The sequence below is a fragment of the Burkholderia sp. BCC0398 genome, from assembly GCF_902833245.1.
Taxonomy (GTDB): Bacteria; Pseudomonadota; Gammaproteobacteria; order Burkholderiales; family Burkholderiaceae; genus Burkholderia; species Burkholderia sola.
Genome location: NZ_CADFEM010000006.1, coordinates 112,898 through 170,186 on the forward strand (window position 1 = coordinate 112,898; position 57,289 = coordinate 170,186).

Here is a 57,289-nt window from a genome sequence, read left to right on the forward strand (position 1 = left end):
CGATCAAGCGCCGCACCGCGCTCGCGCACGTCGCCGGCGAGACCGATACCGTGCATGCCGGCGTCGAGCTGTTCCACAGCGACGACCCGGGCCAGCCGTGCGGGATGATCGTCAACGCGGCGGCCGCGCCGGCGGGCGGCGTCGACGCGCTCGTCGAGATCAAGCTCGCCGCGCTCGACAGCGGCACGGTGCACCTCGGTTCGGCCGACGGCCCGGCGCTCGCGTTCGACGCGCTGCCGTACGCGTGGCCGACCGAAGCGTGATGCACTGACAACCCGTTCGCGCGCCGGCTCGCGAGTCGCAGCCGGCGCGCGACGTTTCCTGCGAGAGATTCGCCCGATGTGTCTGATTGCCTTCGACTGGCAGCCCGATGCCGCCGCCGGTCCCGTCTTTACCCTCGTCGCCAATCGCGACGAGTTCTTTCGCCGGACCAGCGCGCCGCTCTCGTGGTGGGAGGACGTGCCGGGCGTGCTGGCTGGCCGCGATCTCGAAGCGGGCGGCACGTGGCTCGGCGTCTCGCGCGACGGCCGCTTCGCCGCGCTGACCAACTACCGCGCGCCGTTCGACATCCGCGCGGGCGCGCCGACCCGCGGCAAGCTGGTCTCCGACTTTCTCGGCGGCGCGTCCGTCGCGCCGCTCGACTATCTCGCGCAGCTTGCCGAGCATGCGGCCGTGTACAACGGCTTCAACCTGCTCGTCGGCGACTGGCGCCGACGCGAGCTCGCGTGGTTCTGCAACCGCGCGCCCGAAGGCGAAAGCCGTGTCGCCGCGCCCGTCGCGATCGCGCCGGGCGTGCATGCGCTGTCGAATGCGCGGCTCGATACGCCCTGGCCGAAAGTGGTGCGCAAGCGCGCGGAACTCGGCACGCTGCTCACCGACAACCCGACCCCGTCGCTCGACGAACTGATCGCGCTGATGCGCGACCCGCACGTCGCGGACGACGACGCGCTGCCGCACACCGGCATTCCGATCGAGCGCGAGCGCGCGCTGTCGGCCGCGTTCATCGAGACGCCCGAATACGGCACGCGCGGCACGACCGCGCTGCGCGTCACGATGAAGGAAGGCGTACGGCTGACGGTCGAGGTCAAGGAACGCAGCGACGACGACGGCTCGCACCGCACCGTCCGCCCCGGCGCGTTCGAACGCGCGGTTACGTTCGATATCGACGCGGCGCGGCCGCGCTGAGCGCACACGTGGCGCGCTACGGCGCGCGCGCCATCTCGACGTGCGGCACGCCGGCTTCGACGAACGGCTCGCCGACCGCCGCGAAGCCGTGCCGCAGATAGAACGACACCGCCGAATCCTGCGCGTACAGCCGCACGACGGCTTCGCCGCGGCGGCGCGCGGCGTCCAGCAGCGCATTCAGGACGGCCGACCCGACACCCTGCCCGCGCATGTCGGCCAGTACCGCGACACGGCCGATCGTGCCGGACGGCAGCAGCCGCCCCGTCGCGACCGCACGGCGCAGCCCGGTCGCCGCGTCGGTCCGGTACGCGACCGCATGCAGCGACAGCGGATCGTCGTCGTCGAGTTCCCATTCCGGCGGAATCTGCTGCTCGCGCACGAACACCGCGTCGCGGATCCGCGCGGCGTCGCCGCCCAGCACCGTCCAGTCGCCCGTTTCCACCCCGCCCACGCCGTTCGTCATCGCCATCCTCCCGCGGCGCGCGCGCCTTCCGCACTCGCCGTCAAACCTCGTCGAATGCCGCCTTCAGCGCCGCGACCGCATCGGCATGCGCGGCCCGCACCTCCGGCACGTAGCCGCCCATCTTGAAGAATTCGTGGATCATCCCCGGATAGCAGACCAGCGTGACCGCGTTGCCGGCCGCGCGCAACTTGTCCGCGTACGCGGCGCCCTCGTCGCTCAGCGGATCGTATTCGGCCGTCGCGATCCACGCCGGCGCGACGCCCGCGAACGACGGCGCATCGCGCGTGCCGTCGAGCGGCGCGAAACGCCAGTCGTCGCGATCCGCCCGATCGCGCACGTATTGCGTGAAGAACCACTGGATCGTGTCCTGCGTCAGCAGGTGGCCGCTGGCGAGCCGCGCGTGCGATTCGGTGTCCTGGTCACGCGTCACACCCGGATAGATCAGCAGCTGCAGCGCAAGACGAATGCCCGCGTCGCGCGCGAGCACCGCGCAGACCGTCGCGAGCGTCCCGCCCGCGCTGTCGCCGCCGACCGCCAGCCGCGCGGCGTCGACGCCGAACGCGGCGGCCTCGCGATGCAGCCATTGCAATGCATCGTCGGCATCGTTCACCGCGGTCGGAAATCTGTGTTCGGGCGCGAGCCGGTAGCCGACCGACAGCACCGCGCATTGCGCGTCGTGCGCGAACATCCGGCACAGCGCATCGTGCGTGTCGACGCTGCCGACCGTGAAGCCGCCGCCGTGGTAGTACACGAGCGCGGGCAGCGGCTCCGCCAGGCTCGGCGCGACCGGCAGATACAGCCGCGCACCGATCGTGCGGCCGTCGCGCGTCGGCACCACGCATTCCTCCACCGAATGCATCGGCGCCGGCACGACGTCGAGGATCGGCGCGCTCTTCTCGTACGCGGCGCGCGCCTGCTGCGGCGTCTGATGGTGATACGACGGACGTTTCGCGCGCTCGATCATGTCGAGCACCTGGGCGATCTTCGGATTCAGCGGCATCGGAGTGGACGGCGCGGGCGTGGCGCCGTGAACGGACAAGCGTGACATGATGCCACGCGGAGGCTGGACAGGCGCGGCGAACCGCGCCGTGTGCCGGCATTCCATGCTGCCAGACGAAACGGCCCTGCCGCATCGAAGAGACCGGGCCGCGCGTGGCGAATGCTTACGCGTCGCTCGGCCCGGGATGGGCGTCCGGCGCCGTGCGCGAGCGTTGCCGCTTGATGTCGCGGCCGACCGCCAGCCGCCGCATGTACTTGAACGTACCGAGCGCCTTCGCGACGAAATTGCCGTCGCTGTCGCGCACTTCGCCTTCGCAGTAGGCCATCGTCGTCGAGCGGTGCATCACGCGCCCGTAAGCGCGCAGCTCGCCGCGGCCCGGCTGCATGAAGTTCACCTTCATCTCGACCGTGACGACGCCGACGCCGTCGTCGGTCAGGCTGCGCGCCGCCATCGCGAGCGCGATATCGGCGAGCGTCATCGTCACGCCGCCGTGCGCGATGCTCCACGTGTTCATGTGGCGCTCTTCGAGCGGCAGCACGATCTCGCTCGCACCGTCCTTCGCGGACACGAGCTGCACGCCGAGCAGATCGACGAACGGGCTTTCGATCGACGGGCCTTCCGTCGGGGTTGCCGCGTCGCTCATCGTGCGACGTCGACGATGTAGTCGACGCACTCGCGCGATTCGGCCACCGCGACGACGAATTTCTTCACTTCCTGGTGAACCGGATGCACCTGGTACGCGTCGAGCGCCGCCTTGTCGGTGAAATCGGAGACGAGCACGATGTCGGCGGTCGCGTCGAGGCCAGGTGTGGCGAGGCCGACGTCGATCTGCAGGGTGCCGGGCACGAGGTCGCGGCAGCCTTCGAGCTTTTCCTTCAGCTTCAGCGCGTTCTGTGCGCGCGTCGCGCCTTCGGCGGATTCTTTCAACTTCCACATGACGATATGTCTGATCACTTCGTTCGCTCCTGTTCGTGTTGGTTCGGCGCTTGGCCGGGGACCCTTGGCAGTCGTGCACATTACGCCCGTTCGCCGGTCGCTTTCGTTCGCTCGGGATCTCGTCCGGTTGGAAAAAGCGGGCATCTTTGAAATCTTCACGGAAGATACCCGCTTTCTCGCCGTATCATTTACCGGCGTCAAGACGCCGACAAGCGAAGGCAGGCGACAAGCCTACCAAACTTACTGACGGCAATGGACTGTGTCTTGACGTGGGTCCGTCAGCTTTGGTCACTGCCGACATGAGTCTGACGAACGGCGCAATGCAACCATCTCCATCACTCCGCCGGCTGCAGCGCGGCAACCTTGTTCCGCCCGGTCGCCTTCGCGTAATACAGTGCCTCATCCGCCGCCTTGATCACGGCATCCGGCTGCCCTTCCTGATCCGGCATCCAGCACGCCAGGCCGATGCTCGCCGTCACACGCCCGTATTCGCTGCCGGCGTGCTCGAGGGCCAACGCATCGATTGCCGCGCGGATCCGCTCGGCAATCTGCGCCGCGCCGGTTTGTGGCGTGTCGGGAAGCAGCACGACGAACTCCTCTCCGCCATAACGCGCCGCCGTATCGGCCGGCCGACGAATATTGTCGCCGATGCACCGCGCGACCGCCGCCAACGCATCGTCCCCGGCCTGATGACCGTACGTGTCGTTGTAAGCCTTGAACCGATCCACATCCACGAACAGCAGCGAGAAAACGGAATGCGCACGTCGCGCGCGACGCCACTCCTGGTCCAGTACCTCGCCAAAGCTGCGGCGATTGCTCAGGCCGGTGAGACCGTCCGTCCGGGCGAGCAGCACGAGTTCCGATTCCGCCCGCATACGGCGCCGTAGCTGCGAACCGAGCAGAAGGGACAGTGCGATGAACGCCACCCCGAACGTCGCGACCAATCCGCCGATCTTGATCGCACGTTGCCGCCATGCGGCGTAAATGTCCTCCTCGGCCTCCGCCACCATGATGATCAGCGGCAGTTTCGGCAAATGCTTGAAGTAGTACAGGCGGCGCACGCCGTCGATCGATGACGTTTCGGAGAAGGCGCCCTCTCGCGCGGTCTGAAACCGCCGGAACGTCGCGGCTTTGCTGATGTCGCGGCCGATGGTATGCACATCGTACGGCTGACGCATCACCATCTTGCCGTCTTCGCCGATGAGCGAAATCGAGCCATGCTTGCCAAGCGAAAGCCCGGCGAAGAGCTGATGGAAATAATCGAGATTGACCGCGATAACGACGATGCCGCCAAACGATCCATCGGGGTTCGAAATCCGCCGCGTGAGCGCGATACTGAGCTTTCCCCCACGCAAACGGGAGACGAACGGGTCACTGATATAGAGTCCGACGTTCGGATTGTCGCGGTGGACCGTGAAGTATCGGCGATCGGAGAAATTACCCTTGCGCGGCTCGTCATAGCCCGAATCCAGAACGATATTGCCGCCTGCATCCATCACGAGCATCGAACCGAGAAATTCCGCGGTCATCGCGTGATCGAACAGCACCGACCGGCGCAGGCCCGGCGAAGCATCCATCACATCGCGGCGCTGCAACCCATGGATGACCGCCTGCAAAGACAGGTCGTACAACTCGATATTGCGTTCGATGTCGCGTTCGGCGATCAGTCCGAGGTTGCGGGACGTTTCCCTTGCCCGCTCCATCGCATCGTCACGGCTCTGCAAGAGTTGCAGCACGCATAGCGCCATGAGCGCGCATGCGATCACTGAAGCAATCGCCACGATGATGTAAGGGGCAGTCTTACGGGGATGCATGGGTCTCCTCACCGCGAATGCGCGCCCCTCGCGTCGAGCGCAGATTGCTCATACTAAATCAGTTGGGCCGATATTCGCGCCCGGCGCGAACGGAAAGGCTCAGCCGCGGGCGATTATAAATATCCAGCGCGAAAAATTGCCCGCTCGTAGCGGGCTTCTGCCTCCGATACACACGTTCGGCGCGCGTCATCGGCCGCGAACGAGCCGCTCGAGCTTCGCGCCGTCTTCGTCGAACTGCTTCAGCCGGCGAAGCGCCGATGGCGACGTCGCGTCGTCGTGCGGGCATACGCAGGAACGCGGATTGCCAGGCGGCCTTCGCGCGCGTTTGCCGCGCATGTCGGCCTGTCACGACACCGACCGACACAATCCGGCGATTCGTTTCCTGTTCGGCATCAATCGCCGGCGCGACAGCGTATTGCCGACCGGTTTTCAACCGATATCCGGAATGCATTAATCCGATCCCATTGAATCGCACATTTTACCGGCGCGACGGGTAATAATTGCGACCGGTTTTCAATTCAATATTGGAAAACAAAAACATTATTGACTTCGACTTTCCCGCAAATTTAGAATCGCCTACGACGGCCTACGTATCGTTTTCCTCGCCGCTCCGGATTCGCCACTCACCTGCGCGAAGGTCCTTCGCATCGGCCTTCCCGCCGGGCATCGACGTGCGCCCCTGTCGTTTTCAGCTGTCGGCATTTATCGACCACCCGGTTGTTTTTCAACCCATTTTCCTTTCGAAGAAACGCAATACCTCCATTCATTCCAGTCATTCGCCAAGAATGAATGCAAAGCAGCACCAAACGGACCCAAGATCCGCCAATTAGATATCCAGATAAAAAATCGCCAGTCATCAGGAGGGACATCAACATGCATCGCCTTGCGAAGTCGCTGTGTCTCGGGCTCGTCTGCGCCGGCCTGCTGTCGGCCTGCAATGACGACGACGTCCAGTCGACCACCCCGCCGTCGAACACCGCCGCGTTGTCGTTCCGCATGGATACCGGCGGCCAGATCAACGCGTTCTACCGGCAGGACAAGGTCGCCGCGCACCTGCTGGTACGCTCGTCGACGAAGCCGCGCCTGCTCGTGGTCTTCCCCGCCGGCAACAGCGGCACCGGGCTGTGGTTCGACGACACCGCGCAGCCGGTGAACTGGAGCCTCGACACGCCGCCGTCCGCGCTGTCGGCCCCGGACGCACACGGCCGCCCGCTGTACGGCATCGGCGCCGACGTGTCGGTCGACACCGCTACGCTGACGATCCGCCAGGGCGTGCTCAGCAACGTGCGCTTCCTGCGCGACTTCAACGGCGGCGCGACGATTCCGCAGCAGATCCTCACCGCGCCGACGGTCCAGGGCGGCACCGCGCAATGGCAACGCGACCGGCTCGACGGCGCGCCCGGCTATGCGCTGCGCATCACGCTGCGCGACGGCGGCAGCATCGCGCCGGCAGCGGGCGGCAAGCTCGTGCTGAATGCGCCGGCGGGCTCGCGCACGCTGAAGCTGCACATCGATGCGCTGTCGGGCGAGACGCCGCTGTCGCCGATCACGCACGCGGACCTGTTTGCTCCGTCCGTGAATCCCGACCCGGTCAGCCAGAACGTGCTCGAATTCCTGAGCTTCAACGACAAGCTGCTGGCGGGCTCGTGGCAGTACGACACGTACTTCGGCCGCGACACGCTGATCTCGGTCCGCATGCTGATGCCCGTGCTCGAACCCGCGGCGATCGAGGCCGGGCTGTCGTCGGTGCTGAGCCGCCTGTCGGCCGACGGCAAGGTCGCGCACGAGGAAGGCATCGGCGAATTCGCGCTGATCGACAACCAGAAGAACGGGCGGCCGAACGACGCGACACCGACCTACGACTACAAGATGATCGACAGCGACTACCTGCTCGCGCCGATCGCGGCCGCGTGGCTGATCGACGATACGCGCGGCCAGGCGCGTGCGGCCGCGTATCTGGCGCAGCGCGGCAGCGACGGGCAAACCAACGGCAGCCGCCTCGTCGTCAATCTGCTGCACGTCGCGACGACCGCGCAGCCGTTCGCGCAGCAGCCGTCGGTCGCGAACCTGATTCACCTGCGGCCCGGCGAAATCGTCGGCAACTGGCGCGACAGTACCGACGGCCTCGGCGGCGGCGTGTACCCGTACGACGTGAACGCAGTGCTCGTACCGGCCGCGCTGCGCGCGGCGAACGCGTTCCTCGCCCGCGGCCTGCTCGATCCGTACCTCGACGCCGGGCAACGCGCGACGCTCGCCAACACGGCGAACGAAGCGGCCACGTGGGAAACGCAGGCGCCGCCGCTGTTCCAGGTCAGCGTGCCGGCCGCGCAGGCGGCCACCGATGTGTCGGCCTATGCGCCGTCCGCCGGGGTGCCGGCCGGCGCCGCGCCCAATGCGCCGCTGGCCTTCTATGCGCTCTCGCTCGACCAGCAGGGCAACCCGATCCCGGTGATGAATTCGGACGGCGGCTTCGCGCTGCTGTTCGGCGCGCCGCCGGACGATCAGCTCCAGCGGATCGTGACCGACGTCACGCGGCCGTTCCCGACCGGCCTCGTGACCGATGCCGGGATGCTGATCGCGAACCCCGCGTATGCGAACCCGTCGCTGTGGCCGAAGTTCACGAGTTCCGCGTATCACGGCACGGTGATCTGGTCGTGGCAGCAGGCGATGTGGGTGGCCGGGCTCGATCGCCAACTGGCGCGCCAGGACCTGTCGGCCGCGACCCGCACGCTGCTCACGCAGGCGCGGCAGACGATCTGGCAGGTAATCTCGAACGGACGCGACATGCGCACGTCGGAAATGTGGACGTGGTCCTACGTGAACGGCAAGTACCAGACCGACGCATTCGGCACGCGCAGCGCCGATGCGACCGAAGCCAACGCGGCGCAGCTCTGGAGTACGACGTATCTCGCGATCCGCGATCCGCAGCAGCGCGCGGGCAAGTACTGGTGGCAAGCGTCGCAGCCGATGCAGGACGGGCAGCCGAAGCAGGCGACGGCGGTGGCGTCGCGCTAGCGCGCGGCCGGCACCGGCCTGCAAAAGCCCCGGCGGCGCGCCCGCCGCCGGGGTGTCGGTGCCATGCGGATCATCGCGACACCACGCGGTTGCGCCCTTCCCGCTTCGCCTGATAAAGCCGCTCGTCGACCGCCCGCAGCAGCGCATCGACCGTGCCGCCGTCGACGCCGTATTGCGCGACGCCGACGCTGACCGTCACCTGCACGCGCTTGAAGTCCAGCCCGAACGGCGCACTCGCGATCGACGAACGTACGCGCTCGGCCGTCATCCGCGCGCCTTCGAGCGGCATCTCGGGCAAGAGCGCCATGAATTCCTCGCCGCCGACCCGTGCGAGCGCGCCCGCCGGCCGGATCGCCTCGAGGCACTGGCGCACGACGCCGCGCAGCACCTCGTCGCCGATCTGGTGCCCGTAGGCATCGTTGATGTTCTTGAAATTGTCGAGATCGAGCGCGAGCAGGCAGAACGGCGTGCCGTCGCGCTCGGCCCGCACGATTTCGCGCTCGACCTGCGCGATGAACTGCCGGCGGTTCGACGCGCCCGTCATCGGGTCGGTCGCAGCCATGTACTCGAGCTTCTGGTTCGTACGCCGCAGCTCCTGCAGCGCGCTTTCGGTGCGCGCCATCGATTCCGACAGCCGGCTCATCAGGTCTTCCTGGCTGTAGATCGCCGAGAACGAGCGCGTCGTCTGCAGCGCCTGCACGACACCGTAGCTCAGCAGGAAGAACCCGCCCGCGAAGATCGCGTGCGCGAGCCACCACATGTGATTCCACGGCTTGCCGAGGATGAACGCGAGCGACGACAGCGCGAACGCCATGATCGACACGCCGTAGATCACCATCAGCGGCGAGCGGATCCGCCGTGCGAGCAGCAGGCACACGTTCAGCAGCGAGAACACCAGCGCGCCGCCTTCCATCGACAGCCGCGTGCCGAGCGCACCCGCGACCGGCGAATACGCGATGTACGCGACCGCCACGTTGACGAGCAGGAAGAACACGATCCACGGCAGCCACGTCCGCACGCTCGTGCGCTTGTCGAGCCGGTCGGGCGGACGCGAATACGACAGCAGCCCCGTGAGCAGCAGCGCCGACATCACGAACCGCGACGCGGGCCCGTACAGCAGGAACAGCCAGATATTGTGGTGCGCCATCCCGGTGAACGCGCCGTGCAGCGCGTAGATCATCGCGAAGCCGAGAAAGCCGAGCGTCAGCCAGCGCAGCAGCGGCTCGCCGGACGACCGGTAACACACCCACGTCACGTAGGTGACGAACGCGCCTTCGATCGTCGCCGCCGCGATCGCGATTTCATGGAAGGCGTGGTTCTCGAACACGACGCTCCGGTCGCTGAAGAACCACAGATAGGCAATCAGATAGGCCGGCAACAACGCGAATCCGACCAGCAGGCATTTCGCGTAGAGCCTGGCGGCCGCGCTGACGACGCGCGGCGGTTCCCCGGCTGCATAGGTCGTACTCATTCGGTCCCCGGTCGGTCTGCTGCGTTGGCTGGAATCTTCTCGGGACGGATCGCGCCCCCACGCGCGATCTGGCCCATCATGCCGAAAGGCAAATGTCAGAGCAAGTATAGGAGGGGTAATTCGTTTGACAAGTCAGGGGAAACGGCATTGCCGGGTGCATGCCTTTTGTTTCCCCATCATTGCGAATGGCGCATCGGTCGCGCCGATTCGCTGCGGCGGGGTGCGGTGGCGCCGAAGCGCGACCGCGGCCGCCGCCGGTCAAAGATCAGAGGATTTCAAACAGGCCGGCCGCGCCCTGCCCGCCGCCGATGCACATCGTGACGACCACGTACTTCACGCCGCGCCGCTTGCCCTCGATCAGCGCATGGCCGGTCAGGCGCGCGCCCGACACGCCGTACGGATGGCCGACCGCGATCGCGCCGCCGTTCACGTTCAGGCGGTCCTCAGGAATCCCGAGCGTGTCGCGGCAGTACAGCACCTGCACCGCGAACGCCTCGTTCAGTTCCCACAGGCCGATGTCGTCGACTGTCAGCCCGGCCTGCTTCAGCAGCTTGGGCACAGCGAACACCGGGCCGATGCCCATTTCGTCCGGCTCGCAGCCGGCCACCGCGAAGCCGCGGAACGCGCCCAGCGGCTGCAGCCCTTCGCGCTGCGCGGCCTTAGCGCTCATCACGACGCATGCCGACGCGCCATCCGAGAACTGGCTCGCATTGCCCGCGGTGATCACGCCGCCCGGCACAGCCGAACGGATCTTCGACACGCCTTCGAGCGTCGTGTCGGGGCGGATGCCTTCGTCGGCCGAGACCGTCACTTCCTGCGTGAACAGGCGGCCCGTCGCCTTGTCGGCGATGCCCGCGAGCACGGTGATCGGCACGATCTCGTCGCGAAAACGCCCGGCTTCCTGCGCGGCCGCGGCCCGCAGTTGCGACTGCACGCCGTATGCGTCCTGGCGCTCCTTCGAGATCCCGTAGCGCTTCGCGACATTCTCGGCGGTCTGCAGCATGTTCCAGTAGATCTCGGGCTTGTGCTGGACGAGCCAGCCTTCCTGGACCATGTGCCGGTTCATCTCGTTCTGCACGCACGAGATCGACTCGACGCCGCCGGCCACGTAGATCTCGCCTTCGCCCGCGATGATCCGCTGCGCGGCCAGCGCGATCGTCTGCAGCCCGGACGAACAGAAACGGTTCACCGTCATCCCCGGCACGCTCACAGGCAACCCGGCGCGCAGCGCGATCTGCCGCGCGATGTTCGCGCCGGTCGCGCCTTCGGGGTTCGCGCAGCCCATGATCACGTCCTCGACGCGCGCCGGATCGAGCTTCGCGCGCTCGAGCGCGGCCGCGACCACGTGGCCGCCGAGCGTCGCGCCGTGCGTCATGTTGAAGGCGCCGCGCCAGGATTTCGCGAGCGGCGTGCGGGCGGTCGATACGATTACGGCTTCGGTCATGCGAGTCTCCTTCGGTCCTGCTTCATGTTGGGGTCTGCGCTACGCCGCCGGGCGCGCGCTGGCGGACGTCGCATGCACGACGCCCGCTGCCTGCATCTGCTGCCATGCGTGCGCGAGCGACCCGTTCAGGTCGATCGCGCGGCACGCATCGTTGATCACCGCGGCTTCGAAACCGGCCGCGCGCGCATCGAGCGCCGACCACGCGACGCAATAGTCGGTCGCGAGCCCGCAGCACCACACGCGCTTCGCGCCGAGTTCGCGCAGATAGCCCGCGAGCCCCGTGCGCGTCGTGCGGTCGGCTTCGACGAACGCGGAATAGCTGTCGACCTGCGCGTCGCCCCCCTTGCGGATCACGAGCCGCGCATGCGGGATGTCGAGGTCGCGATGCAGCGCCGCGCCGTCGGTGTCCTGCACGCAGTGCACGGGCCACAGCACCTGCTCGCCGTACGGCAGCGCGAGCGTCGAGAACGGCTCGCGGCCCGGATGGTTCGCCGCGAACGACACGTGCTCGCGCGGGTGCCAGTCCTGCGTGAGCACGACCTGGTCGAAGCGTTGCGCGAGCGCGTTGATCACGGGCACGACCGCATCGCCGTCGGGCACCGCGAGCGCGCCGCCCGGCATGAAGTCGTATTGCACGTCGATCACGAGCAGGACGTCGTCGGTGCGTTTCATTGCGTGTCTCCAGACAGGATCGGTCGCGCAGCGATGCGGCGGCGTCAGCCGTTGAACCCGCGGCCGGCCTTCGCCCGTTCCGCGATCGACGGCGCGAGCTGCCATGCGTCACCGTTCGGCGCGGCCGCATAGCGGCGAATCGCGCGCTCGACGTTGTAGAGGCCGACCATGTCCGCGTACAGCATCGGGCCGCCGCGCCACAGCGGGAAGCCATACCCGGTCAGGTAGACCATGTCGATATCGGACGCCTTCGACGCGATCTTCTCTTCGAGGATCTTCGCGCCTTCGTTGACGAGCGCGAACACCAGCCGCTCGACGATCTCGTCGTCGCCGATCTTGCGCCGCTCGACGCCGCGCTCCTTCGAGTACGCGACGATCATCTCGTCGACGAGCGACGACGGCTTCGCCTTGCGGTCGCCCGGCACGTAGTCGTACCAGCCGGCGCCCGTCTTCTGGCCGAAGCGGCCCTGTTCGCACAGGCGGTCGGCGATCTTCGAATAGTGCAGATCGGGCTGCTCGACGTAACGGCGCTTGCGGATCGCCCAGCCGATGTCGTTGCCGGCGAGGTCGCTCATCCGGAACGGCCCCATCGCGAAGCCGAACTTCTCGATCGCGCGATCGACCTGCGCGGGCAGCGCGCCTTCCTCGAGCATGAACAGCGCCTGGCGGATGTACTGCTCGATCATCCGGTTGCCGATGAAGCCGTCGCACACGCCCGACACGACCGCCGTCTTGCGGATCTTCTTCGCCACCGCCATCACGGTCGCGAGCACATCCTTCGCGGTCTGCGCGCCGCGCACGACCTCGAGCAGCTTCATCACGTTCGCCGGGCTGAAGAAGTGCATGCCGACGACGTCCTGCGGGCGCTTCGTGAACGCCGCGATCTTGTCGACATCGAGCGTCGACGTGTTCGACGCGAGGATCGCGCCCGGCTTCGCGACTTCGTCGAGCTTCTTGAACACCTGCTCCTTCACGCCGAGTTCCTCGAACACCGCTTCGACGATCAGGTCGGCGTCCTTCAGGTCGTCGTAGGACAGCGTCGGCGTGATCAGCGCGATGCGTGCGTCGAGCTTCTCCTGCGTGAGCCTGCCCTTCTTCACCTGCGCGTCGTAGTTCTTGCGGATCGTCGCGAGGCCGCGCTCGAGCGCATCCTGCTTCGTCTCGAGCAGCGTGACCGGCAGCCCCGCGTTGATGAAGTTCATCGCGATCCCGCCGCCCATCGTGCCCGCGCCGATCACGCCGACCCGGCGGATCTCGCGCAGCGGCGTATCGGCCGGCACGTCGGGAATCTTGCTCGCCGCCCGTTCGCCGAAGAACGCATGGCGCAGCGCGCGGCTTTCCGGCGTCATCATCAGCGCGACGAAACCCTCGCGCTCGGCGATGCTGCCTTTGTCGAAGCCGTTCAGCACGCCGGCCTCGATCGCGTCGATGCACTTGTGCGGCGCGGGGAAATTCGGCGCGGCGGCCCGCGCGGAATTGCGCGCGAACTGGATGAAGCCCGCCGCGTTCTCGTGGACGATCTTGCGATCGCGGACGCGCGGATGCGGGCCGTTCTGCGCGCCGACCTTGCGCGCGAACGCGACGGCCGCGTCGAGCAGGTCGCCGTCGGCCATTTCGTCGAACAGCCCGCTCGTCGCGAGTTGCTCCGACGGCACCGGCGCGCCCGACACGATCATGTTCAGCGCGGTTTCGAGGCCGACCGCGCGCGGCAGGCGTTGCGTGCCGCCCGCGCCCGGCAGCAACCCGAGCTTCACTTCGGGCAGCGCGACCTGCGCGCCGGGCGCGGCGATGCGGTAGTGCGCGCCGAGCGCAAGCTCCAGCCCGCCGCCCATCACGACGCTGTGCAGCGCCGCGACGACCGGCTTCGCGCTTGCCTCCACCGCGCGGATCACGGTGTGCAGCGTCGGCTCCTGCAGCGCCTTCGGCGTATTGAATTCGGTGATGTCGGCGCCACCCGAGAACGCGCGACCCGCGCCGGTCAGCACGATGGCCGTGACCGACGGCTCCTGCGCGGCGCGATCGAGCGCGTCCATGACGCCCTGGCGGGTCGACAGGCCGAGCCCGTTGACGGGCGGATTGTTGAGCGTGATGACGGCCACGCCGTCGCGAGTCGAGTAATCCACTGCCATCTGCCTGCCTCCATGCATCGCGCGCCGGATTGGCTGCGCTTCATTGTGCGCGGTCGAACGGCCGCATGTCCGAATGAACGCAGGCAGCATACAACGAAAAAGCACGGTCGTTCAATTTTAATTTCGCTCCCGATCCGGGGACGGATCGGGGGATCGCATCGGGACCGAATCGCGGGCCGGCGGCAGCCCGGACGCGAAGGCTTACGGCGCGCACACCGCCGTCGGCAACACGTAATCGCGAAACGTCTCGCGCAGCTTCAGCTTCTGCAGCTTGCCGGTCGCGGTGTGCGGCAGCGATTCGACGAACACGACGTCGTCGGGAATCCACCATTTCGCGACCTTGCCCTCGTAGAACGCGAGCAGCGCGTCGCGGCTCAGGTTCGCGCCTTCGCGCGGCACCACGACGAGCAGCGGCCGCTCGGTCCATTTCGGGTGCGCGCACGCGATGCACGCGGCTTCGGCCACCCCGGGATGCGCGATCGCGACGTTCTCGATGTCGATCGAGCTGATCCACTCGCCGCCCGACTTGATCACGTCCTTGCTGCGGTCGGTAATCTGCAGGAAGCCGTCGGGGTCGATCGTCGCGACGTCGCCGGTCGGGAACCAGCCGTCCGCCAGCGGCGACGCATCACCGCGAAAGTAGTGGTCGATCACCCACGGCCCGCGCACCTGCAGTTCGCCGAACGCGACGCCGTCCCACGGCAGCTCGCGGCCGTCGTCGCCGACGATCCGCATGTCGACGCCGCAGATCACGCGCCCCTGCTTCTCGAGCAGCCGGCGCTGCGCGTCGAGCGGCCGCTGCGACTGCGCCCAGTTGAGCTTCGCGAGCGTGCCGAGCGGCGACAGTTCGGTCATTCCCCATGCATGGATCACGCGCACGCCGTATTCGTCCTCGAACGTGCGCAGCATCGCGGGCGGGCACGCGGAGCCGCCGATCACCGTGCGGTTCAGCGTCGAGAAACGCACGCCGGCCTCGCGCATGTAGTTCAGCAGGCCGAGCCACACGGTCGGCACGCCCGCGGAGAACGTCACGCGCTCGGCCTCCATCAGCTCGTACAGCGATTTCCCGTCGAGATCCTTGCCGGGCAGCACCAGCTTGCCGCCGGTGAGCGGCACCGCGTACGGCAGCCCCCATGCGTTGACGTGGAACATCGGCACGACGGGCAGCACGGCGTCCATCGCGGACAGGTTCATCGCGTCGGGCAGCGCGGCGCCGTATGCATGCAGCACGGTCGAGCGATGCGAATACAGCACGCCCTTCGGGTTGCCGGTCGTGCCCGACGTGTAGCAGAGCCCCGATGCCTGCTGCTCGTCGAGGCGCGGCCAGTCGTAGCGGCCGTCCTCGGCTTCGACGAGCGTTTCGTAGCAGAGGAACGGCGTCGCGCCGGACGGCAGGTGCGCGGCGTCCGTCATCGCGATCCAGCCCTTCACGTGCGGGCATTGCGGCGCGATCGCATCGACGAGCGGCGCGAAATTGATGTCGAAGAAGACGTAGCGGTCTTCCGCGTGATTGACGATGTACGCGATCTGTTCGGGAAACAGGCGCGGGTTGATCGTATGGCACACGGCGCCCATCCCGCCGATCCCGTAATACGCTTCCAGATGCCGGTAGCCGTTCCACGCCAGCGTGCCCACGCGGTCGCCGGTTGCGACGCCGAGCCGCGCGAGCGCCTGCGCCAGTTGCTTCGCGCGGCGTTCGCAATCGCGATACGTGTAGCGATGCAGGTCGCCTTCGACGCGCTTCGACACGATTTCCGTGTCGCCCGCATGCCGCGCGGCATGCGCGATCAGCGACGACACCAGCAGCGGCACATCCATCATCTGGCCCAGCAACGGCTTACCCATCGTCTTGTTCTCCGTGAGGATGCGAATCGGTGACCCGCCTGGCGGCCGTTTCCATCCGGAAGCAGCCCGCATGCGCGCCCGTCAGCGGCCCGGACGGGCGTGGCGCACGATGCGCGGGCCGCCATGCGGGCGGCGCGACGCCGCCTTACAATATCGGCTTACCCAGAGGCGCTCAACATGTCGTTTTCCCGAAGCGCAGCCGATGCGGCTGACACTCTCCCCGACCTCGCCGCGACGCTCGGCGCGCCCGCCGAACGCGCGTTCGTCACGCTCGGCGACGCGTTTCATACGCGGCTGCCGGCCGCGCCGCTGGCCGCGCCGTACGTCGTCGGCTTTTCCGACGAAGTCGCGCAGCTGCTCGACCTACCGCCCGCGATCGCCGCGCAGCCCGGCTTCGCCGAGCTGTTCGCCGGCAACCCGACGCGCGACTGGCCCCCGCACGCGATGCCGTACGCGTCGGTCTATTCCGGCCATCAGTTCGGCGTGTGGGCCGGCCAGCTCGGCGACGGCCGCGCGCTGACGATCGGCGAGTTGCCCGGCGCCGACGGCCGGCGCTACGAACTGCAGCTCAAGGGCGGCGGCCGCACGCCGTATTCGCGGATGGGCGACGGCCGCGCGGTGCTGCGCTCGTCGATCCGCGAATTCCTGTGCTCGGAAGCGATGCATCACCTCGGCATCCCGACCACGCGCGCGCTGACGGTGATCGGCTCCGACCAGCCGGTGGTGCGCGAGGAGATCGAGACGGCGGCCGTCGTCACGCGCGTGTCGGAAAGCTTCGTGCGCTTCGGCCACTTCGAGCACTTCTTCTCGAACGATCGCCCCGACCTGCTGCGCCAGCTGGCCGATCACGTGATCGACCGCTTCTATCCGGCCTGCCGCGACGCGGACGATCCGTACCTCGCGCTGCTCGAGGCCGCGACGCTGCGCACGGCCGACCTCGTCGCGCAATGGCAGGCGGTCGGCTTCTGCCACGGCGTGATGAACACCGACAACATGTCGATCCTCGGCGTGACGATCGACTACGGTCCGTTCGGCTTCGTCGATGCATTCGACGCGAACTACATCTGCAACCACTCGGACACCAACGGCCGCTATGCGTACCGGATGCAGCCGCGCATCGCGCACTGGAACTGCTATTGCCTCGCGCAGGCGCTGCTGCCGCTGATCGGGCTGCAGCACGGCATCGCCGACGACGACGCGCGCGCCGAGCGCGCGGTGGACGACGCCCAGGCCGTGCTCGCGAAGTTTCCGGAGCGCTTCGGCCCCGCGCTCGAACGCGCGATGCGCGCGAAGCTCGGCCTCGAACTCGAACGCGACGGCGACGCCGAGCTCGCGAACAAGCTGCTCGAGACGATGCATGCGAGCCACGCGGATTTCACGCTGACGTTCCGCCGGCTCGCGCAGATCTCGAAGCACGACGCGAGCCGCGACGCGCCCGTGCGCGACCTCTTCACCGACCGTGAAGCATTCGACGCATGGGCGAACCTCTACCGCGCGCGACTGTCCGAGGAAACGCGCGACGACGCGGCTCGCGCGGTTGCAATGAACCGCGCGAATCCCAAATACGTGCTTCGCAACCATCTGGCCGAAGTTGCGATCCGGCGCGCGAAGGAAAAGGATTTTTCGGAAGTCGAGCGGCTCGCGCGGATCCTGCGTCGCCCGTTCGACGAACAACCGGAGCATGAAGCGTACGCGGCGTTGCCGCCCGACTGGGCCGGCACGCTCGAAGTGAGCTGCTCGTCCTGAGCCCGCAACCCGCGCATCTCGACCGACCGATCAGGAGAACCCCCATGTCCCACGATTCCGACGACAAGACCTTCCCGTACCAGAAGGACGACGCCGAGCTGCGCCGCCGGCTCACGCCGATGCAGTACGAGGTCACGCAGCACGCGGCGACCGAGCGCGCGTTCACCGGCGAATACACCGACACCGAGGATGCCGGCATCTACAAGTGCGTCGTCTGCAGCACGCCGCTGTTCGAATCCGGCGCCAAGTTCCATTCGGGCTGCGGCTGGCCCAGCTACTTCAAGCCGCTCAACGGCGAGGTGATCGACGAGAAGGTCGACTACTCGCACGGGATGGTGCGCGTCGAGGTGCGCTGCAACCACTGCGGCGCGCATCTGGGCCACGTGTTCGAGGACGGCCCGCGCGACCAGACCGGTTTGCGGTACTGCATCAATTCGGCTGCGTTAAACTTCGAGTCCCGACCCGAAAACGAATGAGCGGCGCCGGGCGGATCTGCCGGGCGGCCAGCCGCGGGCCGGCCGCCCTGCTCCGCGACGGCGATGCCTGGCGGGTCCCTACAACGGTGACAGGCCGCACATGCGGCCTGTCACGCAGCTGCGAGCGCCATGAAATTCCTGTTCGATCTGTTTCCGATCATCCTGTTTTTTGTCGCCTTCAAGGTCTGGGGCATCTTTACCGCCACCGCCGTCGCGATCGTCGCGACGCTGGCCCAGGTCGCCTGGGTCGCCTTCCGGCACCGGAAGGTCGACACGATGCTGTGGGTCAGCCTCGGCGTGATCGTCGTGTTCGGCGGCGCCACCCTCGTCCTGCATGACGAGAAATTCATTCAATGGAAACCGACTGTGCTGTACTGGCTGTTTGCGATCGGGTTGCTCGCCGCGCGTTATGCGTTCAGCAAGAACCTGATCGAGAAGATGATGGGCAAGCAGCTCACGCTGCCGCACCCCGTGTGGGACAAGCTGAACGCCGCCTGGGCGCTGTTCTTCGCGGTGCTCGGCGTCGCGAACCTGTACGTGGTGCACAACTTCACCGAATCGCAATGGGTGAACTTCAAGCTGTTCGGTACGACGGGCGCGATGGTCGTGTTCATCATCCTGCAGAGCCTGTGGCTCACGAAATACCTGAAGGACGAGTGACATGAGCGACGCCTTTCTCCACGCCTCCGCCGACGAACGCATCGCGCTGATCGAAGCGCGCCTCACCGCGTCGCTCGCGCCGCTGTCGCTCACCGTGCGCGACGACAGCGCGCAGCACGCGGGCCATGCGGGCGCGGCCGCCGGCGGCCATTTCACGGTCACGATCGTCTCGTCCGCGTTCGCGGGCAAGCCGCGCGTCGCGCGGCACCGGCTGGTGTATGATGCGCTCGCTGATGCGATGCAGCGCGGCATTCACGCGCTCGCGATCGTGGCTTACACGCCCGAAGAATTCAACGAATCTTCAATCTAGTCTCATTAGGAATTCCCGATGATCCTGAAATCCCCCCGCCTGTGGGTCGCGGCGGCTGCTTTTGCAGCGGCACCGGCATTTGCCCAGAACATCGCCGTCGTCAACGGCACGCCGATTCCGAAATCGCGCGCCGACGCGATGGTCGCGCAGCTCGTCCAGCAAGGCCAGACCGACGGTCCGCAACTGCAGCAGGCCGTGCGCCAGGAACTCGTGAACCGCGAAATCCTGATGCAGGAAGCGATTCGCGAAGGCATCCCGAACCGTCCGGACGTGAAGGCGCAAGTCGCCGTCGCGCAGCAGACCGTCGTGCTGCGCTCGATGATCGAGAGCTTCCTGAAGAAGAACCAGCCGACCGACGCCGAAGTGAAGGCGCGCTACGACGAACTCGTCAAGGGCGTGGGCGGCAACCGCGAGTACCACCTGCACCACATCCTCGTCGAGAGCGAGCAGCAGGCGAAGGACCTGATCGCGAAGATCAAGGGCGGCGCGAAGTTCGAGGATCTCGCGAAGCAATACTCGAAGGATCCGGGTTCGGGCAAGAACGGCGGCGATCTCGACTGGTCCGACCCGAAGGCGTACGTGCCGGAATTCGCGGCGGCCGCGCAGAAGCTGCAGAAAGGCCAGATGACCGACGCGCCGGTGAAGACGCAGTTCGGCTGGCACATCATCCGCGTCGACGACATCCGCGACATCGCGCCGCCGCCGTTCGACCAGGTGAAGGCGCAGATCGCGCAGCAGCTCGTGCAGCAGAAGCTGCAGGCGTTCGAGGAAGGTCTGCGCCAGCAGGCGAAGATCCAGTAACGCCGGCGCGTCGTACGCGCATCGACAAGCCGCTCTTCGGAGCGGCTTTTTCTTTTGGCGCGCACGAAACAGATATACCGCGACGCGATGGTGCGCGGCGCGCCGTGCAACAAAAAAACCGCTCCGGAGAGCGGCTTTTCCACGCCAGGTGTCGCCCGCCCGCGGCATGCGCTACGCGGCGGGATGGAACACGTCGTGATAACGCACGTCGCCCGCCGGCAGCGGAGCCGATTCGTCGAACGACAGCGCGAGAAAATACTCGGCCGGCACGCCCGGAAACACGATGTCGCCGTGCGGTTCGAACCCGAAACGCGTGTAATACGCGGGCTCGCCGAGCACCACGCAGCCGCGCGCGCCGAGCCGACGCAACGCGTCGAGCCCCGTGCGCACGAGCCCGGCGCCGATGCTCTGCCGCTGGCAATCGGGCCGCACCGCGAGCGGCGCGAGCCCGTACCACTGCTGGCTGCCGGCCGGCTCGCCGCCGATCGCGACCGGCGAGAACGCGACGTGCCCGACGATACGTCCGTCGCACTCCGCGACGAGCGATACGCTCAGCGCACCGTCCGCACGCAGCGTGTCGACGATGCGCTGCTCGAACGCCCCGCCTTGCGGCTCGCCCGCGAACGCCGCGCGGATCACGCGGCCAATCGCGTCGGCCTCGCTCGCCCGCGCGTCACGCAGCGTGACGACCTCGACCGATGCGTTGGGGTCGAACATCATCCCGATCAGCCGATCCAGCGGCGCGCGTTGCGGAACACACGCAGCCACGGGCTCGCTTCACCCCAGCCTTCCGGGTGCCAGCTCATCGTGACCGTGCGATGCACGCGCTCCATGTGCGGCATCAGCACCGAGAAGCGGCCGTCGGCCGTCGTCACCGACGTGATGCCGGCCGGCGACCCGTTCGGGTTGAACGGATAGCGCTCGGTCGCTTCGCCGCGGTGGTCGACGTAACGCATCGCGACCGCGACGCGATCGATGTCGCCCTGCTGCGAGAAGTCCGCATAGCCTTCGCCGTGCGCGACCGCGACCGGAATCCGCGAGCCTTCCATCCCCGCGAAGAAGATCGACGGCGACTTCTCCACTTCGACGAACGAGAAGCGCGCCTCGAACTGCTCGGACTTGTTGCGCGTGAACTTCGGCCACGCTTCCGCCCCGGGGATCATCGACGCGATGCTCGACAGCATCTGGCAGCCGTTGCAGATACCGAGTGCGAACGTATCGGGACGCGCGAAGAACGCCGAGAACATGTCGGCGAGATTCGCGTTGAAGCGGATCGTCTTCGCCCAGCCCTCTCCCGCGCCCAGCACGTCGCCGTACGAGAAACCGCCGCATGCGACCGCCCCCGCGAAATCGGCCAGCGACGCGCGGCCCGCGAGCAGGTCGCTCATGTGCACGTCGTGCGCATCGAAGCCGGCGCGGTCGAACGCGTAAGCCGTTTCCAGATGCGAGTTCACGCCCTGCTCGCGCAGGATCGCGACGCGCGGCCGTGCGCCCGTCGCGATGAACGGCGCGGCGATGTCGTCGGCCGGGTCGAACGTCAGCACCGGCGAGATGCCCGGGTCGGCCGCGTCGAGCAGCGCGTCGTATTCGGCATCCGCGCACGCCGGGTTGTCGCGCAGGCGCGCGATGCGCCAGCTCACTTCGCTCCATGCGCGATGCAGTTCGGTACGCGGCGCGTCGAAGATCTTCTTCGCGTCGCGGTACACCTCGATCACGTCGCGATCGTTGACCGAGCCGATCACGTGCGAGCACGTCGACAAGCCGAACTCGCGCAGCGCGCCGAGCACCGCGTCGCGGTCGGACGCGCGCACCTGCACGACGGCGCCGAGCTCTTCGGAGAACAGCGCGCGCAGCGTGCGGTCGTCGCGCAGGCCGCTCGTCTGCTTCGCCCAGTCCTTCGCGTCGCCGTAGTCGGATTCGTGGTTCGGGTCGAGCGTCAGCATGTCGACGTTCAGCGACACGCCCGCATGGCCCGCGAACGCCATTTCGCATACCGTCGCCCACAGGCCGCCGTCCGAGCGGTCGTGGTACGCGAGCAGCTTGTCTTGCGCATTGAGCGACTGGATCGCGTTGAAGAAGCGCTTCAGGTCTTCCGTGTCGTCGACGTCCGGCGTCGTGTCGCCGACCTGCTGCGTGACCTGCGCGAAGATGCTGCCGCCCATGCGGTTCTTGCCGCGGCCGAGATCGATCGCGATCAGCACCGTGTCGCCCGCGTCGGCCACGCGGCGCAGTTGCGGCGTGAGATGACGGCGCACGTCCTCGACCGGCGCGAACGCCGAGATGATCAACGACACCGGCGACACGACTTCCTTCGCGACGCCCTGCTCATCCCACTTCGTCTTCATCGACAGCGAGTCCTTGCCGACCGGGATGCCGATCCCGAGCGCCGGGCACAGCTCCATGCCGATCGCCTTGACCGTGTCGAACAGCGCGGCGTCCTCGCCGGCCGTGCCGCACGCGGCCATCCAGTTCGCCGACAGCTTCAGCTTGTCGAGCGACGCGATCGGCGCGCTCGCGATGTTCGTGATCGCTTCGCCGACGGCCATGCGACCCGACGCCGGCGCGTCGATCACCGCGAGCGGCGTGCGCTCGGCCATCGTCATCGCCTCGCCCTTGAAACCGGCATAGTCGAGCGCGGTGATCGCGCAGTCGGCCACCGGCACCTGCCACGGGCCGACCATCTGGTCGCGCACCGACGTACCGCCGACCGAACGGTCGCCGATCGTAATCAGGAACGACTTGCTGCCGACCGTCGGGTGCTTCAGCACGTCGAGCGCGACGGCCGACAGCGCGATGCCCGTCACGTCGACCGGCGCACGCTCGGTCGTCACACGCGCGACGTCGCGGTGCATGCGCGGCGGCTTGCCGAGCAGCACTTCCATCGGCATGTCGACCGGGTATTCGTCCGCGCCCGTCGCTTCGTCGTCGACGAGCTTCAGCTCGCGTTCGTCGGTCGCGACACCGACTACCGCGAACGGGCAGCGCTCGCGCGCGCAGATCGCCTCGAAGCGCGGCAGGTCGGCCGGCGCGATCGCCAGCACGTAGCGCTCCTGCGCTTCGTTCGACCAGATTTCGCGCGGCGACAGGCCCGATTCCTCGAGCGCGACCTTGCGCAGTTCGAAGCGCGCGCCCTTGCCCGCGCCGTCGACGATTTCGGGGAACGCGTTCGACAGGCCGCCCGCACCGACGTCGTGGATGCTCAGGATCGGGTTTTCCGCGCCGAGCTGCCAGCAGCCGTTGATCACTTCCTGCGCGCGACGCTCGATTTCCGGGTTGCCGCGCTGCACCGAGTCGAAGTCGAGTTCGGCGGTGTTCGCGCCGGTCGCCATCGAGCTCGCGGCGCCGCCGCCCATGCCGATCCGCATGCCGGGGCCGCCGATCTGGATCAGCAGCGAGCCGGCCGGCACGTCGTGCTTGTGCGTGTGCTGATCCGCGATGTTGCCGAGGCCGCCCGCGATCATGATCGGCTTGTGATAGCCGTGCACCGTGCCGCCGACGTTCTGCTCGTACACGCGGAAGTAGCCGCCGAGGTTCGGGCGGCCGAATTCGTTGTTGAACGCGGCGCCGCCCAGCGGGCCATCGATCATGATCTGCAGCGGCGACGCGATGCGGTCCGGACGACCGTACGGGCCGTGCACTTCGTTCGGATTGCGCTCGGCGACCGGCTGCGCGGCGTCGCGCGCGTTTTCCCACGGCTGGCGCGCATCGGGCAGGTCGAGGTTCGACACGGTGAAGCCCGTGAGGCCGGCCTTCGGACGCGCGCCGCGGCCCGTCGCGCCTTCGTCGCGGATCTCGCCGCCCGCGCCGGTCGCCGCCCCCGGGAACGGCGAGATCGCCGTCGGATGGTTGTGCGTCTCGACCTTCATCAGCGTGTGCGTGAGTTCGGTGTGGCGGCCGTAGCGCTCGCCCGGCTCGCCGGCCGCACCGGCCTTGCGCGGGAACCAGCGCTCGGCTTCGGCGCCGACCATGATCGACGAGTTGTCCGAATACGCGACGATCGTGCCCTGCGGGCTCAGCTTCTCGGTGTTGCGGATCATCGCGAACAGCGACATGTCCTGCGCTTCGCCGTCGATCGTCCACTGCGCGTTGAAGATCTTGTGGCGGCAGTGTTCGCTGTTGGCCTGCGCGAACATCATCAGTTCGACGTCGGTCGGGTTGCGTTCGAGCTTGCGGAACGCGTCGACCAGATAGTCGATCTCGTCGTCGGCGAGCGCGAGGCCCAGCTCGACGTTCGCGCGCTCCAGCGCGCCGCGGCCGACGCCCAATACGTCGACGGTCGACAGCGGCTTGGCCGGCAGTTCGTCGAACAGGTGTTTCGCATCGTCGCGCGCCGCGACCACGCTTTCGGTCATCCGGTCATGCAGCGCGGCCGCGACGGCCGCGCGCGCGTCGTCTGACAGCGCCTTCTTGCCGCCGAGCAGGCCCGACTTCAGCGTGACCGTGAATTCGACGCCGCGCTCGATGCGGCGCACCTGCGTGAGGCCGCAGTGCTGCGCGATGTCGGTCGCCTTGCTCGCCCACGGCGAAACCGTGCCGAAGCGCGGCAGCACGATGAAGGTCTCGGTCGCGCCCTTCTCGCCCGCCGGCTGGAACGGCGCGCCGTAGTGCATCAGCGCATCGATGCGCGCGCTGTCGTCGGCCGACAGCGGCTCGGCCGCATTGACGAAGTGCAGGAACTGGCCGCGCACCGCGACGATGTTGGCGTCGATTTGCCTGAGCGTGTCGAGCAGACGGGTTTGACGGAAATCGGAGAGGGCCGAAGCGCCGGGAAAACACGAGAAGTGAGCCATGGGCTGGACTGACGTCGATGAGTCGCGCGGGGTGGCGACGTGGGGCGAAAGGAAGGCCGTAATTATACCCGGAAGTCGGCCGCCCAAGACCGGCCAATCGGTAGTCCGGCTGCACCGCCACGGTGCTGGTGCGGGCGGCACGCGCGGCTGTCCGCCGGATCGGCCTCTATCGGCCCGGGCGCCGGCCGCCGCCGCATGGCCGCACGGCCATGCTCGCCCGCCGCCGGCTCGCGCACTTTTGGCGCTATCATTCCGGGTTCACCGGGCCCGGGCCCTCAGCGAATTCTCACCGGGCGGCGTGCGTGCCGCCCGTCATCGAAGCAATCTCAATGGATGTCATCGTCATCGGCGGCGGAATCAGCGGCGTCGCCACCGCCTACCAGCTGCGCGCGGCCGGCCATCGCGTATGCGTGGTCGAACGCCACGCGACCGTCGCGCAAGGCGCGACCTACGGCGACGGCGGCGCGCTGCTGCCGAGCCCGCTCGACGTCTGGTTCGGCCCGACTTTCATGCACCAGCGCCAGGCGCGCGACAGCGGCATCGTCTACAAGCCGGGCTTCAACGGCGGCGTGCGCCGCTTCGTCAAGCAGCTCGGCACGCTGCGCGAGCCCGATGCATTCGCCGCGCAGTACGCACGGCTGCGCCCGCTGATCGACGTTTCGCGCGACGCGCTCGCCGATATCGAGGCGCGCCTCGAGCTCGAATTCGAGCAGAAGCCCGGCATCCTGCACATCGTGCGCGATCCGCGCGACTGGGACGCGCTGCAGCCCGCGCTCGACCTGCTGCGCACACTCGACCAGCCTTACCGCACGCTCACCGCCGACGAATGCGTGGCGCTCGAACCGTCGGTACCGGCCGAGCCCGGCTTTGCCGGCGGCGTGCTGCTCGAAACCGAGCGCACCGGCAACTGCCCGCTGTTCGCGAAACTGGTCAAGCAGACGCTCGACGAGCACGGCGTGCAGTTCCGCTTCGGCGCGGACGTCGCCGCGATCCGCGTCGACAACGGCCGCGTCGCGGTCGAGCTCGCCCCGCCGGGCAACCGGAGCGCGGCGCACGCGCGCGAGGTCGACGTGATGTCGGCCGACGCGATCGTGGTCGCCGCCGGCGCCGGCAGCCTTGCGCTGCTCGAACGGCTCGGCTGGCGCCTGCCGCTGCACCCGGTGCGCGTGCATACGCTCACCGCGCCGGTCGCGTACGAAGAACATGCGCCGCACCTGAGCGTCGTCGATTCGATCAAGCGGATCTCGATCACGCGCACCCACCAGCGGCTGCGCATCGGCGGGGCCGCCGTGCTGCAGAGCCTGGCGGATACCGCGAAGCCGCTCGCCGAGCCGCTGTCGGAGGCCGCGCTCGCGCTGCTCGGCCAGGCCGTCCACGACTGGGTGCCCGGCGCCGCGAAGATCTCGGCCGCGCTGTCGTGGCAAGGCATGCAACTGCTGTCGCCGGACGGCCTGCCCGTCGTGGGTCCGACCCCGCATCCGCGCGTGTTCGTCAATTTCGGCCATGGCCCGGCCGGCTGGGGCCTCGCGTGCGGGTCTGCTAAAGTGGTGACCGACTATCTGGGCGGCAACGTCCAGCACTGGCCCGCCGACACGCTCGCCGCGCTGAACGCCGGCCGCTTCACGACCTGACCGCCGCGGGCCGGCCCGTGGCGGCATCCTTGCCAGCCGCCACGATCCCGCGATGACCGTTACCCCCGCTCCCCCCGTTCGCCCCCCGTTCCCCGATTCCGATCCGATCGCGCTGCTGCGCGTCGCCGACCTGCGCGCGGCCGAAGCCGACGCCGCCGCCGCGCTGCCGCCGCACACGCTGATGGGCCGCGCCGGCGCGGCCGCCGCGCGCTGGCTGTCCGAGCGGGTCGCCGGCGACGATCGCCCCGTCTGGTTCGCGGTCGGCCCCGGCAACAACGGCGGCGACGCGCTGGTGGCCGCCGCGCAACTCCAGCAGCTCGGCGTCGCGACGCATGCGTGGATGCCGGTGCCGGTCAAGCCGGACGACGCGCAATGGGCGCTCGGTCTCGCACGCTCGGCCGGCGTGCCGCTGTCGGCCACCCCGCCCGCGTCGCTGGAGGGCTATGCGTGGGTCGTCGACGGGCTGTTCGGCATCGGTCTCGGCCGCGCGCTCGATGGCGCGTTCGCCGAGCAGGCAGCACGCATCGCCACCCATGCGCGCGGCGGCGGCCGCGTGCTCGCGCTCGACGTGCCCAGCGGGCTCGACAGCGACACGGGCCGCATCGTCGGCGCGGGCGTCGCCGTGGCGGCCACGCAGACGCTCACCTTCATCGGCGCGAAGCCCGGCCTCTACACGGGCGACGGCCGCGATCTCGCCGGCGAAATCCACGTCGCGTCGCTCGACGTCGCGCCGCCCGCCGCGCCGGCCATCGTGCTGAACGCGCCCGCGCGGTTCGCCGCGGCGCTGCCCGCGCGCGCGTTCGCGTCCCACAAGGGCACGTACGGCAGCCTCGCGGTGCTCGGCGGCGACACCGGCATGTGCGGCGCGCCGATCCTCGCCGCGCGCGCCGCTCTGTTCGCGGGCGCCGGCAAGGTGCACGTCGGCTTCCTCGGCGCGGGCGCGCCGCCGTACGACCCGCCGTTCCCCGAACTGATGCTGCATCCGGCCGACACGCTCGACCCCGGCGCGATGACCGCGATCGCGGCCGGTTGCGGGCTCGGCACGCGCGAAGCCGCGGCGACGCTCGTGCGCGACGTGCTCGCGCACGACACGGCGACGCTGCTCGATGCCGACGCGCTGAACCTCGTCGCGACGCACGCGGACCTCGCGACCGCCGTCGCCGCGCGTGGCGCACGCGGCAATCCGTGCGTGCTGACGCCGCATCCGCTCGAAGCCGCGCGCCTGCTCGGCGGCGACACGGCCGCCGTGCAGCGCGATCGCGTCGCGGCCGCGCAGGCGCTCGCCGCGCGTTACGCGGCCATCGTCGTGCTGAAAGGCTCGGGTACGGTGATTGCGGCGCCCGACGGCCGCGTGACGATCAACCCGACCGGCAACGCGGCGCTCGCCACCGGCGGCACCGGCGACGTGCTCGGCGGCCTGATCGGCGCGCTGCTCGCGCAGCGGGTCGCACCTTACGAAGCCGCGCTGGCCGGCGTCTACCTGCACGGCCTCGCGGCCTACACGCTGACCGCGACCGGCACCGGCCCGGCCGGGCTCACCGCCGGCGAGCTCGCGCCGATGGTGCGCACGCTGATCAATCGCCTTTTTTATCCGTCGCCGCGCGCCGACACGTAACGCCGCTATACTGACTGCCCCGCCGCACGGCGGGCCTTCTCGTCCGCCGGCTTTCCGATCACGATGAGCCGGCGCGGCATTCCTCCCGATTCACGCTTCACTCGAACCGCCATGACGCTGAAATCGCTCCCCGCCTGGACTGCCCTTCAATCCCACTTCGAACAGATCCGCCACGCGCGGCTGCGCGACTGGTTCGCGCCGGAAAACGATCGCGCGCCGACCCGCGCCGAACGCTTCACGATTCCGGGCGGCGGTCTCGCGGCCGATTTCTCGAAGAACCGCATCGACGACGAAACGCTGCGCCTGCTCGTGCAGCTCGCGCGCGACGCCGGCGTCGAAGCGCGCCGCGACGCGATGTTCGCGGGCGAGGTCGTCAACCCGACCGAAGGCCGCGCGGCGCTGCACACCGCACTGCGCGCGACCGATCCGCAGGCGCCGTTCCACGCGCAGGTGAGCGCCGAGCGCGCGAAGATGGCGACGTTCGCGCGCGCCGTGCGCAGCGGTACGTGGACGGGCTATACGGGCAAGCGCATCCGCCACGTGATCAACATCGGCATCGGCGGCTCCGATCTGGGCCCGAAGATGGTCGTGCATGCGCTGCACCACGTCGCGACGCGCGAGATCTCGACCCACTTCGTGTCGAACGTCGACGGCGCCGATCTCGCGCGCGTGCTCGAACAGGTCGATCCCGAGGAAACGCTCGCGATCATCGTGTCGAAGACGTTCACGACGCTCGAGACGATGACGAACGCACGCTCGCTGCGCGACTGGTTCGTCGCGCGCGGCTGCCCCGAAGACGCGCTCGCGAAGCACTTCGTCGGCGTGTCGGCGAACCCGGCCGAAGTCGTGAAGTTCGGCATCGCGGCGGACAACGTGTTCGAAATGTGGGACTGGGTCGGCGGCCGCTATTCGCTGTGGTCGGCGGTCGGCCTGTCGATCATGATCGCGGTCGGCCCCGAACAGTTCGACGAACTGCTGGCCGGCGCGAACGACATGGACCGCCACTTCCGCGAAGCGCCGCTCGAGCGCAATTTGCCGGTGCTGCTCGGCCTGATCGGCATCTGGTACCGGAATTTCTTCGGCTCGCAGAGCTATCTCGTCGCACCGTACTCGGAAGCGCTGCACTACCTGCCGTCGTACCTGCAGCAGCTCGAGATGGAAAGCAACGGCAAATCCGCGCGCCTGGACGGCGCCTTCGTCGACTACCCGACGTCGGCCGTCACGTGGGGCGAGCCGGGCACCAACGGCCAGCATGCGTTCTTCCAGATGCTGCACCAGGGGCCAACGATCGTGCCGATCGACTTCATCGCGGTGCTGACGCCCGAGCATCCGCTCGCGAGCCATCATCCGAAGCTGCTCGCGAACTGCTTCGCGCAGAGCGAGGCGCTGATGCTCGGCCGCACGCTGGAAGAAGCGCGCAAGATCGCCGGGCCGGGCAAGGAGGCGCTCGCGCCGCACCTGACGTTCCCCGGCAACCGCCCGACCACGACGCTGCTCGTCGATGCGTTGACGCCGCGCACGCTCGGCGCGCTGATCGCGCTTTACGAGCACAAGGTGCTCGTGCAGGCGACGGTGTGGGACATCAATCCGTTCGACCAGTGGGGCGTCGAGCTCGGCAAGATTCTGGGCAAGGTCGTCGAGGCCGATCTGTCGGCCGACTCGGTCGATCCGGCGAAGCACGACTCGTCGACCACCGCGCTGATCGAGCGCGCCCGCGCGGCGCTCAAGCGTTGAAGCACTGACGCGACGGCGTCATGCCCGTGCCGGCCGCGCGCTTCACGCCGCGCGGCCGGCACGAACATTCACGCGTTGCGCGATGCCGCGTGCGGCGCGACGATGCGCCCCGCGTCGATGGTGACCGTCGTCGCGCAGCGGCGCGCGAGTTCGGCATCGTGCGTGACGAGCACGAGCGTCGCGCCGTGCATGCGGTTCAGTTCGAACATCAGGTCGATGACCGCGTGGCCGGTGGCCGCGTCGAGGCTGCCGGTCGGCTCGTCGGCGAACAGGATCGCCGGCCGCGTGACGAACGCGCGTGCGAGCGCGACGCGCTGCTGTTCGCCGCCCGACAGCAGCTTCGGATAATGCGCGGTGCGTTCGCCGAGGCCGACCTGCACGAGCAGCGCCCGGGCGCGGTCGGCCGCATCGCGCGCGCTGATGCCGCCCTGCAGTTCGAGCGGCAGCATCACGTTCTCGAGCGCCGTCAGGTGCGGCATCAGCTGGAACGACTGGAACACGAAACCGACCGCGCCGTTACGCAATGCCGCGCGCTCGTCCTCGTCGAGCTGGTCGAGCACGCGGCCGAGCAGGCGAACCGTGCCGCTCGTCGCGCTGTCCAACCCTGCGAGCAAGCCGAGCAGCGTCGATTTGCCCGACCCCGACGCGCCGACGATCGCGAGGCTGCTGCCCGGCTGCACGGCGAGCGTGATGCCGTCGAGGATCGTCAGCTCGCCCGTTGCATCGGCAACCCGCTTGCACACGTCATGGACTTCGATGATCGGATCGGTAATCTTGAACATGGACACGACATTTCGCTGGAAAAGACGCGCGGCGACCGCCGCGCTGCTGGGCACCCTGCTGGCCGTCACCGTGCCCGTACGCGCTGCGACGGCGCCGGCATCGAGCCCGCCCGTGATCGTCGTGCTCGGCGACAGCCTGTCGGCCGAATACGGATTGCCGCGCGACACCGGCTGGGTGGCGTTGCTGCGGCAACGGCTCGCGACCGAGCGAATCGATTATAGCGTCGCGAACGCCAGCGTCAGCGGCGACACCACGAGCGGCGGCCGTGCGCGGCTGCCCGCGGTGCTGCAGCGGCTCAAGCCGTCGATCGTCGTCGTCGAACTCGGTTCGAACGATGCGCTGCGCGGCGTGCCGCTCGCGACGACCGAACAGAACCTGCGCGATATCATCGCCGGCGCGCGACGTGCGCAGGCAAAGGTCGTGCTGGTCGGCATGTACGTGCCGCCCAATTACGGCCCCGACTACACGCAGAAGTTCCATGCGCTCTATACGCGGCTGTCGAAGGATCTCGCCGTGCCGCTCGTGCCGTTCCTGTTGGCCGGCATCGAGAACAAGCCCGAGATGTTCCAGGCCGACCAGATGCACCCGGCACGGCAGGCCCAGGGCATCCTGCTCGACAACGTATGGCCGGCGCTGAAGCCGCTGCTCGGCAAGCCGCACGGCTGACCGCGGCTGCACCGGAAAACAAAAAGCCCCGCTTCGAGCGGGGCTTTTCGATGGTTGCGGGCGAAACGATGCTCAGTTGTCGCCGTCCTGCTGCTGGCTGGCCGTCGTGCTGCCGTACAGCTTCACCTTCGAGCGATCGCGCAGCGCGGCGAGGTACGCTTCGCCTTCGCTTTGCGCGTCGACCTGCGCCATCTGCTGCTGCGCGGCGGCCAGTTGCTGCGGATCGACCGCGGAACCGGGGATCACCGCGTTCACGCGGTAGATCGCATAGCCGTCCGCACCGAGGTCGACACCGACGTAAGCCGGCAGCGTCTTCGCATCGACCTTGTAGACGGCGCTCAGCGCAGCCGGCGTCAGGCCCTGCGACTGCGTGCGCGACACCTTCTGCGCGGCCGTAAAGCCGTCGGCCGACTTCGACTTCTGCAATTCGGCCAGCTTCGCCGCACCGTCCTTCTTCGCGAGTTCCGCGGCCTGCTCGGCGATGACCTTCTGGCGCACGACGTCCTTGATCGCGTCGAGCGCGGGCACCGCAGCCGGCTTGTGCTCGGTCACGCGCGCCGAGATCAGCGTGTTGTTGCCGACGTCGATCGCCTGCGTGTTGTTCTGGTTCTTCACCGCGTCGTTCGCGAACACGGCGGCCAGAAACTTCGGATTGTTCAGCGGGCTCGTCGGCGGCAACTGCGGATTCGGCGTCGGCGTGACGGTAGCCGTCTGGATCGTCAGCTTGTACTTGTCCGCGGCCGGCTGCAGCGTCTTCGCCTTTTCGTAGACGGTCGACGTGAAACCTTCCGCATTGTCCGAGAACGCCTTCGCTGCGTACTGCTGCTTCAGGTCGATCGCGATCTGGTCTTTCACTTCCGCGAACGGCTTGACGACGGCCGGCTTCACTTCGGTCGCCTTCAGGATGTGGAAACCGAGATCCGACTGCACGAGACCGCTCACGTCGCCCTGCTTGAGCGAGAACGCGGCATCGTCGAACGCCTTGCCGCCCGCGGTCGAACCGCGCGTGATGAAGCCGAGGTCGCCGCCCTTCGCCGCCGACGGCGCGTCCTGCGAGTTCTTCTGCGCGATCTGCGCAAATTGATCGGGATGCGCTTTCACGTCGGCGAGCAGTTGCTCGGCCTTCGCTTTCGCGGCTGCCTTGTCGGCCGCGCTGGCGCTGCCCGGCGCGGCGATGAAGATGTGGCTCACGCGCACCTGCGCTTCGGTACGGAAGTGCGTCGGGTTGTCGTCGTAGAACTTCTTGATGTCCGCTTCGGTCGGCTGCGCGCTCGCGGCCGCCGCGGCCGGCGAATAGACGAGGTACTGGATCGTCGCGGTTTCCGGCGTCGCGAAGCTCTGCTTGTGCGCGTCGTAGTACGCGGTGAGCTGCGCGTCGGTCGGCTGGACCTTCGCTGCGAAGTCGCTCGTCTTCAGCACGAGCGCCTGCACTTCACGCTGCTGCGCGGCGAGTTCGGACAGGCGTTGCGCGAGGCTCTTCGGCGTGAACGCGCTCGACACGATGCTGGCCGGAATCTGTTGCAGCGACAGGCTGTAACGCACGCGCTCCTGATACTGCTCGGGCGTCATCCCCTGGAATGACAGCAGTTGCGCATAGCGTTCGACGTCGATCGTGCCGTCGGGCTTCTTCAGCGACGCGATCATCGGGTCGCTCATCAGCGCGTCGCGCACCGCGTTGTCGGACGCGGTCAGGTGCAGACGCTGCGTCTCGTCGGCCAGCACGCGTTGCTGGATCAGGCCGTCGAGCACCTGCTTGCGATGCTCGGGCGTGTCGAACATCTTGATGTCGAACTGCCCACCGAGCGCCTGGCGCGCCTGGTCGATCTGCTGGCGGAACGCGCCGTCGAATTCGACCCGCGTGATCTTGTGCCCGTTGACCGCCGCGACGTTCGCACTGTCGTCGAAGAAGCCGCGGAAGCCTTGGATCCCGACGAAACCCAGCCCCGGCAACACGATCAGGAGCAGGAGCGCCATCATCAGGCGCTGGTGATTACGGAAGAAATCGAGCATGCGTGACGGAAAAATTGGACAAAACGACCGATATTACAACATACGGGGTGGGACGGGAAAAAAGCAGGCAAATGCTGTGCGCGAACGGAACCGGAATCCGGAAGCCTCACAGGCGACTTTTCGCCACTCCGCAGTCACGCGCTCGCAAGCGGGCGCAAACCGAACGCACAAACAACAATGCCCGCACAAGGCGGGCATTGTTGTTTGTTTGGCGGAGCGGACGGGACTCGAACCCGCGACCCCCGGCGTGACAGGCCGGTATTCTAACCGACTGAACTACCGCTCCTTGGTCTGGCTGAATCGTGAAACTGGTGGGTGCTGAGGGGTTCGAACCCCCGACCTACGCCTTGTAAGGGCGCCGCTCTACCAGCTGAGCTAAGCACCCGTTTCCGATTCGTTCTGACTGCGATCTGCGTTTGCGCATCAACAATCAGCGAGCCCGCAAGTTTAATTCATCCCCGATCATTTTGCCAAGCCTGGCGCGCGAATTTTTTACGAACGCGCTCGCATGATTCCGATGCGCGTAAAAAAACCCGCGGACACCGCCGCGGGTTTTCGGGAACGACCGTCGGCAACGACGGTGTTCAGCGCCTCAGTGCTTGACGACTTCCGTCGAGCCGGCATCCTTCGCCGCCTCGCCGACCGGCGCCGCAGCCTTCGCCTCTTCTTCCGGCGGCAGCGGCGTCGGCGAACGCTCGAGCGCGAGCTCCAGCACCTTGTCGATCCAGCGAACCGGCACAATCTCGATCGCGTTCTTCACGTTGTCCGGAATGTCCGCGAGATCCTTCACGTTCTCTTCCGGGATCAGCACGAGCTTGATGCCGCCGCGATGCGCCGCCAGCAACTTTTCCTTCAGCCCGCCGATCGGCAGCACTTCGCCACGCAACGTGATTTCGCCCGTCATCGCGACGTCGGCCCGCACGGGAATACCCGTCAGCACCGACACCAGCGCGGTCGTCATCGCACCGCCAGCGGACGGACCGTCCTTCGGCGTCGCGCCTTCCGGCACGTGGATGTGGATGTCCTGCTTCTCGAACGCTTCGTCCTTGATACCGAGACGACGCGAACGCGAGCGCACGACCGAACGCGCAGCCTCGACCGACTCCTTCATCACGTCGCCGAGCGAGCCCGTACGAATCACGTTGCCCTTGCCCGGCATCACCGCGGCTTCGATCGTCAGCAGATCGCCGCCGACTTCCGTCCACGCGAGCCCCGTCACCTGACCGACCTGGTTTTCCTTCGCCGCGAGGCCGAAGTCGTACTTGCGCACGCCGAGAAACGTATCCAGATTCTCGCCATCGACCTTGATCGCGCCCGACGCCTTCTTCAGCAGCAGCATCTTCACGACCTTGCGGCAGATCTTCGACACTTCCCGCTCGAGCGAACGCACACCGGCTTCGCGCGTGTAGTAGCGGATGATGTCGCGAATCGCCTGCTCGGTGACCTCGATCTCGCCTTCCTTCAGCCCGTTGTTCTTTTTCTGCTTCGGCAGCAGGTAACGCTGCGCGATGCTGACCTTCTCGTCTTCCGTGTAGCCCGACAGACGGATCACTTCCATCCGGTCGAGCAGCGGCGGCGGGATGTTCAGCGAGTTCGACGTCGCGACGAACATCACGTCCGAAAGATCGAAGTCGACTTCGATGTAGTGGTCGGCGAACGTGTGGTTCTGTTCCGGATCGAGCACTTCAAGCAGCGCCGACGACGGATCGCCGCGGAAATCCATGCCCATCTTGTCGACTTCGTCGAGCAGGAAGAGCGGATTGCGCACGCCGACCTTCGCGAGGCTTTGCAGGATCTTGCCCGGCATCGAACCGATGTACGTACGGCGGTGGCCGCGGATCTCGGCTTCGTCACGCACGCCGCCGAGCGCCATCCGGACGAACTTGCGGTTCGTCGCGCGAGCGATCGACTGGCCGAGCGAGGTCTTGCCGACGCCCGGGGGCCCGACGAGGCACAGGATCGGCGCCTTGACCTTGTCCACGCGCTGTTGCACCGCGAGATACTCGAGGATCCGTTCCTTGACCTTCTCGAGGCCGAAGTGATCCTCGTCGAGCACCTGCTCGGCGTTCGACAGGTCGTTGTTGACCTTGCTCTTCTTGCGCCACGGCAGGCCGATCAGCGTGTCGATGTAGTTGCGCACGACGGTCGCTTCCGCCGACATCGGCGACATCAGCTTCAGCTTCTTCAGCTCGGCGTCAGCCTTCTTCTTGGCTTCCTTCGGCATGCGCGCGGCGTTGATGCGCTTCTCGAGCTCCTCGAGATCCGCACCTTCCTCGCCCTCGCCCAGTTCCTTCTGGATCGCCTTGACCTGTTCGTTCAGGTAGTACTCGCGCTGGCTCTTTTCCATCTGGCGCTTCACGCGCCCGCGGATGCGCTTTTCGACCTGCAGGATGTCGATCTCGGCTTCGAGCTGCGCGAGCAGATGCTCGAGGCGCTCGATGACCGGGAACATCTCGAGGATGTGCTGCTTCTGGTCGAGCTTCAGCGGCAGGCGCTCGGCGATCATGTCGGCGAGACGGCCGGCTTCGTCGATGCCCGACAGCGACGTGAGAATCTCCGGCGGGATCTTCTTGTTCAGCTTCACGTACTGGTCGAACTGCGACACGATCGCGCGACGCAGCGCTTCCGTCTCGGCGCTATCGGCATGATCGGGCTCGAGCGGCATCACTTCGCAGGAGAACTGCGTCTCCTGTTCTTCGATGGACAACGCCTTCGCGCGCTGCAGGCCCTCGACGAGCACCTTCACGGTGCCGTCCGGCAGCTTCAGCATCTGCAGAATGTTGGCGATACAACCGACCTCGTACATGTCCTTTTCGGTCGGTTCGTCCTTGGCCGCGGTTTTCTGGGCGACGAGCATGATGTGCTTGCCGCCTTCCATCGCTGCTTCGAGGGCCTTGATCGATTTCGGCCGGCCCACGAAGAGCGGAATGACCATGTGCGGGAAAACGACGACGTCCCGCAGCGGCAGCAGCGGGAGCGTGATGCGTTCCGGCGGGAGAAGTTGGGTGCCTGACATTTCATTTCCCCATGAGTGGAATCAATTGTTCGGTAATTGAGGCCGCCACAACGAATTGCAAGCCTTCAAGTGCGGGAAATATTCGGTAAGAAAGTAACCACCGCGTGTCGAGTCAGAGTTACCCACAAGATAAACGAAAAAAAGCCGCCCACGGACTCATGAACGGCCTTTTTCGCTGAACATCGTCGGCAAGCCGGTCAGTTCGAACCCGCCACCTTCGGCGTGTCCTCGTAGATCAGCAAGGGCTTGCCGTCCCCATCGATGACATTCTCGTCGATGATGACCTTGCTGACCCCTTTCATCGTCGGCAGCTCGTACATCACGTCGAGCAACGCCTGTTCGATGATCGAACGCAAACCGCGCGCGCCGGTCTTGCGGCGGATCGCCTTGCGGGCGACCGCCTGCAACGCGCCCGGCCGGATTTCCAGCTCGACGCGCTCCATTGCGAACAGCTTGTGATACTGCTTGACGAGCGCATTCTTCGGCTCGACCAGGATCTTCATCAGCGCGGCTTCGTCGAGCTTGCCGAGCGTCGCGACCACCGGCAGGCGGCCGATCAATTCGGGGATCAGACCGAATTTGATCAGGTCTTCCGGTTCCGTTTCGCGCAGCACCTCGCCCGCGTCGCGTTCCTGCTTGCTCTTGACCGTCGCGCCGAAGCCGATACCGGTTTTCTCGGTCCGATCGGTGATCACCTTTTCGAGACCGTCGAACGCGCCGCCGCAAATGAACAGGATGTTGGTCGTGTCGACCTGGATGAAATCCTGGTTCGGGTGCTTGCGGCCGCCCTGCGGCGGCACCGACGCCATCGTGCCCTCGACGAGCTTCAGCAGCGCCTGCTGGACGCCCTCGCCCGACACGTCGCGCGTGATCGACGGGTTGTCCGATTTGCGGCTGATCTTGTCGATTTCGTCGATGTAGACGATCCCGCGCTGGGCCTTGTCGACCTCGTAGTTGCAGTTCTGCAACAGCTTCTGGATGATGTTCTCGACGTCCTCGCCGACGTAGCCGGCTTCGGTCAGCGTCGTCGCGTCGGCGATCACGAATGGCACGTTGAGCAACCGCGCGAGCGTCTGCGCGAGCAGCGTCTTGCCGGAGCCCGTCGGGCCGATCAGCAGGATGTTGCTCTTCGACAACTCGACGTCGTCCTTCTTGTCGAGATGCTTCAGGCGCTTGTAGTGGTTGTACACGGCCACCGCGAGGATCTTCTTCGCGCGCTCCTGGCCGATCACGTACTGATCGAGGATGTCGCGAATTTCCTGCGGGCTCGGCAGATCGGACCGGGACAGGCTGGCCTCGACGCCGGCGGCAGCCGCCTCGTCGCGAATGATTTCGTTGCAGAGGTCGATACATTCATCGCAGATGAACACCGACGGGCCCGCGATGAGTTTTTTCACCTCATGCTGGCTTTTCCCGCAAAACGAGCAATACAACAGCTTCTCGCTGTTCGAACCTTTTTTGTCCGCCATGAATGTAGAGCCTCCGGACAGGTAAATGACATGATACGCCGATTGCTCCGGACGCCGCGCCTAGGGCGCGACCGGAGCCGGCTGGATGCGCTTGCCGCAGATGCTCAGGGCACTCGGGACGTTTGAGGGCGCCGGCCCGAATCGGGGCGGCACCCCGTTTAAGCTCACGGGCGCTTCAGCAGCACCTGATCGATCAGCCCGTACGCCTTCGCGTCCTCGCTCGACATGAAGTTATCACGGTCGGTGTCGCGCGCGATGCGCTCGACGTCCTGGCCCGTGTGCTGCGCGAGCAGGTTGTTCAACCGTTCCTTCAGGTACAGGATCTCGCGTGCCTGGATCTCGATGTCGGATGCCTGGCCGCGCGCGCCGCCGAGCGGCTGGTGAATCATCACGCGCGAGTTCGGCAGAGCAAAGCGCTTGCCCTTCGCGCCCGACGCGAGCAGGAACGCACCCATGCTGGCCGCGAGGCCCATGCACAGGGTCGACACGTCCGGCTTGATGAACTGCATCGTGTCGTAGATCGCCATCCCGGCCGACACCGAGCCGCCCGGGCTGTTGATGTAGAGGCTGATGTCCTTGTCGGGATTCTCGCTCTCGAGGAACAGCAATTGCGCGACCACGAGGTTGGCGGTCTGGTCGTTCACTTCGCCGACCATGAACACCAGGCGCTCCTTCAGGAGACGCGAATAGATATCGTACGAACGCTCGCCGCGGCCGCTCGTTTCGACGACGATCGGCACCAGCCCCAGCGCTTGCGCCTCGAAACCCTGCGGCGCGTTCGAAGCAAGCATGTCCAGCAATTCAGCGCGAGTGATCATTCAATGAACCTTGTTCGAATGGAAAATTGAACGGAAGGAAGCCGCCCGCCCAATCGCCATATTAATGGCAACCGTGCGCTTGACGTAAAAACGGCGTGCGGGCCGTCGCTCCGACAGCCGGCACGCCGCTAGAGCAACACTTACGCTTGCGCCGATGCGCTCGCGAGTGCCTCGAAGCTCACTTCCTTGTCCGTCACCTTTGCCTTGCCCAGCACGAAATCGACGACGTTGCTTTCAACGACGAACGCTTCCATCTCGGCGAGGCGCTGCTGGTTGGAATAATACCAGCGGACCACTTCCTTCGGGTCTTCGTAGCTCTTCGCGAACTCGTCGACTTCCGCGCGGATCTGTTCCGGCTTCGCTTCGAGGCCGTTCGCCTTCACCAGCTCGGCCAGCACGAGGCCCAGCTTCACGCGGCGCTCGGCCTGCTCGACGAACATTTCGGCCGGGATCGGCGCGTCCTTCGCGTTCGGCACGCCGCGCTGCGCCAGATCCTGGCGAGCCATTTCGACGAGACGTTGCTGGTCCTGCTCGATCAGCGCCTTCGGCACGTCGAGTTCGGAAATCTTCAGCAGCGCGTCCATCACCTGGTTCTTGACGATCGACTGCGTGCGACGCTTCGCTTCGCGCTCGAGGTTTTCCTTGATCTCGGCGCGCATCTTCGTGAGGTCGCCGTCTTCGATACCGAGCGACTTCGCGAATTCCGCGTCGATTTCCGGCAGGTGCGGCCATTCGATCTTCTTCATCGTGACCGTGAACTGCGCCGTTTTGCCGGCGACGTCCTTGCCGTGGTAGTCGTCCGGGAACTTGAGGTCGAACGTACGCTGTTCGCCGACCTTCAGGCCGAGCGCCGCCGTTTCGAATTCCGGCAGCATGCGGCCTTCGCCGAGCACGAACGGGAAATCTTCGGCCGTGCCGCCCGGGAACGCGACGTCGTCGATCTTGCCGACGAAGTCGACCGTCACGCGGTCGCCGTTCTTCGCTGCGGTGTCGTCGCCGCCGTCGCCGTGCTCGCCGGCTTCGCCGCGTGCGTGGTAGTGCACGCGCTGCTTGCGCAGGATGTCCAGCGTGCGGTCGATTTCGGCGTCGCCGATCGACGTGGTCGAGCGCTCGACTTCAGCCGTCGCCAGATCGCCGATCTTCACTTCCGGGTAGACCTCGAACGTCGCGTCGAACGCGTAGGCATTCTCAGCCTGCTCCTGCTTCGGCTCGAAGCTCGGCTGGCCGGCGACGCGCAGGTTTTCCGCGCGGCTGATCGTGAAGAATTCCTGGCCGATCTTGTCGCTCAGCACTTCGGCTTCGACCTGACCCGCGTATTGCTGGGCGACCATCTTCACCGGCACCTTGCCCGGGCGGAAACCCGGCATGCGCACGGTCTTCGCGAGTTTCTGGATGCGGGCGTCGATTTCCTTCTGCACGGTGTCTTTCGGCAAAGAAATCGTCACACGGCGTTCAAGCTTGCCGAGGTTCTCAACAACGTTAGCCATGGCTTCAATCGTCCTAAAATTATTCGAGCGAATCGGGTTTTCCTTGCCGTGCCTGCCTGCAGCATGCGGTGCGTCGCACTCGCACGCCGCGCCGGAGCGCCACGCCATCCCTGCACGCGCCGGATGGCTAGCGCAAGCGGCTCGGAGCACGGCTTTGGCCGGAAGAATCGAGTATTCTAGCAAACAATTTTCCTCATACGGCCAGATCGGTGCGACACGCGTGCGTCCCGCGCCGTCGACGGCCCGTTACACGGCCCATGCACGCGGATCGCGGCTATGCCGAACGGCGTATCCACCGCGCGCGCGCCATCCTGTAAGCTCCGATAGCGTGTGAGCCACTCTCGTGGCCCGACCGCTCATTCTTCACACCAATAACGCCTTCCGGAGACACCATGCCGCACCACCCGTCCGCGCCTGTCGTCGTCATCGCGCCCGATTCGTTCAAAGGCTCGCTTTCCGCCGAGCAGGTCGCGGACGCGATCGCCACCGGCATCCGCCGCGCGCGGCCCGACGCGGTCGTGCGCTGCTGCCCGATGGCCGATGGCGGCGAAGGCACGCTCAACGCGATGCTGGCAGGCGGCGGCACGCGGCGCACGCTGCGCGTGGCCGGTGCGTCGCTGGCGGCGCGCGATGCGGCGGTCGGCGTGATCGATGCGCGCACCGCGATCGTCGAGACGGCCGAGATCGTCGGGATCACCGACGCGGTCGGCATGAGCGTGCCGGTCGACGCGCGCAGCACGCGCGGGATGGGCGACGCAATCCGCACGCTGCTCGACGACGGCGTGCGCCGCTTCTTCGTCGCGCTCGGCGGCAGCAGCACCAACGACGCGGGCGCCGGGTTGCTCGCGGGCCTCGGCCTGCAATGCTTCGACGCCGGCGGCCAGTCGGTCGAGCCGGTGCCGTCGCGGCTCGCCGACATCGCGCACATCGACGCGTCGGGGCTCGATCCGCGCCTGAAGGAAACGGAATTCGTCGGCATGTCCGACGTCGACAACCCGCTGACGGGCGCGCATGGCGCGACCGCCGTATTCGGTCCGCAAAAGGGCGTGACGGCCGCCCAGGTCGCGATCCTCGATGCGGCCCTCGCCCGCTTCGCCGACCTGCTCGAAGCCGCGCTCGACCGCCGCGGCCGCGATCTGCCGGGTGCGGGCGCCGCGGGCGGCCTCGGTTTCGCGCTGCACATGCTCGGCGCACGCTTCGAGCCCGGCGCCGAAGTGGTCGCGCGCCAGGTCGGGCTCGACGCCGCACTGGCCGGCGCCGACTGGCTGATCACCGGCGAAGGCCGCTCCGACGTGCAGACGCTGCACGGCAAGGCGCCGTTCATCGCTTGCCGGCACGCGCGGGCTGCCGGCGTAAGCGCGTCGCTGCTGTCGGGCGCGGTCGACCCGGCCGCGCTGCCGCGCCTGTCCGAGCATTTCTCCGGCTGCTTTTCGCCGGCGCCCGGGCCGATCACGCTCGACGTCGCGATCCGCGACGCGGCCAATCTGCTCGCGAACGAAGCGGAACAGTTGACACGCCTGAAGTACGGTGCACACTGACCGTTGACCCGAGCGCGCGATACAGGAACAATCGGGCCCGCCCTTTTTCTTCAGGATTCGACATGAAAGGCCGTCAAGCCGGGCTCGATCAGTTTCTGACCTATCGCCTCCATGCGCTCACGAAGCGCTCCGACCGCGGGATCGGCGAGGTGTACCGGCACAAGCTCGACATCTCGCTGCCCGAGGCGCGCGTGATCGCCGCCGTCGGCGCATTCGGCCCGTTCTCGATCATGGATCTCGCGCGCCACACCAATCTCGACAAGAGCCAGGCGAGCCGCGCGGCGGAAGCGCTGCTGCGCCAGGGGCTGCTCGAGCGCAGCGCGAGCGACGAAGACGGCCGGATCGTGCTGATCGCGCTGACCACCGACGGTCGCGCGCTGCATCGCAAGATCATGCCGATCGTGCGCAAATGGAACGACGGCTTGCTCGCATGCCTGTCCGACAGCGAACGTCAGACGTTCGAGCGGCTGCTCGACAAGGTCGTCACGCACGCGATCGAACGCGACGACTGAGCCGCGTGGCGGGCCGCCATCGCCGGATTGGCGAGCGCTGGCGGCAGGTTTGATCCGACGAATCAGACAGGCCGCCCGGGTCGCGTCACGTGCGATCCGGGCGGCCCGTTTTGCGTCATGCGGCAGGCATCGCACGAAGCGCGCGTGGTCGCGTTGACGGCGTTGCCGGCGGCCGCGAATTCAGCCGCCCCGTGCGCACTACAACCCGCTGTTCGCCGCGCGCTGGCGCAACAACCCGAGCACCGCGTCGCAGTACGGGGTCGGCACGCCAAGCTTGCGGCCGAGCTCCGGAAACACGCCGAGGATCGGCCCGATCTCCAGCGAGCGCCCCGCCTCGAAATCCTGCAGCATCGACGTCTTGAATGCGCCGAGCTTGCGCGTAACCGCGATCCGCTCGGGGCCGCTCATCCCGGTGGACAGGCCGAGCCTCGCGCCGATCGCGGCTGCCTCCTCCATCATCCGCAGCGCGAGATCCTGCGTGAACGGATCGTCGAGCAACTGCTCGGCCGTCGACCCGGTCAGCGCGCTCAGCGGATTCATGTTCATGTTGCCCCACAGCTTCGCCCAGATCTCGGTCCGGATCGCGCGCGTCGATTCGACGTCGAAACCGCCGGCCGAGAGCGCGTCGGCGAACCGCGCGGTGGGCATGTCGAGCCGCGGATCGGGCGTGCCGACGATCAGCCGGTTGCCGCGCCCGCGACGCACGACACCCGGCGCATCGGTACTCGACGACAGGTGCACGACGCAGCCGATCGCCTGTGCAGGCGGCAACGCGGCCGACACCGCGCCGGCGGGGTCGACCGCATCGAGCGGCACGCCGTCGATTGCCCCTTCGAGCCCGTGCGTGAACCACCACGGCAGCCCGTTCATCGCCGCGACGATCACGGTGTCCGGCCCGACCAGCGGCGCGATGCGCGCGGCCAGCGCCGGCAGCGCCTGTGCCTTCAGCGCGATCACCACGTAGTCCTGCACGCCGAGCGCGGCCGCATCGTCGCTGGCGCGCACCGGCACCGACGAGATTGCGCCCGCCTCGTCGATCACGCGCACGCCGTGCGTATTCAGTGCATCGAGCGTCGCGCCGCGTGCGTACGCGCTCACGGTCATGCCGGCTCTCGACAACGCGGCCGCGAGCAATCCGCCGATCGCGCCGACGCCGACCACCGCCGTGCGCACCGACCCCGAATTCGTGTCCTTCATGATGGCATTCCGTCTCCTGGGAGCTGACGAGCATAACGCTCAATGGTTGCGTGCACAACCATTCTGGCAACGCAGTGCGCGCCGCCCGGCACACGTTCGTGCGCTTCAGCGCGGCACGCCGCCGGCTTCCACAGCTTCATCGTCGGTCGCGCCGCCGGTCGCGCCGAGCATGCCGGCGATCTGGCTCTTGTCGTGCATGCCGAGCTTGCGGTACGCGCAGCGCAGGTAGTGGCGCACGGTGGTCGGCGAGATCGCCATCTGCTGCGCGACTTCCTTGTGCGAACGCCCGGCGCCGTAATAGCGGATCGCCGCGAGTTCGCGCGGGCTCAGCCGGTCGAGCAGCGAGCGCGGCCGCGCGTCGATCTGGAACAGCCCCGCGACGGGCACGCACTGGATGCGCAGCGCGTCGCCGACGAACGGCCGGCCCGAGTGGCGCCGCAGGTACGCGACGAGCGGCTCCGGCACGCGCGCGCCGGCCCAGTCCGGCCATTCCGTGCGCAGCACGTCGTCGAAACCGTGATCGGCGTGGTGCAGCACCCCGAAGTTGTCGCACAGCGCACGCGCGGCTGGCGCGACCGTGTCGGCGCGCTCGCGTTCGCGCGTGAGCTGCGCGGCGCGATTGATCGTCAATGCGGCCGCGAGATGCGGAATGACCTCCTCGAAACGACGCGCGTCGTCGTCGCCGAACGGCCGGTTCAGGCCCTGACGGTAGATCGACACGAACGTCGTCAGGCCGAAGCGGCGATCGAGCGTACACACGAACATCAATTGCGCAAGCCCGTATTTCACGCACCAGTCGCGAAACCGCGCATCGAGCCCCGGCTCGACAACCGACAGCCGCACCGCGCGGCCGTGTGCGCCGTGCAACGTGCGGTGCGCGAGCGGATCGCAATCGCGCACGCGCTTCCAGTCGCTGAAGAACGCGTGCGGCAACCGGTACAAAAAGCTGTTGTGCATCACCGGGCCGGTCGGCAGATGGGTCGCGACGCCCGTCCACGCGGCATCGAACGGCATGAGCGCCTGCAGCAGCGAAAAGAACCGGTACTCGAATTCGCCGATGGCGGACTGCGCGGCCACCGCGTACAGGTCGAGCAGCATCAGGCCGAGTGCGCGCTGCGCTGCGTCGCCACGCGTGACGCCGTCGAAATCGGCGCGACGGGACGGCCGCGGCGGCCACGCGAATTCGTCGAGCACGATGGCGGCCGGCACGTCGCGCAGCGCGTCGAGATCCTGCCCGATATCCGTCGTGATCCTCACCTTCCGCTCCCCTGCCCGGTCGGGCTGCTGATGTGCGCAACGACACCGGCCGATTATAGCGAGCGGCTTTTTTGGCGGGCCGGGGCGCCGGAACGCTCGCCAGCCCCATCCATTTGAACGGTGCGCCGCCGGTTGCTGCTGCGCAGCAACGCGCGCGGCGGCATCGCGGGGCCTTTGCGCCGTGCGTCGCGGGTTTTCCGCACCGTTCATCTGGACGACTGTTCGGCCGTTTTCCCGCTGCGGACACTGCGTCGCGACAACACCAACGACAAACCGATGCAGGACGGTATGGAGAACCCGACGTGACGACACCCCGCTTCATCCGCACGGCCGCGGCCGCCGCGGCGCTTGCCGCATGCGGCGCCGCCGCGCACGCGCAGTCCGCCCTCACGCTGTACGGCGCGCTCGACGCCGGCGTGCAATATCTGACGCACGCCGACGGGCATCGTTCGGCCGTGCGGTTGCAGAACTACGGCATCCTGCCTTCGCAGTTCGGGATCAAGGGCCACGAGGATCTCGGCGGCGGGTGGCGGGCGCTGTTCAAGCTCGAACAGGGCCTCAACCTCAATGACGGCACCGCGACCGTGCCCGGCTACGCGTTCTTCCGCGGCGCATATGTGGGGATCGCCGGGCCGGTCGGCACCGTCACGCTCGGCCGCCAGTTCAGCGTGCTGTTCGACAAGACGCTGTTCTACGACCCGCTCTGGTATGCGTCGTACAGCGGTCAGGGCGTGCTCGTGCCGATGAGCGCGAACTTCATCGACCACTCGGTCAAATACCAGTCGCCGTCGTTCGCCGGCTTCGACGTCGAGGCGCTCGTCGCGACCTCGGGCGTCGCCGGCAATACGCGCGCCGGACGCGTGCTCGAGCTCGGCGGCCAGTACACGAGCAACGGCCTGTCGGTCAGCGCGGTGCTGCATCAGGCGCACGGCGACGTATCGGCGGCGGCCGACGCGTCTGCGCGGCGTCGCGAACTCGGCACGCTCGCCGCGCGTTATGCATTCGCGACGCTGCCGCTCAGCGTGTATGCGGGCGTCGAGCGCCTGACCGGCGACCTCGACGCGGCCCGCACGATCGTCTGGGGTGGCGCGCGCTACCTGACATCGAACGGAATCGGCCTGAACGCGGGCGTCTACCACACCGATTCACGCACGCCGGCGATCGGCCATCCGACGCTGTTCATCGCGAGCACCACGTACGCGCTGTCCAAACGCACCGTCGCGTACCTGAACCTCGGCTATGCGCGCAACAGCGGCCAGAGTTCGCAGACCGTCTACGAATACGACCCGACGCCGCTCGCCGGCGCGTCGCAGTTCGGCGCGATGGTCGGCATGTACCACCTGTTCTGATTCCGTCAACGAGATCCCGCCATGAAAACCTTGTCCTCCGATGCCGCCCTCTCGCCCGACGGCCGCGCATCGACATTCGCGCGCGCGACGCTCGTCGCGCTCGTCGTGTTCGCGGCCATCACGCCGCTGCTGCTGCTCGTGGCGCCCGCCGTCGCCGGTCGGCTGGCGACGCAGCTCGGTTTGTCCGCGTCGCAAATCGGCATCTACTTCTTCGTCGAACTCGGCGCGTTCAGCGTCGCGACCGTGCCGTCGTACCTGTGGCTCGGTCGCATCGACGCGCGCCGCGTCGCCGCGTTCGCCATCGCGGTGTTCGGCGCGGGCAACCTGCTGACCGCGCTCTGGATGCCGGGCTTTGCCGCGCTGCTCGCGCTGCGCGCCTTCACCGCGCTCGGCGGCGGCTCGCTGATGGTGCTCTGCATGACGAGCGCGGCGACGAGCAAAAACAGCGACCGGGTGTACGGCCTGTGGGTCGTCGGCCAACTGATCGCGGGCGCGACCGGCCTGTTCGTGCTGCCGCACGTGTTCGCCACATTCGGGCTGCGCGCGCTGTACGTCGGGCTCGCCGCGCTCGCGCTGCTCGCGGCGCCGCTGTCGCGCGGCTTTCCGTCGTCGCTCGGCATGCGGACGGCATCCGCGCACACCGCGCGCAGCGACGCACCGCGAACGCCGCGACGCTTCGTCGTACTCGCCATCGCCGCGGTGCTGACGTTCTATCTCGCGATCGGCAGCGTGTGGACGTTCGCGAGCCGCGCGGCGGCCGAGGCCGGGCTCGATCCGCAGTCGACCGGCAACGTGCTCGCGATCGCGAGCGTGATGGGGATCGCCGGCGCGGCGCTCGCGTCGTGCGCGGGCGGCCGGCTCGCGCGGCGCGCAATGCTGGCGGCCGGTTACGGGCTGCTCGCGGCGTCGCTCGTCGCGCTCGCCGCGCTACGTGACACCGGCGGCTACAGCGCGGCGATCTTCGTGTTCAAGTTCGCGTGGACCTTCGTACTGCCGTTCATCCTCGCGACCGTCGCGCAGATCGACACGTCGGGCCGCCTCGTCGCGACGCTCAATTTCGTGATCGGCGCGGGGCTCGCCGCCGGCCCGCTGCTGGCGGGCCTGATGCTCGACGCCGGCGGCACGATGCGCGCGCTGTTCGCGGCCGCGACGGCCGTCGCGATCGTGTCGTTCGCCGCGCTGCGCCACATCGATCGCCGTTCTTCCGTTTCCTCCCAACCGTGACAGGTCACGCATCCATGAATCGCACTGCCTTCTTCACCGACGAACGCACTTTCTGGCATACCGGCGGCACGCACGCGCTGTTCTTTCCGGTCGGCGGCTGGGTCCAGCCGCCATCGAGCGCGGGCTACGCGGAATCGCCCGATTCGAAGCGCCGCTTCCTGTCGCTCGTGCAGGCATCGGGCCTCGCCGCGCAGTTGGACCTGCGCGGCGCCGAGCCCGCGACGGCCGCCGACCTGCTGCGCATTCATCCCGCGCACTATCTCGACGCGTTCCGCGCGCTGAGCGACGCGAACGGCGGCGACCTCGGCGAGCTCGCGCCGTTCGGCAAGGGCAGCTACGAGATCGCCGCGCTGTCGGCCGGCCTCGCGATCGCGGCGGTCGACGCCGTCGTCGGCAAGCGCGCGGCGAACGCGTTCTCGCTGTCGCGGCCGCCCGGCCATCACTGCCTGCGCGACCGCCCGATGGGCTTCTGCCTGCTCGCGAACATCCCGATCGCGATCGAAGCCGCGCGCGCGAAGCACGGCATCGAGCGCGTCGCGGTGATCGACTGGGACGTGCATCACGGCAACGGCACGCAGTCGATCTACTACGACGATCCCGATACGCTGACGATCTCGCTGCACCAGGACCGCTGCTTCCCGCCCGGCTACAGCGGTGCGGACGATCGCGGCGAAGGCGCGGGCGTCGGCGCGAACCTGAACGTGCCGCTGCTCGCGGGCAGCGGCGACGATGCGTATCGCCATGCGTTCGAGCGGATCGTGCTGCCGGCGCTCGTGCGCTTCCGCCCCGAGCTGATCGTCGTCGCGAGCGGCCTCGATGCGAGCGCGGTCGATCCACTCGCGCGCATGCAGCTGCATACCGACAGCTACCGGTTCATGACCCTCGCGGTGAAGGAAGCCGCGCAGCGCCATTGCGGCGGGCGACTGGTGATCGTTCACGAAGGCGGCTATTCGGAGGCGTACGTGCCGTTCTGCGGGCTCGCGATCGTCGAGGAACTGGCCGGCATTCGCACCGAGGTCGCCGATCCGATGCTCGACCTCGCGATCGCGCAGCAGCCGGACGAGCGGTTCGTCGCGTTCCAGCGCGCACTGCTCGACGAACTGGCCGTGTCGTTCGGGTTGTAACGCGCGGGAACGAACGTGACGGGGCCGGCCCGTGCCGGCCCTTGCGCGATCGGTGCGGATGGGGTTTCCTGTGTCTTTACCCCTGTTCCGGCACGAGGCCGCACTCTTCCGATGAAATCGTCCCCGCGCGACAACAACGACAACGCCAAAACGCGCCGCCAGCCGTCGAAGCTGGCCCTGAACATCGCCGCCGTGACGGTCGGCCTCATCACGTTCGCGATCGGCGCGGCGTGGGTAATCTATAGCTGGATCGTCGATCGCGAAGCGCAGTATTTCGCGATTCCGCTGGTGTTCTCGGTGCCGGTGATCGTGGCCGTCGCGATCCGCAGCTTTTGGGAATAAGTGCGGCGGAAACGACGAAGCGCTCATCTACGAGCCATTTGCAGGCCGGCATGCGTTCCCGGACTGTTGCATGCTGCCCTTCGATACAACACTGAGTGCGGACACAGCCAGCACCGTACCAACCGATTTCAGCACGGATTCCGCGGAAGGAGGCGCACCGCCCGCGATCCGCCACCCCGAGGAAGTCGACGTGGAAGCGGAGCAGTCCAGCGGCTTCCTGACGGTCGCGTCGGGTCTGGCGCTCCACGCCACGTTGTCGGCAGGCGTGGCCGCGACAGCCGGCATGGCCAGCATCAGCGCCAGAACGCCGATCGACGTGCGTATGGTGTGGGTCATCGACGGTCCCCGGTTGAACAGCCCGCGTGTATAAAAGGCTTTGCCATGTTACATGCCGCCGATTTAACGTGCCTGCGCAAACGGCATCCTCCCGGCTGACGGCCATCAACAAAAAAGCGCTGCGGTCAGCCGACCGGCAGCGCTTTTTCGCGAACGTGCCCTGACGGGGCACGTTCGACTTCTGGTGCGTGAGGCCGGACTCGAACCGGCACACCCTTGCGGGCGTCAGGACCTAAACCTGGTGCGTCTACCAATTTCGCCACTCACGCGTATTTCCGTCGCCTGATCGCGCGGGACGCAAAATGCGTGCTCCACGCGCCCCGGGGCTTGCCCGGGACTTCTCACGCCGGCCCGAAAACCGGCACGCCCGATCAGGCGAGCGCGAGATTCTACCCGATCCGTTCGGCGTTGTCTCGCCCCGCCGGCGCCCGTCGTGTCGCGGTGCTAGAATGCCGCGCTCGACGTTTCGGCAGCGCGCCGCCGCGCGTCCCCCGAACCCGCCCCCACCCGATTTCGCCCGTGAACTTCGACGACTACTGTCAGCAAAAGGCCGCCCCCGCCGGCTCCAGCGTCTACTACGCGCTGCGCCAGGCGCCGCTCGCCACGCAGCCGCGCCTGACCGCGCTGTTCGCGCTGCGCCGCGAACTCGAGGAAACCGTCAAGGAAACCAGCGATCCGACCGTCGGACACACGAAGCTCGCGTGGTGGCACAAGGAACTCGCGGCACTCGCCGACGGGCAGCCGTCGCACCCGGTCACGAAGGCGCTCGCGCAGCATCACCCGGCAATCGCCGCGGAAGCCGATGCATTGCGCACGCTCGTCAACGGTTACGGGATGGACCTCGAACAGGCGCGCTACCTCGATTTCGCGAACCTGCAGCGCTATATCGCGCAGGTCGGCGGCACGTTCGCGTCGCTGGTTGCGCGCGCCAGTTCGCCGAACCCGGCCGATCCGCAGCCGTGGGCCGCGGACGTCGGCCGCGCGCTGATGCTCGCGCAATTCGTGCAGGAGCTCGGCAATGACGCGCGCCACGGCCGCATTTATTTGCCGATCGACGAACTCCAGCGCTACAACGTGACCGCGGCCGATCTGCTGAATCGCCGCTACAGCCCGGCCTTCACCGAATTGCTGCAATTCCAGACGACCCGCGCGCGCGAAGCGCTCGCGGCCGCCGATGCGGCGATTCCCGCCGCCGAACGTCGCGCGCAGCGCACACTGCGCGCGCAGCTCGCGCTGGCCGGGGCGCTGCTCGACGAAATCGCGCGCGACGGCTACCAGGTGCTGCACCAGCGCATTGCGCTCACGCCGATCCGCAAGCTGTGGATCGCGTGGCGCGCCGCACGCCGCCGCTGAGCGGCGCGCCTCACACCTTCAGCAGCGGCAGCGTATCGAAACGCTGCTGCAGCACGCGCGTCGCATCGAGCCCCCACCACGGCCCAAGCACGGTCGCGTAAAGCTGGCGGAAATCGACCGCGACCGGCAGGTTGCCGTTGCCGTCGAGCCGCCCGAGCGCCGGCGGCGCACCGTACAACCCGCCCGCCACGCGGCCGCCCATCACGAAATGCGGCGCGGCCGTGCCGTGATCGGTGCCGTTGCTCTGGTTCTCGCGCACGCGCCGCCCGAATTCCGCATACGTCATCACGAGCGTCTCGTTCCAGCGCCCGAGTTCGATCAACGCCGCGCGCATCGCGCTCATCCCGTCCGCGAACTGCCTGAGCAGCGCGGCGTGCTGCCCCGGCTGGTTCTGGTGCGTGTCGAAGCCGTTGAGCGTCAGGCGCAGCACCGCGACACCGTCCTGTGCGCCGGGGCCGGACGCTTCGCACGCGGCCAGCACCTGCATCGCGGTCTTGACCGACGTGCCGAACGCGCCGGCCGGAAAGGCCGTCCTGAATTCGCGCATCCCGCCGCGCGGGCGCAGCCGGTCGGCCGCCTTCACGATGTCGTTCTCGACGTCGATGATGTGCGCGAGCGCCGGGTTCTGCTCGCGCAGCGACGACGGTTCGGCGAGCCGGGCCGCACGGATGAACTGCGCGGGATTGACGAGCGCGATCGCGCGCGCGCCGTTCGACAGCGGCCCCATCTCGGCGCTGCCGAGCACGACGCCGTCCGCCGCGAAACCGGGCGGCACGGGCGCCTGCGCGAACGTGCGCGTGAGCCAGCCTTCGTGCAGGTACTGATCCGAGCGCGACGCGGTGTCCCAGATCTCGATCGAACGGAAATGCGACAGGTTCGGCTGCGGATAGCCGACCCCCTGCACGACCGCGACCTGCCCGTCGCGCCACAGCGGCATCAGCGGCGCGAGCGACGGGTGCAGCCCCGTCTGCGCGTCGAGCTGCAGCACCTGGTCGCGCTTGATGCCGATGCTGCGCCGGAGCGGGTAATACAACGGATCGGCATACGGCACCACCGTGTTGAGGCCGTCGTTGCCGCCCTTCAACTCGACGAGGATCAGCACGTTCGCATACCCGGTCGCGGACTTGCGCCCGGCCGGCGTCGCGGCAGCCGCCATCGCGGGCGCTTGCCACATCGACACGCCGGCAGCGGCCGCGGCGCCTGCGAGCGTCAGAAAATCACGTCGGTTCATCGCACATCCTTTGGTTCGCCGCCGCGGCGGCTGCCCGCTTCGTCGTCGTTTGCATCATTTCAGTTGATAGGCCGGATCCATCAGCAGCGCCTCGATATACGCGCTGCCGGTCGAATCCGTGTCGATCGCCGCGACCGGCGAAAGCTGCAACACCGCGTGCTGCAACTGCAGTTCGGTCGACAATCCCGCGACCGCCTGCGGCCGCGCGCGATACTGGGCGAGCCAGCGTTCGAGGTCGAAACGCAGGCCGCCGCGCGCCGGCTTCGCCGGCAGGCCGCGCAGGCCGACAGCGGACGCCGTGTCGATCACCGGCATCGCGTGCGCACGCGCGTTCGGCGGCGGCGTCATCGCGCCACGGGCCGGCGGCCGCATGCCGGCCGTCTCGGTCGCGCGGAACAGCTGCTCGACGAACTGCTTGCGCGACAGCAGCGTGGTGCTGTTGATCCACAGCGCGCCGCCCGGCCAACCCTTCACGTTCGGCGGATAGAACAGGTTCTGCCCGAGCGTGCGCACGGTGTCCGCGAGCATCTGCGGATCGCCGTATGCCACGTCGAACAGCCGCACCGAGCCGACCACGAACTCCGCCGGCGACTTGACCAGCACGCCGCGGTTGCGCGGATCCCAGAACGCGTCGGTCGACCACAGCGCGGCGAGCGCCGCGCGAATGTCGTAGCCGCTCGCGCGAAACCGGTCGGCCACCGCATCGAGCGCACCCGGCTCCGGCGCATCGGACACGAACTCGCGCCACAGCTTGCCGGCGATGAAACGCGCGGTGCCCGGCCGCTTCAGCAGGACGTCGAGAAAGCCATCGCCGTCGAACGGCCCGGTTTCGCCGAGGATCGTCTTGTCGCCGGCATCGTGCCAGTCGGGCCGCACCGCGAAGCGCAGCGTATCGGGATCGACGGTCCAGCCCGTCATCGCGCGCGCGGCTTCGGTCACGTCGTATTGTGTGTAGTGCCCTTCGCCGAGCGTGAACAGCTCCATCACCTCGCGCGCGAAATTCTCGTTCGGCCGCCCCTTGCGATTGCTCGCGCCGTCGAGATACTGCAGCATCGCCGGGTCCTTCGCGACCGCGTGCAGCAGCGTGCCGAAGTTGCCGAGCGCCTCGCGGCGAAACAGCGCGTTCTGCGCGGCCATCGTTTGCGGATAAGGGACCTTGTCCTGTCCGGACGTGAAATGCCCATGCCAGAACAGCGTCATGCGCTCGGTCAGCGGCGACGGCGTCGCGACCATCTCGTTGACCCAGGCCGCGCGCAACGCATCATAGCGGCGATTGCGCTCGCGCTGCTCGTCGCGCCGCATGTCGGGCGTCAGCGCCTGGCGCTGCGCGCGCGTCGGCGGCGGCTCGGCGAGCCAGTCGGGCCACGTCGTGACGGGTTCGCGTCGCGCGCTGCCGAGGGTGTCGGCGACGACCTGCGCGCGCGTCATGCCGACGATGCGCGCGACCTCGGCGGGCGCGGGAGAGAAACCGGTGCGGCTGAGGAAAAACAGTGCGTCGTCGGCATCGAGCGGCGACTGCATGGCAGGCGACGGCGCCGGTGCGGCAGCGTTCGCTTTCATCGTCATGGACTCCGGGAACGCACCGGCGGTGCGGATGCCCGTACAACGGCATTCGGCAGCAGAAAGTTGACGGAAAAAGTGCTACGAATTCTTTCCGCGCGGACACTTCCGCGCAAGAAGAATGACGGCACGCGTCAGCGCTTGTACAGCTCGCGAACGGCGTCTTCGATGTGCTGGCGCAACAGGTGCCGCTCTTCGGGCGTCATGTGCCCGTCGCGGCGGCGCTGTTCGAGATCGGGAGGCACGGCGGAACGGACCGTCATATCGGCGGCGCGATCGGGTTGCGGCGCTTTGCCGCGCGGCAGCTTGCGCGACGATGCGCCCTGCTCGGGGCGCTGCGCATACGCGAAGTTCGACGCATACGGACCGGCAAGCGCGATCGTCAGCATCAGTGCAATCCGGGCAGATCGCATGACCGTCCTCGCTTCTTTGGTCGATTTGTTCCCTTCGTCACGCGGCAACCGGTTACCTCTGGTACTTGAAAAACCCTGCGGAATTCGGGTGTGCAAAGATGAAAGATGGAGTGCAGGGGAGTATCTACCGAATTTCGGCTTCGAGTAAAGGAATCTCTATAGCCTGCCTTTACTCGGCGCGACACTACGGGTAAATTTTGTAACCGACTGTAACGCACGAAAATCCCCGGCCGTGCGTCAATTCCCATTCGCGATAAGATGCCGATCATGGAAACGAAAAACCCCTCCAAGATTCTCGTCGTCGACGACGACCCTCGCCTGCGCGATCTGCTGCGCCGCTACCTCGGCGAACAGGGTTTCAACGTCTACGTCGCGGAAAACGCGACCGCGATGAACAAGCTCTGGGTACGCGAGCGCTTCGACCTACTCGTGCTCGACCTGATGCTGCCGGGCGAAGACGGCCTGTCGATCTGCCGCCGGCTGCGCGGCAGCAACGACCGCACGCCGATCATCATGCTCACCGCGAAGGGCGAAGACGTCGATCGCATCGTCGGCCTCGAGATGGGCGCCGACGATTACCTGCCGAAGCCGTTCAACCCGCGCGAACTGGTCGCGCGCATTCACGCGGTGCTGCGCCGCCAGGCGCCGGCCGAACTGCCGGGCGCGCCGTCGGAAACCACCGAGGTGTTCGAGTTCGGCGAATTCTCGCTGAACCTCGCCACGCGCACGCTGACGAAGTCCGGCCAGGAAATTCCGCTGACCACCGGCGAATTCTCCGTGCTGAAGGTGTTCGCGCGCCATCCGCGCCAGCCGCTGTCGCGTGAAAAGCTGATGGAACTCGCGCGCGGCCGCGAATACGAAGTGTTCGACCGCAGCCTCGACGTGCAGATCTCGCGCCTGCGCAAGCTGATCGAGCCGGATCCGGGCAGCCCGCGCTTCATCCAGACCGTCTGGGGCCTCGGCTACGTGTTCATCCCGGACGGCGCCGCCTGAGCTTCTTCCTTCCCGGTTTCGCCCCGCCCACGGCCCGTCCCATGCGTATCGACCGGCGCCTTTTGCAGCTCGCGTTCGGCGGGCTGTTCTGGCGCACCTTCCTGCTGATCGCGCTGCTGATCTCGGTCAGTCTCGCCGCGTGGTTCCAGAGCTTTCGCGTGATCGAGCGGGAGCCGCGTGCGCAGCGCGTCGCGCTCCAGCTCGTCGCGGTCGTGAAGCTCACGCGCACCGCCCTGCTCTATTCCGATCCCGACTTGCGGCGCGCGCTGCTGCAGGATCTCGAGAGCAACGAGGGCGTGCGCGTGTACCCGCGCGAGAAAACCGACAAGTTCAAGCTGCAGCCCGACGAATCGCTGAACCGCCTGATCGAACACGACATCCGCAGCCGCCTCGGCGACGATACCGTGATCGCGCAGTCGGTCAACGACATTCCCGGCGTGTGGATCAGCTTCAAGATCGACGACGACGATTACTGGGTCGCGCTCGACCGCGACCAGCTCGACAACGTCACGGGCCTGCAGTGGGCCGGCTGGGGGTTGTTCGCGCTCGCGCTGTCGCTGTTCGGCTCCGCATTCATCACGAGCCTCGTGAACCGGCCGTTCTCGCGGCTCGCGCTCGCCGCGCGCCAGGTCGGTTCGGGCCAGGCGCCCGAGCCGCTGCCCGAGCGCGGGATGGGCGTCGCGGCCGACACCAACCGCAGCTTCAACCAGATGGTGCGCGACCTCGAACAGCTCGAGGCCGATCGCGCGCTGATGCTCGCGGGCATCTCGCACGACCTGCGCACGCCGCTCGCGCGGCTGCGGCTCGAAACCGAGATGAGCCCGTCCGACCAGGCGACCAAGGACGCGATGGTCGACGACATCGAACAGATGGACCGCATCATCGCGGCCTTCATCGACTATGCGCGCCCGTCGCAGCGCAAGCCCGAGCCCGTCGACCTGTCGTCGGTCGCGCACGAAGTCGCCGCGCGCGTGTCGGGCGAGGACGGCGTCGAGATCCGCACGCGGCTCGCGCCGAGCGCGATCATCGAAGCCGACGAGACCGACATGCGGCGCGTGATCGGCAACCTCGTCGAGAACGCGCGCAAGTACGGTCAGAGCAAACAGGACGGCATTTCGCGCATCACGCTCGAGACGCGCGTGTCGCATGCGCGCGTCGAGCTGTCGGTGAGCGACGAAGGCCCCGGCATTCCCGAGGATCAACTGCCGCTCGTGATGCGGCCGTTCTACCGCGTCGACACCGCCCGCACCAAGGCGGACGGCACGGGCCTCGGAATGGCGATCGTGCTGCGGCTCGTCGGCCGCTATCGCGGCGCGCTGCGCCTGCGCAACCGCCACCCGGAAGCCGGCCTCGAGGTCACGCTGGAATTCCCCGGCGCCGGCAAGGCGCGTGCGACCGCGTGACACGCTCGCGCACGCATCTTGCGCGTCACACTATCGACCCGGTTGACAAAAGCTATGAGAGTCGTTAGTCAAAATCTATTGAAGCGCCTTGCTAATAGTGTTATAGTTTTCCCCATGCTGTCACATCATCGTTGCAGCACCGAGGTAGCTTGACTCAGTCTTCTTCCCAACTCACACAGGAGTATCCGCATGAAAACCGTGGGCGATAAACTCGAAGCTTTCACCGTCGTAGCCGCGAAGCCGGGCTTCAATAATCACGAGGAAAACGGCCAGTCGGCGTTCGAGACCGTCACCGAAGCGTCGTTCCCGGGCAAGTGGAAGATCATCTACTTCTATCCGAAGGATTTCACGTTCGTGTGCCCGACGGAAATCGTCGAATTCGCGAAGCTCACGAAGCAGTTCGAAGAGCGCGACGCCGTCCTGCTCGGCGGCAGCTCGGACAACGAATTCGTCAAGCTCGCATGGCGTCGTGAGCACAAGGACCTCGACAAGCTGAACCACTACTCGTTCGGCGACGTCAAGGGCGAACTGATCGACCAGCTCGGCGTGCGCGACAAGGAAGCCGGCGTGGCCCTGCGTGCAACGTTCATCGTCGATCCGGACAACACGATCCAGCACGTGTCGGTGAACAACCTGAACGTCGGCCGCAGCCCGGAAGAAGTCCTGCGCATTCTGGACGGCCTGCAAACGGACGAACTGTGCCCGTGCAACCGCGCAGTCGGCGGCGCAACGCTGTAAGCGTAGCAATGCACGAAGCCCGCGGCGCACGTCCTGCCTGCGGGCTTTTTTAACGGCCAACCCATAGGAGATATCAATGGAATTCATCGACTCGATTAAGGCACGTATCCCCGACTACGCGAAGGACATTCGCCTGAACCTCGATGGCACGATCTCGCGCTCGTCGCTCGAAGGCACCGATGCGGTCGGCGTGGCGCTGGCGGCGGCCATCGCGGCGAAGAGCACGGTGCTCGTGAAGACGATCCGCGAAGCCGGCGTGCTGTCGCCCGAAGAGACCAACGCCGTGCTGACGGCGGCCGCGCTGATGGGGATGAACAACACCTGGTATCCGTATGTCGAGATGGCCGACGACGCCGACCTGAAGACGCAGCGCGCCGAATTGCGGATGGGTGCGTACGCGACGCACGGCGGCGTCGACAAGCGCAAATTCGAGATGTACGCGCTCGCCGCGTCGATCGTCGGCAAGTGCCACTTCTGCGTGAAGTCGCACTATGCGCTGCTGAAGAACGAGCAAGGGATGACGACGACGCAACTGCGCGACGTCGGCCGCATCGCGTCGGTGATCAACGCCGCCGCGCAGGTGATCGCCGCCGAAGGCGAATAAGCGGTTGCACGGCGCGCGGCCGTGAGCCGCGCCTGCTGCAAACGAAAATGCCACGCATTCGCGTGGCATTTTTCATTTCGGCGGCGGTGCGTGCGGCGCGAACCGCACGCACCGCCGTCAAGGTCGTCA

Annotated in this window: 50 protein-coding genes and 3 tRNA genes (2 of these 53 cut by a window edge); 25 read left to right on the plus strand and 28 right to left on the minus strand. The window is 67.5% G+C overall.

What is annotated here, in order from left to right; genetic code table 11:
• Together HWX76_RS14930 and HWX76_RS14935 are read left to right on the plus strand one after the other, a co-directional pair.
• Window positions 1-263, plus strand: the end of a protein-coding gene (locus tag HWX76_RS14930; RefSeq protein ID WP_176016002.1) for a folate-binding protein YgfZ. It extends 772 nt beyond the left edge of the window; 263 of the gene's 1,035 nt are visible here — the last part of the coding sequence; the start codon falls outside the window, past its left edge; it ends in the stop codon at window positions 261-263.
• A gap of 76 nt (window positions 264-339) precedes the next feature.
• Window positions 340-1,185 (plus strand): NRDE family protein, encoded by an 846-nt coding sequence (locus tag HWX76_RS14935; protein WP_176016003.1) that lies wholly within the window; start codon window positions 340-342, stop codon window positions 1,183-1,185.
• Window positions 1,186-1,201: 16 nt separating this feature from the next.
• On the opposite strand, the gene HWX76_RS14940 is transcribed toward HWX76_RS14935, so the two are convergent.
• From HWX76_RS14940 to HWX76_RS14965, 6 genes are all read right to left on the minus strand, one after another.
• Window positions 1,202-1,648, minus strand: coding sequence for a GNAT family N-acetyltransferase (locus HWX76_RS14940; protein WP_124554591.1), 447 nt, complete (start codon window positions 1,646-1,648; stop codon window positions 1,202-1,204).
• 40 nt (window positions 1,649-1,688) lie between these two features.
• On the minus strand, window positions 1,689-2,648 hold the full coding sequence (locus tag HWX76_RS14945) for an alpha/beta hydrolase (RefSeq protein ID WP_176016055.1): 960 nt from the start codon (window positions 2,646-2,648) through the stop codon (window positions 1,689-1,691).
• A 163-nt stretch (window positions 2,649-2,811) separates the two neighbouring features.
• A complete protein-coding gene (locus tag HWX76_RS14950) occupies window positions 2,812-3,291 on the minus strand; it encodes a PaaI family thioesterase (RefSeq protein ID WP_089435154.1) in 480 nt (159 codons plus the stop codon).
• Entirely contained in the window at window positions 3,288-3,602 is a 315-nt protein-coding gene (locus tag HWX76_RS14955) for a Dabb family protein (RefSeq protein ID WP_012328683.1), read from the minus strand. Before HWX76_RS14955 ends, HWX76_RS14950 begins: the two co-directional genes overlap by 4 nt.
• A 317-nt stretch (window positions 3,603-3,919) precedes the next feature.
• Window positions 3,920-5,398: a sensor domain-containing diguanylate cyclase gene (locus tag HWX76_RS14960; protein ID WP_050013263.1), complete on the minus strand. Its 1,479-nt coding sequence runs from the start codon at window positions 5,396-5,398 to the stop codon at window positions 3,920-3,922.
• Between the two features lie 58 nt (window positions 5,399-5,456).
• Complete coding sequence (locus HWX76_RS14965; protein ID WP_143328881.1) at window positions 5,457-5,849, minus strand: hypothetical protein; 393 nt, start codon at window positions 5,847-5,849, stop codon at window positions 5,457-5,459.
• Window positions 5,850-6,271: 422 nt separating this feature from the next.
• Between HWX76_RS14965 and HWX76_RS14970 the strand changes: the two genes are divergently transcribed.
• Window positions 6,272-8,413 (plus strand): hypothetical protein, encoded by a 2,142-nt coding sequence (locus tag HWX76_RS14970; protein ID WP_124630776.1) that lies wholly within the window; start codon window positions 6,272-6,274, stop codon window positions 8,411-8,413.
• Between the two features lie 70 nt (window positions 8,414-8,483).
• Here the strand turns inward: HWX76_RS14970 and HWX76_RS14975 are convergent, their stop codons facing one another.
• The 5 genes from HWX76_RS14975 to HWX76_RS14995 form a co-directional block, all read right to left on the minus strand.
• The gene (locus HWX76_RS14975) at window positions 8,484-9,884 is read right to left on the minus strand and encodes a sensor domain-containing diguanylate cyclase (RefSeq protein WP_050013265.1); all 1,401 of its coding nucleotides are present in this window, start codon (window positions 9,882-9,884) and stop codon (window positions 8,484-8,486) included.
• 265 nt (window positions 9,885-10,149) lie between these two features.
• Window positions 10,150-11,328 carry an acetyl-CoA C-acyltransferase gene (locus HWX76_RS14980; RefSeq protein ID WP_124554595.1) on the minus strand — a complete coding sequence of 393 codons (1,179 nt, stop codon included), beginning with the start codon at window positions 11,326-11,328 and terminating at the stop codon, window positions 10,150-10,152.
• A gap of 39 nt (window positions 11,329-11,367) precedes the next feature.
• Window positions 11,368-12,000, minus strand: a complete 633-nt coding sequence (pncA, locus tag HWX76_RS14985) for a bifunctional nicotinamidase/pyrazinamidase (RefSeq protein WP_050013267.1) — start codon at window positions 11,998-12,000, stop codon at window positions 11,368-11,370.
• Window positions 12,001-12,044: 44 nt separating this feature from the next.
• Window positions 12,045-14,129, minus strand: coding sequence for a 3-hydroxyacyl-CoA dehydrogenase NAD-binding domain-containing protein (locus HWX76_RS14990; protein WP_050013268.1), 2,085 nt, complete (start codon window positions 14,127-14,129; stop codon window positions 12,045-12,047).
• 201 nt (window positions 14,130-14,330) lie between these two features.
• Entirely contained in the window at window positions 14,331-15,974 is a 1,644-nt protein-coding gene (locus tag HWX76_RS14995; protein ID WP_050013269.1) for a 3-(methylthio)propionyl-CoA ligase, read from the minus strand.
• A 177-nt stretch (window positions 15,975-16,151) separates the two neighbouring features.
• On the opposite strand from HWX76_RS14995, the gene HWX76_RS15000 reads away from it, so the two are divergent.
• The 5 genes from HWX76_RS15000 (at window position 16,152) to HWX76_RS15020 (ending at window position 19,967) form a co-directional block, all read left to right on the plus strand.
• Window positions 16,152-17,720, plus strand: a complete 1,569-nt coding sequence (locus HWX76_RS15000) for a protein adenylyltransferase SelO (protein ID WP_089488547.1) — start codon at window positions 16,152-16,154, stop codon at window positions 17,718-17,720.
• Between the two features lie 44 nt (window positions 17,721-17,764).
• Entirely contained in the window at window positions 17,765-18,196 is a 432-nt protein-coding gene (gene msrB / locus HWX76_RS15005; RefSeq protein WP_050013271.1) for a peptide-methionine (R)-S-oxide reductase MsrB, read from the plus strand.
• 129 nt (window positions 18,197-18,325) lie between these two features.
• Window positions 18,326-18,856: a septation protein A gene (locus HWX76_RS15010; protein ID WP_050013272.1), complete on the plus strand. Its 531-nt coding sequence runs from the start codon at window positions 18,326-18,328 to the stop codon at window positions 18,854-18,856.
• A 1-nt stretch (window position 18,857) separates the two neighbouring features.
• Window positions 18,858-19,166: a BolA family protein gene (locus HWX76_RS15015; protein WP_050013273.1), complete on the plus strand. Its 309-nt coding sequence runs from the start codon at window positions 18,858-18,860 to the stop codon at window positions 19,164-19,166.
• 18 nt (window positions 19,167-19,184) lie between these two features.
• Window positions 19,185-19,967, plus strand: a complete 783-nt coding sequence (locus HWX76_RS15020; protein ID WP_050013274.1) for a peptidylprolyl isomerase — start codon at window positions 19,185-19,187, stop codon at window positions 19,965-19,967.
• A gap of 171 nt (window positions 19,968-20,138) precedes the next feature.
• On the opposite strand, the gene HWX76_RS15025 is transcribed toward HWX76_RS15020, so the two are convergent.
• On the minus strand, window positions 20,139-20,687 hold the full coding sequence (locus HWX76_RS15025) for an N-acetyltransferase (protein WP_124630781.1): 549 nt from the start codon (window positions 20,685-20,687) through the stop codon (window positions 20,139-20,141).
• Window positions 20,688-20,692: 5 nt separating this feature from the next.
• On the minus strand, window positions 20,693-24,757 hold the full coding sequence (gene purL / locus HWX76_RS15030; RefSeq protein WP_176016004.1) for a phosphoribosylformylglycinamidine synthase: 4,065 nt from the start codon (window positions 24,755-24,757) through the stop codon (window positions 20,693-20,695).
• A 329-nt stretch (window positions 24,758-25,086) separates the two neighbouring features.
• On the opposite strand from purL, the gene HWX76_RS15035 reads away from it, so the two are divergent.
• The 3 genes from HWX76_RS15035 to pgi all read left to right on the plus strand — a co-directional run bounded on the left by HWX76_RS15035 (window position 25,087) and on the right by pgi (window position 29,737).
• On the plus strand, window positions 25,087-26,388 hold the full coding sequence (locus tag HWX76_RS15035; RefSeq protein ID WP_050013276.1) for an FAD-dependent oxidoreductase: 1,302 nt from the start codon (window positions 25,087-25,089) through the stop codon (window positions 26,386-26,388).
• A gap of 52 nt (window positions 26,389-26,440) precedes the next feature.
• Window positions 26,441-28,003 carry an NAD(P)H-hydrate dehydratase gene (locus HWX76_RS15040; RefSeq protein ID WP_176016005.1) on the plus strand — a complete coding sequence of 521 codons (1,563 nt, stop codon included), beginning with the start codon at window positions 26,441-26,443 and terminating at the stop codon, window positions 28,001-28,003.
• 111 nt (window positions 28,004-28,114) lie between these two features.
• Window positions 28,115-29,737 (plus strand): glucose-6-phosphate isomerase, encoded by a 1,623-nt coding sequence (gene pgi, locus HWX76_RS15045; RefSeq protein ID WP_050013278.1) that lies wholly within the window; start codon window positions 28,115-28,117, stop codon window positions 29,735-29,737.
• Window positions 29,738-29,805: 68 nt separating this feature from the next.
• On the opposite strand, the gene HWX76_RS15050 is transcribed toward pgi, so the two are convergent.
• The gene (locus HWX76_RS15050; protein ID WP_050013279.1) at window positions 29,806-30,519 is read right to left on the minus strand and encodes an ABC transporter ATP-binding protein; all 714 of its coding nucleotides are present in this window, start codon (window positions 30,517-30,519) and stop codon (window positions 29,806-29,808) included.
• On the opposite strand from HWX76_RS15050, the gene HWX76_RS15055 reads away from it, so the two are divergent.
• On the plus strand, window positions 30,518-31,186 hold the full coding sequence (locus HWX76_RS15055) for an arylesterase (protein WP_050013280.1): 669 nt from the start codon (window positions 30,518-30,520) through the stop codon (window positions 31,184-31,186). The genes HWX76_RS15050 and HWX76_RS15055 overlap by 2 nt on opposite strands.
• A 72-nt stretch (window positions 31,187-31,258) precedes the next feature.
• On the opposite strand, the gene HWX76_RS15060 is transcribed toward HWX76_RS15055, so the two are convergent.
• The 7 genes from HWX76_RS15060 to tig all read right to left on the minus strand — a co-directional run bounded on the left by HWX76_RS15060 (window position 31,259) and on the right by tig (window position 39,986).
• Window positions 31,259-33,196 carry a SurA N-terminal domain-containing protein gene (locus HWX76_RS15060; protein ID WP_050013281.1) on the minus strand — a complete coding sequence of 646 codons (1,938 nt, stop codon included), beginning with the start codon at window positions 33,194-33,196 and terminating at the stop codon, window positions 31,259-31,261.
• Between the two features lie 209 nt (window positions 33,197-33,405).
• Window positions 33,406-33,482 (minus strand) — tRNA-Asp (locus HWX76_RS15065).
• A 23-nt stretch (window positions 33,483-33,505) separates the two neighbouring features.
• Window positions 33,506-33,581: transfer RNA gene (locus tag HWX76_RS15070), tRNA-Val, on the minus strand.
• A 207-nt stretch (window positions 33,582-33,788) separates the two neighbouring features.
• Complete coding sequence (gene lon / locus HWX76_RS15075) at window positions 33,789-36,212, minus strand: endopeptidase La (protein ID WP_050013282.1); 2,424 nt, start codon at window positions 36,210-36,212, stop codon at window positions 33,789-33,791.
• 197 nt (window positions 36,213-36,409) lie between these two features.
• Window positions 36,410-37,681, minus strand: a complete 1,272-nt coding sequence (gene clpX, locus HWX76_RS15080; protein ID WP_006489345.1) for an ATP-dependent Clp protease ATP-binding subunit ClpX — start codon at window positions 37,679-37,681, stop codon at window positions 36,410-36,412.
• A 164-nt stretch (window positions 37,682-37,845) separates the two neighbouring features.
• Window positions 37,846-38,499, minus strand: coding sequence for an ATP-dependent Clp endopeptidase proteolytic subunit ClpP (gene clpP, locus HWX76_RS15085; protein WP_006496351.1), 654 nt, complete (start codon window positions 38,497-38,499; stop codon window positions 37,846-37,848).
• Between the two features lie 140 nt (window positions 38,500-38,639).
• Window positions 38,640-39,986: a trigger factor gene (gene tig / locus HWX76_RS15090; protein ID WP_050013283.1), complete on the minus strand. Its 1,347-nt coding sequence runs from the start codon at window positions 39,984-39,986 to the stop codon at window positions 38,640-38,642.
• A 392-nt stretch (window positions 39,987-40,378) separates the two neighbouring features.
• On the opposite strand from tig, the gene HWX76_RS15095 reads away from it, so the two are divergent.
• Entirely contained in the window at window positions 40,379-41,524 is a 1,146-nt protein-coding gene (locus tag HWX76_RS15095; RefSeq protein WP_089488549.1) for a glycerate kinase, read from the plus strand.
• Window positions 41,525-41,586: 62 nt separating this feature from the next.
• Window positions 41,587-42,036 (plus strand): MarR family transcriptional regulator, encoded by a 450-nt coding sequence (locus tag HWX76_RS15100; RefSeq protein WP_050013285.1) that lies wholly within the window; start codon window positions 41,587-41,589, stop codon window positions 42,034-42,036.
• 198 nt (window positions 42,037-42,234) lie between these two features.
• Here the strand turns inward: HWX76_RS15100 and HWX76_RS15105 are convergent, their stop codons facing one another.
• Complete coding sequence (locus HWX76_RS15105; RefSeq protein WP_050013286.1) at window positions 42,235-43,233, minus strand: 2-dehydropantoate 2-reductase; 999 nt, start codon at window positions 43,231-43,233, stop codon at window positions 42,235-42,237.
• A gap of 105 nt (window positions 43,234-43,338) precedes the next feature.
• Entirely contained in the window at window positions 43,339-44,490 is a 1,152-nt protein-coding gene (locus HWX76_RS15110) for a helix-turn-helix transcriptional regulator (protein ID WP_050013287.1), read from the minus strand.
• Window positions 44,491-44,622: 132 nt separating this feature from the next.
• Between HWX76_RS15110 and HWX76_RS15115 the strand changes: the two genes are divergently transcribed.
• From HWX76_RS15115 to HWX76_RS15140, 6 genes are all read left to right on the plus strand, one after another.
• Window positions 44,623-44,796, plus strand: a complete 174-nt coding sequence (locus tag HWX76_RS15115; protein WP_235356189.1) for a hypothetical protein — start codon at window positions 44,623-44,625, stop codon at window positions 44,794-44,796.
• Complete coding sequence (locus tag HWX76_RS15120; RefSeq protein ID WP_124630789.1) at window positions 44,793-45,839, plus strand: porin; 1,047 nt, start codon at window positions 44,793-44,795, stop codon at window positions 45,837-45,839. Before HWX76_RS15115 ends, HWX76_RS15120 begins: the two co-directional genes overlap by 4 nt.
• 21 nt (window positions 45,840-45,860) lie before the next feature.
• A complete protein-coding gene (locus tag HWX76_RS15125) occupies window positions 45,861-47,063 on the plus strand; it encodes an MFS transporter (protein ID WP_176016006.1) in 1,203 nt (400 codons plus the stop codon).
• Window positions 47,064-47,077: 14 nt separating this feature from the next.
• Complete coding sequence (locus HWX76_RS15130; RefSeq protein ID WP_089488551.1) at window positions 47,078-48,187, plus strand: class II histone deacetylase; 1,110 nt, start codon at window positions 47,078-47,080, stop codon at window positions 48,185-48,187.
• A 111-nt stretch (window positions 48,188-48,298) separates the two neighbouring features.
• Window positions 48,299-48,529, plus strand: coding sequence for a hypothetical protein (locus HWX76_RS15135; protein WP_050013292.1), 231 nt, complete (start codon window positions 48,299-48,301; stop codon window positions 48,527-48,529).
• Window positions 48,530-48,599: 70 nt separating this feature from the next.
• Window positions 48,600-48,899: a hypothetical protein gene (locus tag HWX76_RS15140; protein ID WP_050013293.1), complete on the plus strand. Its 300-nt coding sequence runs from the start codon at window positions 48,600-48,602 to the stop codon at window positions 48,897-48,899.
• 148 nt (window positions 48,900-49,047) lie between these two features.
• Here HWX76_RS15140 and HWX76_RS15145 read toward each other — a convergent pair.
• Window positions 49,048-49,134: transfer RNA gene (locus tag HWX76_RS15145), tRNA-Leu, on the minus strand.
• Between the two features lie 250 nt (window positions 49,135-49,384).
• On the opposite strand from HWX76_RS15145, the gene hpnD reads away from it, so the two are divergent.
• Window positions 49,385-50,218, plus strand: a complete 834-nt coding sequence (gene hpnD, locus HWX76_RS15150) for a presqualene diphosphate synthase HpnD (protein ID WP_050013294.1) — start codon at window positions 49,385-49,387, stop codon at window positions 50,216-50,218.
• A 10-nt stretch (window positions 50,219-50,228) separates the two neighbouring features.
• Here hpnD and HWX76_RS15155 read toward each other — a convergent pair whose 3' ends face one another.
• The 3 genes from HWX76_RS15155 to HWX76_RS15165 form a co-directional block, all read right to left on the minus strand.
• Window positions 50,229-51,449: a DUF1501 domain-containing protein gene (locus HWX76_RS15155; RefSeq protein ID WP_176016007.1), complete on the minus strand. Its 1,221-nt coding sequence runs from the start codon at window positions 51,447-51,449 to the stop codon at window positions 50,229-50,231.
• A 54-nt stretch (window positions 51,450-51,503) separates the two neighbouring features.
• On the minus strand, window positions 51,504-53,009 hold the full coding sequence (locus HWX76_RS15160; protein WP_176016008.1) for a DUF1800 domain-containing protein: 1,506 nt from the start codon (window positions 53,007-53,009) through the stop codon (window positions 51,504-51,506).
• Window positions 53,010-53,143: 134 nt separating this feature from the next.
• A complete protein-coding gene (locus HWX76_RS15165) occupies window positions 53,144-53,422 on the minus strand; it encodes a hypothetical protein (RefSeq protein WP_006478566.1) in 279 nt (92 codons plus the stop codon).
• A 267-nt stretch (window positions 53,423-53,689) separates the two neighbouring features.
• On the opposite strand from HWX76_RS15165, the gene ompR reads away from it, so the two are divergent.
• The 4 genes from ompR (at window position 53,690) to HWX76_RS15185 (ending at window position 57,160) form a co-directional block, all read left to right on the plus strand.
• Complete coding sequence (gene ompR, locus HWX76_RS15170) at window positions 53,690-54,415, plus strand: two-component system response regulator OmpR (RefSeq protein WP_004199523.1); 726 nt, start codon at window positions 53,690-53,692, stop codon at window positions 54,413-54,415.
• Between the two features lie 41 nt (window positions 54,416-54,456).
• Complete coding sequence (locus HWX76_RS15175) at window positions 54,457-55,818, plus strand: ATP-binding protein (protein WP_050013296.1); 1,362 nt, start codon at window positions 54,457-54,459, stop codon at window positions 55,816-55,818.
• Window positions 55,819-56,007: 189 nt separating this feature from the next.
• Window positions 56,008-56,556, plus strand: coding sequence for a peroxiredoxin (locus HWX76_RS15180; protein ID WP_006478563.1), 549 nt, complete (start codon window positions 56,008-56,010; stop codon window positions 56,554-56,556).
• Between the two features lie 76 nt (window positions 56,557-56,632).
• A complete protein-coding gene (locus HWX76_RS15185; protein WP_050013297.1) occupies window positions 56,633-57,160 on the plus strand; it encodes a carboxymuconolactone decarboxylase family protein in 528 nt (175 codons plus the stop codon).
• 126 nt (window positions 57,161-57,286) lie between these two features.
• Here HWX76_RS15185 and ispF read toward each other — a convergent pair whose 3' ends face one another.
• Window positions 57,287-57,289, minus strand: partial view of a 2-C-methyl-D-erythritol 2,4-cyclodiphosphate synthase gene (gene ispF / locus HWX76_RS15190; protein WP_176016009.1) — the 3' portion only. Its footprint extends 483 nt past the window's final position; only the last 3 of its 486 coding nucleotides appear in the window; its start codon lies off the right edge, out of view; the stop codon is at window positions 57,287-57,289.

Coding starts and splice junctions, on each gene's coding strand:
- ompR (WP_004199523.1), top strand. CDS start 53,690: ATGGAAACGAAAAACCCCTCCAAGATTCTCGTCGTCGACGACGACCCT.
- HWX76_RS15185 (WP_050013297.1), top strand. CDS start 56,633: ATGGAATTCATCGACTCGATTAAGGCACGTATCCCCGACTACGCGAAG.
- lon (WP_050013282.1), bottom strand. CDS start 36,212: ATGTCAGGCACCCAACTTCTCCCGCCGGAACGCATCACGCTCCCGCTG.
- HWX76_RS14995 (WP_050013269.1), bottom strand. CDS start 15,974: ATGGGTAAGCCGTTGCTGGGCCAGATGATGGATGTGCCGCTGCTGGTG.
- HWX76_RS14935 (WP_176016003.1), top strand. CDS start 340: ATGTGTCTGATTGCCTTCGACTGGCAGCCCGATGCCGCCGCCGGTCCC.
- HWX76_RS15105 (WP_050013286.1), bottom strand. CDS start 43,233: ATGAAGGACACGAATTCGGGGTCGGTGCGCACGGCGGTGGTCGGCGTC.
- HWX76_RS15130 (WP_089488551.1), top strand. CDS start 47,078: ATGAATCGCACTGCCTTCTTCACCGACGAACGCACTTTCTGGCATACC.
- HWX76_RS14990 (WP_050013268.1), bottom strand. CDS start 14,129: ATGGCAGTGGATTACTCGACTCGCGACGGCGTGGCCGTCATCACGCTC.
- HWX76_RS14950 (WP_089435154.1), bottom strand. CDS start 3,291: ATGAGCGACGCGGCAACCCCGACGGAAGGCCCGTCGATCGAAAGCCCG.
- HWX76_RS15040 (WP_176016005.1), top strand. CDS start 26,441: ATGACCGTTACCCCCGCTCCCCCCGTTCGCCCCCCGTTCCCCGATTCC.
- HWX76_RS14965 (WP_143328881.1), bottom strand. CDS start 5,849: ATGCATTCCGGATATCGGTTGAAAACCGGTCGGCAATACGCTGTCGCG.
- HWX76_RS15160 (WP_176016008.1), bottom strand. CDS start 53,009: ATGAAAGCGAACGCTGCCGCACCGGCGCCGTCGCCTGCCATGCAGTCG.
- HWX76_RS15010 (WP_050013272.1), top strand. CDS start 18,326: ATGAAATTCCTGTTCGATCTGTTTCCGATCATCCTGTTTTTTGTCGCC.
- HWX76_RS15100 (WP_050013285.1), top strand. CDS start 41,587: ATGAAAGGCCGTCAAGCCGGGCTCGATCAGTTTCTGACCTATCGCCTC.
- clpP (WP_006496351.1), bottom strand. CDS start 38,499: ATGATCACTCGCGCTGAATTGCTGGACATGCTTGCTTCGAACGCGCCG.
- HWX76_RS15015 (WP_050013273.1), top strand. CDS start 18,858: ATGAGCGACGCCTTTCTCCACGCCTCCGCCGACGAACGCATCGCGCTG.
- clpX (WP_006489345.1), bottom strand. CDS start 37,681: ATGGCGGACAAAAAAGGTTCGAACAGCGAGAAGCTGTTGTATTGCTCG.
- HWX76_RS15055 (WP_050013280.1), top strand. CDS start 30,518: ATGGACACGACATTTCGCTGGAAAAGACGCGCGGCGACCGCCGCGCTG.
- HWX76_RS14945 (WP_176016055.1), bottom strand. CDS start 2,648: ATGCCGCTGAATCCGAAGATCGCCCAGGTGCTCGACATGATCGAGCGC.
- HWX76_RS15165 (WP_006478566.1), bottom strand. CDS start 53,422: ATGCGATCTGCCCGGATTGCACTGATGCTGACGATCGCGCTTGCCGGT.
- HWX76_RS15155 (WP_176016007.1), bottom strand. CDS start 51,449: ATGAACCGACGTGATTTTCTGACGCTCGCAGGCGCCGCGGCCGCTGCC.
- purL (WP_176016004.1), bottom strand. CDS start 24,757: ATGGCTCACTTCTCGTGTTTTCCCGGCGCTTCGGCCCTCTCCGATTTC.
- HWX76_RS15135 (WP_050013292.1), top strand. CDS start 48,299: ATGAAATCGTCCCCGCGCGACAACAACGACAACGCCAAAACGCGCCGC.
- pncA (WP_050013267.1), bottom strand. CDS start 12,000: ATGAAACGCACCGACGACGTCCTGCTCGTGATCGACGTGCAATACGAC.
- HWX76_RS14970 (WP_124630776.1), top strand. CDS start 6,272: ATGCATCGCCTTGCGAAGTCGCTGTGTCTCGGGCTCGTCTGCGCCGGC.
- HWX76_RS15140 (WP_050013293.1), top strand. CDS start 48,600: ATGCTGCCCTTCGATACAACACTGAGTGCGGACACAGCCAGCACCGTA.
- HWX76_RS14980 (WP_124554595.1), bottom strand. CDS start 11,328: ATGACCGAAGCCGTAATCGTATCGACCGCCCGCACGCCGCTCGCGAAA.
- HWX76_RS15180 (WP_006478563.1), top strand. CDS start 56,008: ATGAAAACCGTGGGCGATAAACTCGAAGCTTTCACCGTCGTAGCCGCG.
- HWX76_RS15050 (WP_050013279.1), bottom strand. CDS start 30,519: ATGTTCAAGATTACCGATCCGATCATCGAAGTCCATGACGTGTGCAAG.
- HWX76_RS15000 (WP_089488547.1), top strand. CDS start 16,152: ATGTCGTTTTCCCGAAGCGCAGCCGATGCGGCTGACACTCTCCCCGAC.
- HWX76_RS15020 (WP_050013274.1), top strand. CDS start 19,185: ATGATCCTGAAATCCCCCCGCCTGTGGGTCGCGGCGGCTGCTTTTGCA.
- tig (WP_050013283.1), bottom strand. CDS start 39,986: ATGGCTAACGTTGTTGAGAACCTCGGCAAGCTTGAACGCCGTGTGACG.
- HWX76_RS15060 (WP_050013281.1), bottom strand. CDS start 33,196: ATGCTCGATTTCTTCCGTAATCACCAGCGCCTGATGATGGCGCTCCTG.
- HWX76_RS15095 (WP_089488549.1), top strand. CDS start 40,379: ATGCCGCACCACCCGTCCGCGCCTGTCGTCGTCATCGCGCCCGATTCG.
- HWX76_RS15025 (WP_124630781.1), bottom strand. CDS start 20,687: ATGATGTTCGACCCCAACGCATCGGTCGAGGTCGTCACGCTGCGTGAC.
- HWX76_RS14940 (WP_124554591.1), bottom strand. CDS start 1,648: ATGACGAACGGCGTGGGCGGGGTGGAAACGGGCGACTGGACGGTGCTG.
- pgi (WP_050013278.1), top strand. CDS start 28,115: ATGACGCTGAAATCGCTCCCCGCCTGGACTGCCCTTCAATCCCACTTC.
- HWX76_RS15175 (WP_050013296.1), top strand. CDS start 54,457: ATGCGTATCGACCGGCGCCTTTTGCAGCTCGCGTTCGGCGGGCTGTTC.
- HWX76_RS15035 (WP_050013276.1), top strand. CDS start 25,087: ATGGATGTCATCGTCATCGGCGGCGGAATCAGCGGCGTCGCCACCGCC.
- HWX76_RS14960 (WP_050013263.1), bottom strand. CDS start 5,398: ATGCATCCCCGTAAGACTGCCCCTTACATCATCGTGGCGATTGCTTCA.
- msrB (WP_050013271.1), top strand. CDS start 17,765: ATGTCCCACGATTCCGACGACAAGACCTTCCCGTACCAGAAGGACGAC.
- HWX76_RS15125 (WP_176016006.1), top strand. CDS start 45,861: ATGAAAACCTTGTCCTCCGATGCCGCCCTCTCGCCCGACGGCCGCGCA.
- HWX76_RS14975 (WP_050013265.1), bottom strand. CDS start 9,884: ATGAGTACGACCTATGCAGCCGGGGAACCGCCGCGCGTCGTCAGCGCG.